Here is a 57,671-nt window from a genome sequence, read left to right on the forward strand (position 1 = left end):
CGATTCAACCGCATCAAGCCATTTTCCGGCCTCGCTTCTTCACGCTTGACCACAGCACGAAGCAAATGTGTGCGCACGCTAGCCCCTTGTGGGAGAAGGGAGAACTGCCCCGGCTCAAACAACTCCGAGCAGGTGCAGCGCGAACCAGATCCATCCCAGCAAAAGAATCACCGCGCCGAAGAAGAAGGAACGGCTGCGCAGCTGCAGATTGTTGCTGGTCAGGTGAATCCAGGCATGGAAATAGCGCGACGCAACAAAAATCCACATGAGCGCCAGGGTCAGGTAGTTGACGCCGTTGGTCAGGTGCAGCGCCAGGCACAGCACATAAAACAGCACCGGCATTTCGAACTGATTGATGAGATTTGCGGCAACGGTAGTGCTGGAGGTCGGCTCGGTCGAGCGCGCCTTGTATTGACCGGGCTTGGCTTCGCCCGACCTGATCGCACCGTATCGCCGCCGACCCAGGACGGCGTAGACGATGTAGATCAGCAGCACATGCGCCAGGACAGGCCAGAAGATCGTGGTCTGGTTCATGAAGTGCCCCCTGCCCGATTGGACTTTCCGCGCGGCATCAAGCCTGGTGTTTCTGGCCTCTCAGCCAGAAGGCGGCAATGACAAACACCGGAATGGCGAAAAGCGCGAATTTGGTGACGATCAGCGCCGAGGCGAAAGACAGCGAATCCGGGTTGGCCGACAGGAAATCCGACAGAAGCCGCGCCACCGCGATGTTCTGGGCGTAGTCGGCAAGCGTGTAGGGCAGCACCAGGACCACCGCTAAGATCGACTGCAACTGCCCTGGCAGCACGCGGAAGTTCTTCAATCGCCGGCCCGTGGCCAGGATCAGGCTGACCAGCGTCACCGACAGCAGCGCCGGGAACAGGAGATCGAAGGTCAGATAGTGCCAGACGAGAATGATCTCGCCGCCGCGCCGGCCGAGCGCCGTCAGCCAGGCCATGCCTTCGTCGGGCGTGAAGCCCAAAACGCGCATGTCGAGTGACGACAAGCCGCCACTCAACTGGCGGAAGTAGAAGAATTCCATCGCAGTCATGGCGATGAATACCGCCGCCGACAGGAAACAGAGCGCGGCCGCGTGTCGCGACAGCCGCAGGATCGTCGCGGTGAGGTTCCGCCCGATCCCGTACTGGTCAGGCTCCGCCGGGATAGTTCGGGCTTTCGCGGGTGATCGTGACGTCATGGGCGTGGCTTTCACGAAGTCCGGCATTGGATATGCGCACAAAAGTGGCGCGTTCGCGGAAATCGGCAAGGTCGCGACCACCAACATAACCCATAGCGGCTTTCAAGCCGCCCGCAAGCTGGTGCAGCACGCCAGACACAGGTCCTTTGTAGGGAACCTGCCCTTCGATGCCTTCCGGGACCAGCTTCAGCGTGTCGCGCACCTCGGCCTGGAAGTAGCGATCGGCGGAACCGCGGGCCATGGCGCCGACCGAGCCCATGCCGCGATACGCTTTGAAGGAGCGGCCCTGGTGCAGATAGACCTCGCCCGGGCTTTCGTCGGTTCCGGCCAGCAGCGAGCCGATCATGGCGGCGCTTGCACCGGCGGCGAGCGCCTTGGCGAGATCACCGGAATACTTGATGCCGCCGTCGGCGATCACCGAAACGCCGGATTTGTACGCCGTTTCGACCGCCGACATGATCGCCGAAAGCTGCGGCACGCCGACGCCAGCAACGATGCGGGTGGTGCAGATGGAGCCCGGACCGATGCCGACCTTGACGGCGTCGGCGCCGGCATCGATCAGCGCCTGCGTGCCTTCGGCGGTGGCGACGTTGCCGGCCAGGATGCGAACCGAGTTGGAAAGCTTCTTGGCGCGCGTCACCGCGTCCAGCACGCGCTGCGAGTGGCCATGCGCGGTGTCGATCACCAGAAGGTCGACGCCGGCATCGATGAGGCGCTCGGCGCGCTCGAAACCGTCATCGCCGACGCTGGTGGCGGCGGCGGCGCGCAAGCGGCCCTGCACGTCCTTGGTGGCGTGCGGGTTGAGTTGCGACTTCTCGATGTCCTTGACCGTGATCAGCCCGACGCAATTGCCCTGCCTGTCGACGACGACCAGCTTTTCGATCCTGTGCTGATGGAGAAGCCGCTTGGCCTCGTCCTGGTCGACGTTCTCCTTGACCGTGATCAGGTTGTCACGGGTCATCAGTTCATGGACCTTCTGCGCCGGATCGGACGCGAAGCGCACGTCGCGATTGGTCAGGATGCCGACCAGCCGCCCGACCTTGTGTCCACCGGCACCGCCGTTCTCGACCACCGGAATGCCCGAGATCGAATAGCTGCGCATCAGGCCCAGCGCGTCGGCGAGCGTCGCGTCGGGGCCGATGGTGACGGGATTGACCACCATGCCGGATTCGAACTTCTTGACCTGCCGCACCTGCTCTGCCTGTTCGGCCGGCGAGAAATTGCGATGGATGACGCCAATGCCGCCGGCCTGGGCCATGGCGATGGCAAGCCGCGCCTCGGTGACGGTGTCCATCGCCGCCGACAGGATCGGCACGTTGAGGTCGATGTCGCCGGCGATGCGGGTGCGGACGTCGGTCTCGCCAGGCATGACCTCGGAATGACCGGGCTGCAGCAGCACGTCGTCAAAGGTCAGCGCCAGTGCGCCGGTGGACGTTTCGATGATTTTAGCCATGGCCAGCCCTCGGAATACAAAAAAGCGCTGGACCGGAATGGACAGCGCCGACTCGTTTCTTCCCTTTCAGGATTGGCGCTGGCTGGTACCACGTCCCGGCGCCGATGAAAAGCCGATGATTTCACGCTCCCGGAAAGGTGATTTTTCGCCCAGGGGATGCCACCTGGGGTTGCCGGTCGCATAAAAGTGACAGCAAATTAATGCGACATCCCGGCGAAGGCCTGATAACCGTCCGCCTCAAGCCGACATGCAAGCGGCGACGCAACATTCACGTCTGGACGCGTTCCTTGAACCGCACCATCCCGCTCATACTGGCGGTCGCCCTTTTCATGGAAAACATGGATTCGACCGTCATCGCGACATCACTGCCGGCGATCGCAATCGACATCCACACCAGCCCGATCGCGCTCAAGCTGGCGCTGACCGCCTATCTGGTTTCGCTGGCGATCTTCATTCCGATCAGCGGTTGGATGGCCGACCGTTTCGGCGCCAAGAATGTCTTTCGTGCCGCGATCGCGGTCTTCATCGTCGGCTCGATCGCCTGCGCCCTCTCCGGTTCGCTGCCGGCTTTCGTGGTGTCGCGCTTCCTGCAAGGCATTGGCGGCGCCATGATGACACCGGTCGGGCGGCTGGTGCTGGTGCGCGCGACACCGAAAAGCGAACTCGTCGCGGCAATGTCCTGGCTGACTGTTCCGGCACTGGTCGGGCCACTGATCGGGCCGCCGGTCGGCGGCTTCATCACCACCTACTTCACCTGGCACTGGATTTTTCTGATCAATGTGCCGATCGGCGTGGTCGGCATCTGGCTGGCGACGCGTTTCCTGCCGGAGACCGAACCCTCACAGACCCCGCCACTTGATTTCATCGGCTTCGTGCTGAGCGGGCTGGCGGCATCCGGTGTGGTGTTCGGCCTGTCGGTGGTCAGCTTGCCCTATCTGCCGCCAATCGTCGGTGTCATCACCGTGACGGTTGGCCTGCTGTCGGGAGCGCTCTATCTGCTGCATGCGCGCCACGCCAAAAACCCGCTGCTGGCGCTCGAACTGTTCCGCAACCAGGTGTTCCGCTCCTCGGTGCTTGGCGGCGGACTGTTCCGCATCGGCATTGGCGCCGTGCCGTTCCTGCTGCCGCTGATGTTTCAGATCGGCTTTGGGCTGACGCCGTTCCAGTCCGGCATGATCACCTTCGTCTCGGCGATTGGCGCCATCGGCATGAAATTCGTCACCGCGCTGATCTTCCGCGTCGCCGGCTTCCGCCGCGTGCTGGTTGTCGGTTCGCTGGTCGCCGCGGCGTCGATCGCCATCAACGGCCTGTTCACACCCGACACACCCTATCTGCTGGTGCTGGCGATGCTGCTCGTCGGCGGCTTCATCCGCTCGATGTTCTTCACCGGCGTCAATGCGCTCGCCTATGCCGAGGTTTCGGCTGAAGACACCAGCAAGGCGACGCCGATTGCAGCCGTCTTCCAGCAGCTGTCGATCGCGCTTGGCGTGGCGGTGGCTGGCGGCATCCTGGAGGTGTCCACCAGCCTGCACGACCGGTCGCTGACGCTGGCGGATTTCCACACCGCGTTTTTCGTCGTCGCGGCGATCTCCGCCGCCGCGTCGCTGTCGTTCATGCGGCTGGCGCCCGACGCCGGCAACGCCGTCTCCGGCCATGGCCGGTTGACCGTGCCCAAGACGCTGGAAACGGTAAGCCCGCCCGGCAATTGATGCGGCTTAAGTTTCGGGCTCGCCCTCTGGACGTTCCGATCCGCCTGACGGCGGCTCTCGCCCCTTGAAGTCCTTGGCCAACAGATAAAGCTCTACCGATTCATCGCGCGACGCCGGCGGCTTCACATGATGCACCGAGCGGAAGTTCTTCTTGAGCATGGAGAGCAGCTCGTTTTCGGCGCCGCCTTGGAAGGTCTTGGCGAGGAAATGCCCGCCCGGCTTCAGCACCGACAGCGCGAAATCGGCCGCCACCTCGCACAGATGCATGGTTCGGATGTGGTCGGTCCGCTTGTGGCCGGTGGTGGGTGCCGCCATGTCGGACAGCACGATATCGGGGTCGCCTCCCAGCGCCTCGGCCAGCTTTTGCGGCGCCAGCGGATCGAGGAAATCCATCAGCAGCACCGGCGCGCCGGGCACGGCGTCCATCTCGAGATAATCGATGCCGATGACATGCGGCTTGTCGGCCGTCGATTTCGTCCGCGCCGCCGCGACTTGGCACCAGCCGCCGGGAGCGGCACCGAGATCGATCACCTTCATGCCGGGCTTCAACAGATGATGCTTGTCGTCGATCTCGATCAGCTTGTAGGCCGCGCGAGAGCGATAGCCGTCAGCCTTGGAGCGCTGGACATAGGGATCGTTGATGTGGCGCTGCAGCCAGCGGCGCGACGATTCCTTCAGGCCGCTCTTCTTCTTGATCCGCGTCTTCAGCACGCGAATGCTGGCGGATCCTGGTTTTTCCGGTTTCTTGATCATTGCCTGATTTCTTGTCTGAGTTTTGTCGCTCGCTGAGGTGTGGCCGTTTTTCGGCGGCTACGCGTTTCGTGAATGGCTTCCCCCACTCCGTCGCTGCTTCGCAGGGCTATGGTGTCTAGCTATGCGCGACGGAGTGGGGGTCGACTGTTCACCAAAGCAACGCTTCCGGGATCATGCTCTGCCGCGCCCATCGTTGCGCCAGACACCGTCATCGGCCATCAGCTCGCTCAATATGCCCTCGCGCAGGCCCCGGTCGGCGACGCGCAGCCGCTCCGACGGCCACACCGCGCGGATCGCTTCGAGGATAGCACAGCCGGCCAGCACTAGATCGGCACGATCGGCGCCGATACAAGGGCTGGCGCAGCGCTGCTGGAAATCCCAGCCGACCAGTCGTTCGACCATGCGGTCGACGCTGTCGCGGTCCATCCACAGCCCGTCGACACGGCGGCGATCGTAGCGTTCGAGGTCAAGGTGAACGCCGGCCAGCGTCGTCACCGTTCCGGAAGTGCCGAGCAGATGGAAATTCGGGCTGGCCTTGAGATGGCTAAGCCGGTCGCGGCCGTCGAAGCTGGCCAGCCGGCCGGCGACGTCGTCGACCATGGCGGCAAAAATCTCGCGCGTCACCGTGCGGCCACCGAAACGCTCGGCCAGCGAGACGACGCCGACCGGCAGCGACGTCCACGACACGATATGGTTGGCGAGCCTCGGCGAGCGGCGGCCGGCGAGATCGATCAGCGCGATTTCGGAGGAGCCGCCGCCAATATCGAACAGCACGACGCCTTGCGTATCGCGCTCGACCAGCGAGCCGCAGCCGGACACCGCCAGCCGCGCTTCGGTCTGGCGATCGATGATCTCGAGCTTCAAGCCGGCTTCGCGTTCGACGCGGTCGAGGAACTCGACGCCATTGTCGGCCGTGCGGCAAGCTTCGGTGGCGATCAGCCGGGCCTTTCGGATCTTGCGGTTGCGCAATTTGTCGCCGCAGATCTTCAGCGCCTCGACCGCGCGGTCCATCGCCGGCTGGCCGAGCCTGCCATTGGCGGTGAGCCCCTCGCCCAGCCGGACGATGCGCGAAAAGGCGTCGATGACGCGGAACTGGCCATGCCGCGTCGGCACGGCAACCAGCAGCCGGCAATTGTTGGTGCCGAGGTCGAGGGCCGCAAAGACGGGAAGTTCGTGCATTGGCGCCCGGCGGGTGCCCTGTTCGAAGCGCGCCGGCGCAGCCGCGGGCGGGGCCACTGATTCCACGGGTCTGTGCGCCTCCGCCGCCGGGGCACTGGTTTTGACTGGCGCCGGCGATCGATTTTCCGTGGGACGCGCTTCGTCGCGCGCAAAAACCTTGCGCCCGCGCCTTCGCTTGCGCCGCTTCTTGGGCTTGCCTTTCTGGAGCGCGTCGCCCGCCTGCCCGTCGGCGGAGCGGGACTCCGTCGGGCGGCGTTGCTGCCAGCTGGCGGTCCTCGGGCCAGGTGACCCCAGGGAAGTGCTGGACACGCCCACCTCCGGCGCGCCGGCGCCGGTGTCGTGGTCTTCCACTGTCGTTCCTTCCGGCGCCGCGCGAACCGATGACGGACGCAGCAGGCGCTTCAGTGTTTTAAGTTGCCGCCAGACTAACAGTGCCGCGCCCGATCACCAAGAGCCGCGTGCCGAATTTTGCCGGCTGGGTCCGCAAACCGCCGTTCCGGCCCTGTCGCGTAATGTATCCGCAAGCCCGGATTGGCAGGTGCAACACCGCTGGCGTCTCGTTCAGCCGCTTGCACGAACAAAGCTGGCCGTTTGTCGCCGCGAAAAACGTTCGCGGTTGAATAGCCGGCTTCAATGAGGCATTTCTGAAATGGGCGGAAGAATCCGGCGCAGCCGGCCTCCCCCTATCACCAGCAGAAGAGGAAGCGGATCCGCAACGCATGGCAAGCAGGCAATGAACTGGAGACGCTATTTCTGGCCGGTCATCGGCATCGCGGCGGTGATCTTCTCGCTGGCGCTGCTCTGGCACGAACTGCGTGGCATTTCGCTCGACGATGTCTGGGACGGCATATCAGCCATTCCGGCCCGCGGCTGGATACTCGCCGCACTGTGTTCGGTCATCGCCTATGCCTCGCTCGCCGGCTACGACCACATCGCGCTCCTGCATATCGGCAAGCGCGTGTCATGGCTGTTCGTCACGCTCTGCTCCTTCACCACCTATGCGCTGTCGCACAACATTGGCGGATCGGTGTTCTCCGGCGCCGTCATCCGCTACCGCGCCTACGGCACCAGGGGCCTGACCGGGCAGGATGTCGGCGTGCTGGTGGCGGTCTGCTGGATCACCTTCGTGCTGTCGACGATTCTCGCCTCCGGCCTCGTATTGGTCTTCGAGCCCGAGATACTCGACCGGTTTTCCGGCATTGCCCATCACGGCCTGTCGGAGGCGGCGGGGGTCGCGATGCTGCTGCTGGTGGCCGCCTACATTTTCGGCAGTTGGCTGCACCTGCGCCCGCTGAAGATCGCCAGCTTCCAGTTGCACTATCCGGCGCTGCCGATCGTCGCGCGACAGCTGCTGATTGGCCCGATCGAACTGCTGGCGGCCGCCGCCATCATCTTCTTTGCCCTGCCCGAAGCCCACAATCCCGGCTATTTCGTCGTGCTGGGCGTCTTCCTCGTATCCTTCTCGATCGCGCAGATCTCGCACGCGCCGGGCGGCCTCGGCGTGTTCGAAGTCGTCTTCCTCGCCGGCCTCTCCGATATGGAACCCGTCGGCGTGCTGGCGGCGCTGCTGGTGTTCCGGCTGTTCTACCTGATCATTCCGTTGTTCCTCGGCCTGGGCATCGTGCTGTTCTTCGAGCGCTCGCAGTTCAGCCGGACAGAAAGCTGAGCACGAGATTGAACTCGGAGCCGACGCGACGTTCGAAACGCGGCATCTGAACTGGCTGACGAAACCTGCCGTTTGAAGCACTCAGCAGGCTTGACTATTTTCCGCTGGCGGCTACAAGGCAGCGCTCAAGCGGCTCAGCCGCTCGGCCCGCACGGTTCATGACCGCGCCTGCTGGGGAATAGGTTAACGGTAGACCCACGGACTCTGACTCCGTTAGTCCTGGTTCGAATCCAGGTTCCCCAGCCAACCGTTCTTCTAATGATATCAAGAGCTTAGGAAGATCGGTCCCGGCACAACCGTGTTGCAAGGGTTTTCCCGTTGTGTCACGCGCAAACCCTTGTATTCCGGGCATGTCCCGTCCTGTACCTTGTTGTCGGTGCAACATGACTGTAACACGGAATCGCTGATTTGTTCCTGCCATGTTCACGCTAAAAAGCCCGCCGCCGTGAGGCAGCGGGCGCTAGTTCGGGAGGAAATGAAACCGCGTCGCGGTCAAGGGGCGTCCCCTTTGCCCCTTGACGACGGTACGCCTCGCTTAGCTGGATAATAAGCTCGCGCCGGTTGCATCTCTGCATATTCAAGCTGCGTGACTTTTCTGCCACAAGATAAAGAAAGCCCCGCCACCAACGGCAGCGGACCAAATGCGATGGTCGCGTATGTCAGCGGTTGTGCTTCGTTACGAGGACGTAACCGCAGCGCTGGTTGACGTCGATCCGATAGCTGTCACCGTGAAGGCTCTGCATTTTCTCCATGATGATGCGAGCCAGCACTTCGACCTCTTCCACCGTTGATCTCGCCTGCGTCTCGGCATCGGTCGCTATGCGGTTGAAGACACCAAGGCTGTCGACACTGATCAGGATTCTTTTGAACAGATTCGGAAATCCGTAGCGGCTGTCACCAGACATTTCGGTCGCCCGATAATTGACGCCGAACGCAGCGGAATGCTTCACGCGGGTTTCGCTTCTTGGCTCGGTCGGCCTAGCGTAGGGAACGGAACATGATTTTATATTAAATTAGCAGGAATGCATAAAATAGCTTATCATTCGGACAGCCGGCACTGTCCCCCGTAAGCCGGTCAGGCTCGGCGCCAGTCCTCAAGACACCCCTCGACGCCGGGCCGCCGCTCTTAAGCCGCTGGCCAGGATGAGCGCGCGAGCGCGAGCGATATGATGTTGTCCCCTAAGGTGCGGCGCTGACCAGCATCCGAGCAATGTCCGGGCGCTGCACGGCTGGTGGAATTCCTGAAACGACGCGGCGAGAGTGAAGGGCTGCAGGCGAGCCTTGCCATGGCGCTGACCAGGGCGGACGTGCCGATCAGTTCATCCTGCCTGCGCGGGACGAGCGCAAGCTGCTGTCATTGAGGCGCCGGGCGGCGCCCGCTTTGCCTCTCAGCCCAGCCACTTCTCATAGTCGGACACCAGCAGATGCACGGGGGCGACATCCTCCTCGATATTGGAAAAGCGGCCGATCGGCTCGCGAAAGACGTTGTCGGTGAGATCGTCATTGACGGTCGACACCTCGCCGATCAGCACATCCTTGCCCTCGGCCCAGAAGGCATGCCAGACGCCGGGCAAAAGCGTGACGCTCTGGCCCGGGTCGAGCTTCAGGAGCCCGCCCGCCGGGAGCCTATGGATGGTTCCGTCGACAGGCACCGAGACCTCGGCCTTGGGATCGATACCGCCGTCGCGATCGTGCATGAACAGTTCCAGCACCAGCTTGCCGCCACCACGGTTGATGATGTCCTCGGCCTTGATGTTGTGGCGGTGCATCGGCGACAGCTGGTCCTTGCGCGAGATCATGATCTTCTCGGCATAGAGCATGCCCATGCCCTTCTTCATGTCCTCGTAGCGACCGTTGCGAACGGTGAACAGGAACAGGCCGAGCTCCTTGAACTTTTCCTGGCCGTAGTCGGTGATGTCCCAGCCGAGCCGCGAGGTAAACACGGCCGACGAGTCGACCTGCCGCGCCTTCGCCTCCTCGGGCGACCAATAGGCGAAGGGCGGCATGATGTAGCCGAACGAGCGGATGAAAGCGTCGGCTTCGCGGATGATATCGTTGATGGCGGAGCGTTTCATGATCATGGTCCTTCGTGTCGATTTGGTCAAAGCGTGTCGCGTCTGGTACGCGACGCGCTTTAGGGTTGTTAGCGCGCATGTCGTGATCCCAAAACCGCTGCACACTTTTGGGCGACATGCATTGGCAAATCGCATAGCCGAACCCCGATGCGGTGTCGATCCTGCCAGACCTTCCGACTCGAGCACATGGACCACAGATCGGTTCCGCTGGCCGCGTGACATCACGCTCGTTCGAGGCCATAACCCTGCGGATTTTCACAGGATGACAGATGATGCCGACCATCCATGATCTCGACACGCCATCGATCCTGATCGACGCCGCGCGCGCCGAAGCCAATATTGCCCGCGCGCAGGCCCATGCCGACAAGAACAGGCTGAAGCTCAGGCCGCATATCAAAACGCACAAATTGCCCTACTGGGCGAAGAAGCAGGTCGCGGCCGGCGCCGTCGGCATCACCTGCCAGAAGATCGGCGAAGCCGAGGTAATGGCCGATGCCGGGCTGACCGATATTTTTCTCCCTTACAACATTCTCGGGCGCGCCAAGTTGGAGCGGCTGAAGGCGCTGCATGGCCGCGTCACCCTGTCGGTGACAGCGGACAGTATGGAGACGCTGGAAGGGCTGGCGGCGACCTTCACCGATGCCGGTCATCGTTTGCAGGTGCTGGTCGAATGCGACACCGGCATGGGCCGCTGCGGCGTGCAAACGGCGGATGAAGCGGTTGCGCTGGCAAGACGGATCGACAGAGCCGGCGGCCTCGCCTTCGGTGGGCTGATGACCTACCCCGCCGCCGGCCGCGCCGCGGAGGCCGAAGCCTGGCTTGCCGACGCCAAGCAGACGCTTGCCGCGTCGGGTCTGGCCTGCGAACGCATCTCCAGCGGCGGCACGCCGGACATCTGGCGCTCCAGCGACGCATCGGTCGTCACGGAGTATCGCCCCGGCACCTACATCTATCTCGACCGCTACCAGGTCGCCAAAGGCGTCGGCAGCCTCGACGATTGCGCGCTGACGGTGCTGTCGACGGTGGTCAGCCATCCCACGGCAACGCGCGCCATCCTCGATGCCGGCAGCAAGGCGCTGTCCAGCGATACGCTGGGGCTCGTCGATTTCGGCGAACTGCTGGGCATTTCCGGAGCGCGGGTGACGGGCTTGAGCGAGGAGCATGGCACCGTCACGCTTTCGGGCGACGGCAGGCTGCGCATCGGCGAACGGGTGCGCGTCGTGCCAGACCATTGCTGCGTCGTCACCAATTTGTTCAACGAGGTCAATCTGATCGACGGCGACAAGGTGCTGGAAACGCTGCCGGTGGCGGCGCGCGGAAGGATGGGGTGAACTAGGAATCGCCTTCCCTTCTCCCCTTGTGGGAGAAGGTGGATCGGCGCGCGGCGCCGAGACGGATGACGGGTGTTCCAGCGGAGTGAGACGTTGGCGTTCCCTGGAACACCCCTCATCCGTCGCCTTCGGCGACACCTTCTCCCACAAGGGGAGACCGCTCAGCCTGCCGTGCCGCGACACGGCGCATGGCGATGACCCGGCGGCGGTGGATTTCGGTGCGCATCGCCATCAGGTGCAGCGCAAAGAACAGCACGGTGAAGCCGAGCGCCATCACCAGCAACGGCCATAGCAGGCTGGGATCGATGGTCGAGCCGCCCATGCGGAAAACCGAAGCCGGTTGGTGCAGCGTGTTCCACCAGTCGACCGAGAATTTGATGATCGGAATGTTGATGAAGCCGACCAGCGTGATGATGGCGGCGGCCCAGGCGGCGCGGCTCGCGTCATCGAGCGCGCGGGTCAGCGCGATGATGCCGAGATACATCAGGAACAGCACGAAGACCGAGGTCAACCGCGCGTCCCAGACCCACCAGGTGCCCCACATCGGCTTGCCCCAGATCGAACCGGTGATCAGCGCCAGCGCGGTGAAGACAGCGCCGATGGGTGCGGCCGATTTCAGCGCGACATCGGCCAGCGGATGCCGCCAGACGAGCGTGCCGAGCGCCGAGATCGCCATCAGCGTGTAGCACATCATGGCGAGCCAGGCGAAAGGCACGTGGATGTACATGATGCGAACGGTGATGCCCTGCTGGAAATCCTCGGGCGCGGCGAAGCTCATATAGAGCCCGACGGCGAGGATGAGTGCGGCGATGGACGCCAGCCACGGCACGATCCTGTCGGCCAGCCCGACGAAGCGCGTCGGGTTGGCAAGATCCATCCAGCCGGTCAGGCGTGAAGTCGTATCGATCATGCGGCTCTACATAGACCGCCGGCGCGTTCGGGGCAATCGAGCGGTGGTGTCGCAGGTCTTCTTACCCTCCCCCTTGTGGGGAGGGTCGCTGCGAAGCAGCGGGGTGGGGGAGCGGCGGTGGCGCCTGTACCCCCACCCGGACCTACGGTCCGACCTCCCCACAAGGGGGAGGTAGAAGAAAGAAGATCAGGCCGCTGCTTCCTGCTGTTGCAGCACGGTGCGGCTGAGGCGGCGAACCTCCTCGTCGTTGAGCAGGCCACCGGCGCGCAGCAGGCTGGCAAAGCGGCCATTGCGCAGCGACAGCTCGGTGAAGCCACCCATCTCGACCACCCTGCCCTTGTCCATGAATACGACCAGATCGGCGTCGCGGACGGTGGTCAGGCGGTGGGCGATGATGAAGGTGGTGCGGTCGCGCCGCAACTCGTCGATCGCTTCCTTGACGCGGTCCTCTGTCTCGACGTCGAGCGCGCTGGTCGCCTCGTCGAGCACCAGGATCGGCGCGTCCTTGAGCACGGCGCGGGCAATGGCGATGCGCTGACGCTCGCCGCCCGACAGCTGGCCGCCACGTTCGCCGACAAGCGTGTCGTAGCCATTGCTCTTGGACAGGATGAAGTCCTGCGCGGCAGCCGCGTTGGCGGCGGCATGGATCTCGTCGTTGCTCGCATCGGCGCGGCCAACGCGGATGTTGTCCTCGATCGAGCGATTGAGCAGGCCCGCATCCTGGAACACGGTGGCGATCGAATGACGCAGCGACTTGCGGGTCACGGTGCGGGTGTCGATGCCGTCGATCAGGATGCGGCCATGCGACGGCGAGAAGACACGCTGCAGCAGGTTGATGAGCGTCGTCTTGCCGGCGCCTGTCGGGCCGACGATGGCGACGGTCTGGCCGGCCTGGACCTCGAAGGAGACGTCGTCGATGCCATGGCCCGAATTGGCGAATTCGAAGCCGACATTCTCGAAGCGGACATGACCGGTGACATTGGCGAGATCACGCAAGCCGTCCGGCTCGGCGGCGTCGGCCGCGGAATCCTCAAGGTGGTAGAAGTCCTCGAGCTTGGCACGGGCCTCCGAAATCTGGTTGGCGAACGCCGACATCTGGTCGAGCCTGGCGATCAGCAGCGTGGCAAAGCCGGTGAAGGCGATGACGTCGCCGATGCGCAGCTGACCGTGGGTGACCAGATAGGCGCCGATCAACAGTACGACCATCATCGAGATCGTCGACGACAGGCGGTGCAGCGCATTGGCCATCGCCCACCAGTCGAGCACCGGGTTCTGGGCGTCGAGCAGGTTCTTGACATAGCGGCGCAGCGTATCGGCCTCGTGGCCGAGACGATTGTAGCTCTGCAGCACGGCAACGTTGCTGACTGAGTCGGTCACGTGCGCGAACACCTTGTGGTAGTGGCGCTCGACGGCGGCCTGACCCGCCTTGGTGCGCTTCATCACCAGCCGGCCGATGCCGACATAGAGCGCGCCGAGCGCCAGAAGCACCAGCGACATGCGCAGATCCATGCTGACCGCGGTCGGGATCAGCAGGAACAGCGCAACCACCGTCGACAGGTGCTGACGCATGAATTCGAGCCACAGGCTGAACAGCGTCTCGACCGCGCGAAGCAGGGTGTGCAGGGCGTTGGAGGTGCCGCGCTGGTGGTGCCAGGCAAGCGGCATGGTGATCACGCGCTCGAACGAGTCGCAAAGCACCTCGCTACGGCGCCTGTGGGCAAAGCGGTCCGCGCCACGCGCCACCAGGACGAATGCCACGATGTTGAAGGCGCCCAGGCCAGCCCATAGGGCAAGTGTCATAAACACCGAGCCGCGTTCTGAAATCGCGTCGATCACCCGTCCGAACATAATCGGCTCGAGAATGGCGATGATGGCGAGAGCCACGTTGGCCGAACAGATCAACGCGACGCGTTTCCTGTCCGCGGCGAGATATCCGAGCGCTCGCCAGTAGATTTGCAGAAGGGTCACCCCAGTTACTCCGCCATGCTGTTTATTGTGCACTGCATCATTTTGACTCGTACCGGTTGATACGTCGCAAAACAATGGCCGTGTACCTCTTCAGTTCCCTCGGAGCGAACAAAAGATGGCGACGTTCCGAAATCTGCCGTGATCACCTAACGGTTTGAGAAGACAGGTAAAATGTCAGGCATGCGGCGAAATCATGGCAGCTGGCGGGTGCTGCCATAATTTTAATCAGCAACAATGTCGGGCGGATGACTGGGGCCGAAATCGCCTTCTGCACAGTATAGGACAAAACTAAGCGGCCGCGCGCCCCTCCAGGCGACAGGAGCCCACGTCTCGCAGCTCGACGCGACTCCTATGGCGCCCTCAAGCCTTTGATTTCATGCGCTTCTCTGGGGCATGCCCTTCAGTCGGGCCGATGGCAACGCCGGGCGGCATGGCGCCTCTAATCCTGTCATCGTCCAAAAACCGCGCTCCCGGGCCCGGGCCTGAGAGCGCGCTTTTTAGGCAACATGCATCAGGCCGGGATCCTGACGACGACGTCGGTAACTTCGCCATCCTTCAGTTCGAGCGCCGAAGCCTTGGTCTTTGCCCCATTCACCTCCAGCGACACGGCCTTGGCCTTATTGTCGCGGATGACACGAACCTTGAGTTCCGCCCCCAGCATCTTGAGGGTCGCCGAATAGCCGTCCCAGTGACTGGGCAGTTTCGGCTTGAACTGGACGCGCTTGCCGCGCCGCTCGATGCCCAAAATGCCTTCGACCGCCGCCCTGTAGAGCCAGCCGGCGGAGCCCGTGTACCAGGTCCAGCCGCCACGGCCGCCCTTGCTGTTGCCGGCATTGTCGTCCCCGGCATAGATATCGGCCGCCACGACATAGGGCTCGACGCGATAGTGCTCGGCCGAGGCCTCGTCGGTCGCATGATTGACCGGGTTCAGCATCGAGAAACAGCGATAGGCCTCGTCGGTGCGCCCCATCTCGGCGAGCGCGATGACGAACCATGTGGCGGCGTGGGTGTACTGGCCGCCATTCTCGCGCACGCCGGGCGGATAGCTCTTGATGTAGCCTGGGTCCTTATCCGTCTTCGAGAAGGGCGGCGTGAACAGCTTGACGATCTTGAGCTTGTCGTCGACGAGCAGCTTCGTCGCCTGCTCCATCGCCGTCGTCGACCGTGCCGGATCGCCCTCTCCCGAAAGCACGCTCCAGGACTGGGCGATCGAGTCGATCTTGCACTCCCGCGAGGTCCGCGACCCCAGCGGGCTGCCGTCGTCGAAGCTGCCGCGCCGATACCATTCGCCGTCCCATGCCGTGCTTTCAAGCGCCCGCTTCAGCACATCGGCATGTTTCGCCCAGGCCTGCGCACGCTTGGCATCGCCCTCGGACTTGGCAACGGGGGCGAAGTCACCCAGAGTCTTCAACAGGAACCAGCCGAGCCAGACGCTCTCGCCCTTGCCCTGCCCGCCGACGCGGTTCATGCCGTCGTTCCAGTCGCCGCCAAGGATCAGCGGCAGGCCCGCGGGACTGCTGCGCTTGATGGCGAGGTCGAGCGCCCGCGCGCAATGGTCGTAGAGCGACGCCGTCTTCTTCGAAACCTCGGGAGTGAAGAAGGCATCGTGCTCGCCCTCGCCCAACGCCTGTCCGTCGATGAAGGGCGGTTGCTCCTTCAGGATGGTGGCATCGCCGGTGACCAGCAGATAGCGAGCCGTGGCGTGGGCCAGCCAGACCACGTCGTCGGAGATCAGCGTGCGCACGCCGGCGCCGGTGCGCGGCAGCCACCAGTGCTGCACGTCGCCTTCGGGGAACTGCCGCCGCGCCGCGTTGAGTATCTGGTCACGCGCCAGCTGCGGGTCATGCGCCAGCAACGCCAGCGTATCCTGCAGCTGGTCGCGGAAGCCGAAGGCACCGCTGGCCTGATAGAAGGCGGAGCGGGCGCGGATGCGACAGGCCAGGCTCTGATAGGGCAGCCAATGATTGACCATGGCGTCGAGCGACTTGTCCGGCGTCTCGACCTGGATGGTGTCGAGGAAGCCGCGCCACTCGCGCTCATTGTCGGCCAGACGCTGGTCGAAATCCTTGACCCGGTGCTCCCGCACCAAGGTGCTCGCCTCCTCGGCGGACTCGGCGTCACCGAGCAGCCAAAGCAGCGTCACGTCGCCGCCGGCCGGGATCTCGATGTCGCGGGCGATCGCCGCGCACGGATCATCGCCGGCCTCGACACGGTCCGATAGTGCGGCACCGCTCAGCACCGCCTGCGGAAGCTCGCTGGAGCCGTGCCGGCCCAGGAACTCCGAGCGATCTGATGTCACCGAGTGCACGCCGCCATCGGTGGCAAGGAAGGCCACCCGCTCGCTGAAATCGAGGCCGTAGGGGTTTTGCGCCAGCAACGCGCCGCTGGCAGCGTCCCGAGATGGAACGATGGTTGCCGCCGTGCGCGATCGATGCCCGCCGAGCACCCATTCGGCATAGGCATAGACACGCAGGCGCGCCGGCACCGAGCCGGAATTCTGAATACGCAGCCGCGAAATCTTCACCGGGTCTACCGGATCGACGACATGGGTGAGATCCATCGACAGCGGCCCGCGCTTCGCGCGGAAGGTCGAGAAACCCTGGCCATGCCAGGCCTCGTAGGTCATCGAGGGATCGCGCACCATGGCGGCGAGAGGCGAGAACGCCTTGCCGCTGGCCTGATCGTAAATATAGAGGCCCTCGCCCGGCCGGTTCGAGACCGGATCATTCGACCATGGCGTCAACTGGTAGTCGCGGCTGTTGCGGCTCCAGGTGAAGGCAGCCCCCTCGGCGGAGGTATGGAAGCCGAACGAGGCGTTGGAGACGACGTTGATCCATGGCTGCGGTGTGGTGCGCCGGCCAGCCAGGCGCACGACATAGTGCCGCCCGTCGCCGTCGAAACCGCCAAATCCATTCCACTGGCGGAGCCCGCTTCCATCGGCGCTGACATTAGCGATCGCCTGCGAGGTAAATGCTTGCATCGTGGGCGCCAGGGACGGCAGTTCACGCGGAACCGGCAATGCCGCCGGCAGCAGGGCGTCGCGGGCCTGCAGGGCCGCCGCCTCGGCCCGCTCGATCTGGTCGAAGATGGTGCCGTTGCGCGTGTGCAGGACGACGCGGGCGACAGCGAGTAGCGTCTTGTAGGTCGTCTCGTCCATGAGGTCGCGGCGCACCGCGAAAATGTGCTGGCGAGGTCCGAGCTCCTTGCCGCGCAAGCGGCTGTTTTCGCACAGCGTCTCGACCGCTCGCTGCAGGTCCTGGACATAGGAGGACGCCTGCTCGTTGACGACGACGAAATCGATCATCATGCCGCGGGTGCGCATGTATTCCTGGAAACGCAGCGCCTGGGCAACGATTTCGAGATCGGCGACATCGCCGATTCTGACCAGGAAGATCGGGAAATCTCCGGAAATGCTGGTCGGCCACAGGCTCGACTGCTTGCCCAGCCCCGTGGTGATGGATTCGGCCGGAAGACGCAGGAACGGATCCGGATAGATCAGATAGCGCGCCAGCTTCTGCACATTGGCGGCATCGGTCAGGCTGAGGCCCATATGACGCGTCTGGACCTGGCTGCGCGTCCAGGCGAGCATGGCCTGGCGGGCAAAACTTTCGGGATGATCGAGCCGGGCGATAGCCTCGTCCAGTTCGGCACGCCCGGCGCCGACCACGGTCCAGAAGGTCAACGATATCTTCTTGTTGGCCGGCACGCGCACTTGCCGGCGCAGCGAGGCGACGGGATCGAGCGTGAAGCCTGAATGGCCGCCGAGCCTGGCGCCCGGATCGAACGCGGCTGCGTCGACGATGGTACGGCCTCGGCCGATGAAGGCGCGCCTGTCGGTCTCGGCCTCGGCGTCGCGCGCCGATCCGGACGGATCGGTGACGAAATGCACCATGGCGATATCCGGCTCGCTGGTCTCGCGCTTGCGCCGTGTGGCGAAGATCGCCGCGTTATTCGTAGAGATTTCGGTTTCCACGAACATCTTCGAGAACGCCGGATGCGCGTAATCAGATGCTTCCAGGCCGAGCACCAGTTCGGCAAAGGAGGTTACTTCAATGCGACGGTCGGATGGGCCGTCATTGTAGAGCGTGACCCGACGACCCTCGCCATTGCCTTCCGAAATGACGATACATTCGACCTCGGAGCGCAACGTGCCCACCGATTTGACGAAGCTCGCCTTGTCGTCGGAGAACAAGGTCTGCGCCGTTTCCTCGGCCGCGCGCTTCGGCTCCGATGTCGCCGACCACCAGTCGCCGGTATCGGCGTCTCGCAGGAAGATGTAGGAGCCAAGCCGGTCCTCGGTCGGGTCCGGCTGCCAGCGGGTGACGGCGAGATCGCCCCAGCGGCTGTAGCCCGAGCCGGTCGCCGTGACCATCACCGAATAACGGCCGTTCGACATGACGTTGGTCGAGCGCAGCGATTGCAGCGGGTTGAGCACGATGCGGGTGTCGGGGCTCTCGATCTCGGTCTCGTCCTTGGAGCGTTCGTCGGCCTCGGTCCTGACGGTCGCGGTCGGAATGTCGCGTGGCGCTCGCTCCTGCAGCAGCAATTCGGCCGATTCGATGACCGGATCGCTGTGGAAGCGGTCGCGCATGCGACCTTCGAAAATGGCGTCGGCGACCGCCACGATCGACATGCCCGAATGGTGCGCCATGTAGTTCTGCACGACGACATGGTCGGTGCCTTCCGGCACGCGCTGCGGCGTGAAGTCGACGGCGTCGTAGTAACCGTGGCGGCCTAGTGCGCCGACTTCCCTGAGGCGGGCGAGATTCTGCACGGCTTCGCGCGGGTTGAACTGTGCCGCGAGTATCGTGGCGTAAGGCGCGATCACCGTGTTCTGGCCAAGGCCGCGCTTCAGCCCGAGCCCAGGCACGCCGAAATTGGTGTACTGGTAGGTCAGTTCCCGGTCGCGGGCATTGTAGGCCGCTTCCGAAATGCCCCACGGCACGTTCTTCTGGCGGCCATACTGGATCTGGCGCTTGATGATCAGCTTGCTGGTTTGGTTGAGAATGCTGCCTTGCGGCTCCTTCATCACCAGCGGCGGCATCAAATATTCGAACATCGAGCCGGACCAGGACATCAGCGCGCCCTGGAAACCGATCTCGACGATCGGCCGGCCGAGCCGGAACCAGTGCTCGGTCGGCAGGTCACCCTTGGCGATGGCGAACAGGCTGGTCAGCCGCGCCTCGGAAGCCAGAAGGTCGTAGCAGCTTTCATCGAGCTGGTGTTCCTCGACCCGGTAGCCGATCGACAGCAGCTTGCGTTCCGGCCGCATCAGGAATGAGAAATCCATCTCGAAGGCGAAGCGGCGCGTGCGCTCGCGCAAGGTGAGCAGCTTGGCACGCAGCGCCTCGACGGCGTTGTCGTCGCTGTGCGCGTCAAGGACGTGGGCTTCGCAGGTGGCTTCCAGCCTTGCCGCCCAGTCGACGATGACGTCGCTCTGGGGCGATGCCGCCTCGGTGTGGATGGCGGTGGCAAGCTTGCGGATCTCGCCGGCCAGGACAGCGAGGTTGATGGTGCGGATCGACGCCATTTCCGGCTGCGCCTTGATGGTGTCGACCGCGCGCCGCATGCCGTCGAGACGGTCGGCGAGGCGCTGGCGCAGGGGGCGCAGCTGACGACGGTCGTCGGGCAGCTCATCGAGGCTTTCGCCGAGGATGGTGACGGTGTCGAGAATGCCTTCGAAATCGCCCTGAAGATGGACGGAGGGCGCTTCCGCCCATTCGGCGCAGGCTGCCGCCACCGCCACCAGATGGCCGGCAAGATTGCCGCTGTCGACAGCCGAGATGTAGAGCGGGTAGAGCGGCTTCAGCGTCGTCGTGTCATACCAGTTGAAGAGGTGGCCGCGGTCGCGCGGCATGCCCTCGATCGTCGACATGGTGGCGTCGATGCGGGTGATGGCGTCGGACAGGCTGATCCAGCCGAAATCGCGAGCGGAGACGACGGACAGCAGGTAGACGCCGATATTGGTCGGCGAGGTGCGCGGCGCCACCACCGGCGCCGGGCTTTCCTGGAAATTGTCCGGCGGCAGATGGTGATGCTCCGATGTCACGAAGCTTTCGAAATAGTGCCATGTGCGCCGCGCCACCGTGCGCAACGTATGGATGTCGGCCTGCGATATGCGCAGACGATCCTCGGTTTCAGCCGAACGGCTGATCCAGCTGGCGATGGCGGGCGAGCCAATCCAGAACAGGGCGAAGAAGAAGGCAACGAAGGCGCCGGTCGAATCGGCCAGCACCGGAATGGCAAGGCCGACGAAGCCGATGATCACGGCGCCATACATCATGCCGTAATACGATCCGACATCATTGTCGCCCGCCTTGTGCGCCTGCGAGGCGGTGCGCCATTCCAAAAGGTTCTGGCGGCTGACGAACAGCCGGTAGAGCGTGCGGACAATGGCGTCGCCCATCATCCAGGCGTTGTGCGCCATCAGCACGATCTTCAGCGCCACCATGGCGGTGCCGAAGGCCACGTCGCGTGCCAGGGCCGAGAAATGGCCGCGCGGCGTCTGGTCGCCACTCTTGGGCAGAATGGCGTTGACGATGTCGAATGTCGGCGCCATGAACAGGCTGAGGATCAGCAGGGCCTGCCATTGCGCGGCCTGCGTGAAGGGCAGCAGCGTCCAGCCGGCGATCGCCGCCATCACCCAGAAGATCGGCGTCAGCGAGCGGCGCAGATTGTCGATCATCTTCCAGCGCGACAGAGCCGGCACGCCGGAGCGCGGATCGAGCATGAAGCCGAGGAGCTGCCAGTCGCCGCGTGCCCAGCGATGGTGGCGCGAGGCATCGACCGAGTAGCGCGTCGGATAGTCTTCGACCAGTTCGACGTCGGTGACCAGCGCCGCGCGCGCCAGCGCGCCTTCCAGCAGATCGTGGCTGAGGATGGTATTTTCATCGATGCGGCCCTGCAACGCCGCCTCGAAGGCATCGACATGGTAGAGGCCCTTGCCGGTGAAGGAACCGTCGCCGAAGACGTCCTGATAGAGATCGGACACGGCAAAGACATAGGGGTCGAGGCCGCGATTGGCCGAGAAGACCCGCTGGAAAAACGACGCGTCGTCGCCGCTGGTCAGCGACGCGGTGATGCGCGGCTGCAGGATCGCGTAGCCGGCGGTGACGAGGCGCTTGCTGGCATCGAAATGCGGGCGATTGAGCGGGTGGCAAAGCTTGCCGACCAAGGTCGCGACCGCGTCGCGGGTGGTGCGCGTGTCGGCATCGAGCGTCATCACATGGACGACGCTCTCCGGCAGCGGCACGTCGAGCGGCAAGAACGTGGTGTCGCTGTCGCCGCGCAGCAGAAGGTCGAGCTCGTGCAGCTTGCCGCGCTTGCGCTCCCAGCCCATCCAGAACCCTTGAGCCGCATTGAACAGCCGGCGCCGGTGCAGGATGTAGAAACGCGGCGCGCCTTCGGAGGGATAGCGGTCGTTGAGACGGGCGATCTCGGCGCGGGCGAATTCGAGGATTTCAGTATCCGCCGCATCGACCTCGGTCTTGCTGTCGGGCCAGTCAGACAGCAGCGCGAAATGGATTTCATCGGCCGTGTTGGCGAGATGATGCACCTCGATATTGCGAATGTTCTCCTCGACATCGTCGCGCGAGCCGATCAGCGACGGCACCACCACCAGCGTGCGCGCCTCGGGCGGTACGCCGTGCCTGTAATCGTAGCCGACGAGGCGCGTCGGTTTGAGGAACAGCGATACGACAGTATTGAAGAAGGCGAGCGCGCCCTCGCTGGCCGGCACGGCAAACAGCGCCAGCATCAGGACGATCGACGGCACCGACAGACCAAGATTGGTGAGTGCGTTGCCGGAGAGGACGAGAAGCAGGGCCGTCAGCGCAAACACCGGTACGACGATGCCAAGCCACCCGGTCTTGCGGAAGCTGCGTTTGACCGTCTGGCTGATGGTCGGCCGATAGCCGATCGCCTTCTCCAGCTCCAGCCGGCGCGGTCCGACGAGAAAGAACCCGACATCGGTATGGGCGGATGCGGCAGGGACGGCATTGGCTATATCATCGCCCGACATGGTCTCGCCGGCGGCGTGGCCGGCCAGCTCGATGGCCTTTTCGGCGACGCGATATTCCGAAAGGCCCGAACGGCGCGCCAGTTCCTCGATCGCGGTCCGGTATTGATCACGCGAGAAGAAGTCGAGCGCGGAGAAATCGGTGCGCTCGCGCAGCACGGTGTCGATGCGGCTGACGCCTTCGAACCACACGGTCCAGTCGATGTCGTTGATGAGGCGCAGACCGCGGATGATGTTGCCCGTCGTCACATTGCCGCTGGACAGCGTGTGATGTTCGGAAATGATGATTTCCTCGGCGTCGGAGCCGGCCTTTTCGAGTTCGCTTTCCAGCCATTCCAGGGCCTTGCCCGCATTCTGCGATCCATCGCGCAGACGGTAGAGCAGCTGGGTGGCGAAGGTGGTGTCCTGCGCATGGGCGCTGAAGTTGGACAGGATCGCTTGCCGGTCGGCACTGTCGTCGGTGGCCAGAACCTTGTCCGCCACATCATTGGCGATCTGGCGCATCTGACGGGTGCGGTTGACCCTGACCGCCAGCCGGCGGAGATTTTCAATCAGGACGAAGCGCAACAGGGAAGGCAGCGCCCAGAGTTCGCCGATCTTCAGCGGCTCGACCGATTGAAAACCCTGGACGATTGCCTTGAACATCGTCGCCGAGACGGAACTGTCCGAATGCGCCACATAGGTCCAGGCCAGCGCCAGCGCGCGCGGAACGCTACCGTTATCCGGCAGTTTCAGGGTCGGCAGCTGGCGATAGAAGCGGCGCGGCAGATCGCGCTTGACCTGGAAAATAGTCTCTTCGACCAGATAATTGTTGTCGAGCAGCCACTGAGCCGACGGCGTGATCGTCTCGCCCCTCGCCTGCGCCGCATTCGTCGACCGGTAGACTTCCAAAATCTTCTTGGCACTGTCACGGACACGGGCTTGAAAATCGAAAGGCGTCAGGCCGAACAAATCCGTGAGGTCGCCTTTTGCCAGCCTTTCACCGAGCAGCCGAAGGCGCTCTTCAGGCAGGTAATTGGAGCGGATCGGCTCTTCGGTGATGGCCGGGAAGCTCGCGCTTGTCTTCTCTATTTGGGCAGGGGTCGTCTGAATATTCATTGAAAATTCCGTAAGCGGGGCAGTCAGCGGCGTCACCGCCACGGCAATGGCCCTAAAACCGATTCAAATGCAATTGGTTGCATAAACCCCATTTGCCGAAAGTTTGTTTCCGCACCACGACAGGGCGTCATCTCAGCGAAAAACAACGACGAGCGCCCCTCTTCCCGTCGGGATCGATCGACGGAAAGGATTCGGGCTTTTTCGTGATGCCCGCCGTCAGCTTACGCTATAATTCGTCGGCATCGCGATCATGTTTGGAAACAGGCGTTAACCGTTGTCGGAAATGCCGCCGATCCGGATCACGAACAGTGTCGTGGCGTGGGCAGGCTGGACAAGCACGCCAGCGGTGCTCGGGTCCGTTACCAGCGTGTCCAAAGCTCCGAGGAGAACCGATCCGATGTCGCCCACGGTGATGTCCCCGTCCAGGCATAGGATCAGGGTCGTCCTCGCCTCGGTCCTGATTTCCACGGGAGCCGAAACGACCAGGCGTTCGACCGAATGCGTCATCCGGCTTCTGCGGGTCATGACATTGAGATCGGTGATCGGCCCGCCGATCAGCGTGGCCGAGGTCTGCACGTCGGCCGGGAAGGAAAACAGGGCGGTCGCCCTGTTTATGGATGTCGGCGGATAACCGGCAATCTCGAGGACGATGCCCTCGCCTTCGAGCACGGCAAGGGTGCGATCGATACCGGCAAACTGCGAGAACGGGCCGCTCGATTCGACGCGCGCCATCGAGACGCGCCAGTCGAAGTCGTCGAGCCCGGCGCCAGTCGGCGAAACGGCGATCTCGGTCGTCACGCCGCCGCCGTTCTTCCACGGCATCGACCGGTATTCGGCTGCACGCAGGATGCGCATCGGTTCAGGCAATCAGCCGAGAATGCCGGGCAGGTTGAGCTGGTGCTCCTTGGCGCATTCGATGGCGATTTCGTAACCGGCATCGGCGTGGCGCATCACACCGGTCGCCGGGTCATTCCACAACACCCGTTCCAGGCGTTTGGCCGCTTCGCGCGTGCCGTCGGCAACGATGACCATGCCTGCGTGCTGGGAAAAGCCCATGCCGACGCCACCGCCATGGTGCAGCGACACCCAGGTGGCGCCCGATGCCGTGTTGAGCAGTGCGTTGAGCAGCGGCCAGTCGGACACAGCGTCCGAGCCGTCCTTCATGGATTCCGTCTCACGGTTCGGCGAGGCGACCGAGCCGGAATCGAGGTGATCGCGACCGATGACGACGGGCGCCTTCAACTCACCCTTGGCCACCATCTCATTGAAGGCGAGGCCGAGCCGATGCCGGTCGCCGAGCCCAACCCAGCAGATACGCGCCGGCAGGCCTTGAAAGGCGATGCGCTCACGCGCCATGTCGAGCCAGTTGTGGAGGTGGGTGTTGCCGGGCGTCAGTTCGCGCACCTTGGCGTCGGTCTTGTAGATATCCTCCGGATCGCCCGACAGGGCCACCCAGCGGAACGGGCCAATGCCGCGGCAAAACAGCGGACGGATATAGGCCGGCACGAAACCGGGGAAGGCGAAAGCGTTCTCGAACCCCTCTTCCTTGGCCACCTGGCGGATGTTGTTGCCATAGTCGAGCGTCGGCACACCCGCGTTCCAGAATGCCACCATCGCCTCGACATGTTCGCGCATCGACGCGCGGGCGGCCTTCTCGACCGCCTTGGGGTCGCTGACGCGCTTCTCGCGCCATTCGGCCATACTCCAGCCCTTCGGCAGATAGCCATTGATGGGATCATGAGCCGAAGTCTGGTCGGTGACCATATTCGGGCGGATACCGCGCCTGAATATTTCGGGGACGATCTCAGCGGCATTGCCAAGCAGGCCTACCGACTTCGCCTCGCCGGCCTTGGTCCAGCGCTCGATCATCTCCATCGCTTCATCGAGTGTCTCGGCCTTCTCGTCGACATAGCGTGTGCGCAGGCGGAAATCGATCGAGTCGGGATTGCATTCGATCGCCAGGCAGCAGGCACCAGCCATGACGGCGGCGAGCGGCTGGGCGCCGCCCATGCCGCCAAGTCCACCGGTCAGTATCCATTTTCCCTTCAAATTGCCGCCATAATGCTGGCGGCCGGCCTCGACGAAGGTCTCGTAGGTGCCCTGGACGATGCCTTGCGTGCCGATGTAGATCCACGAGCCGGCCGTCATCTGGCCGTACATCATCAGGCCCTTCCTATCGAGCTCGTTGAATTTCTCCCAGGTCGCCCAATGCGGCACGAGGTTGGAGTTGGCGATCAGCACGCGTGGCGCGTCGGGATGGGTGCGGAAGACGCCGACCGGCTTGCCCGACTGGACCAGCAAAGTCTCGTCATCGGCCAGCGTCCTCAAGGAGGCGACGATACGGTCGAAATCGTTCCAGGTGCGTGCCGCCCGGCCGATGCCGCCATAGACAACGAGCTCGTTGGGATTTTCGGCGACGTCCGGGTCGAGATTGTTCATCAGCATGCGCAGCGGCGCTTCCGTCAACCAGGAGCGCGCGCTGATTTCGCTGCCACGCGGGCTGCGGACTTCACGGATGTTGTGGCGAGGATTGTTCATGGCGTCACTCCAAAAAGGACCTGATGTCAGACGCGCGCCCAGGATGTCGCGGCCTCAAGGATTTTCCGCAGCGTCGCGCGGATCGGTGCTGCGAACTCGGCATCGTAAGGCACCGGCCAATTGTCCGGCATACCCTTGCCGTCGGGCTCGCGCATGTAGCCGCGGTTGGAGAGCTCCATCTGCAGCGCATGCACGCCCTGTTGTGGCTGGCCGAAATGGCGTGTGATCCAGCCGCCCTTGAAGCGGCCGTTTACGACAGCGGATTCGCCGGTTTCGGCCATGATCTGACCGATCATCGCCTGCAGGGCCGGATCGGCGCTCTTGCCGTCATTGGTGCCTAGATTGAACACCGGCAGCATGCCGTCGAACAGGCGCGGCAGCACCGAGCGGATCGAGTGGCAGTCATAGACGACGATCTTTCCGTGCAGGCCTCGCAGCCGGTCGATCTCGGCCTGCAGAGCGGCATGATAGGGTGCGAAGAATTTTTCACGGCGCTCGTCGATCTCCGATGGCCCCGGTTCTTCGCCCTCCCGATACAGCGGATCGCCATCGAAAGTCTCGGTCGGACACAGGCCAGTCGTCGCCTGACCGGGATAGAGCGACGCGCCGGACGGATCACGGTTGACGTCGATGACCGTGCGCGAGATCGCCGTATGCACGACAGTCGCCCCAAGGTCGGTGGCGAAATCGTAAAGTTTGTCGATCCACCAGTCGCAATCGCGGCGGCCGAGCCAGGGCGACACCAGCCGGTTCTCGAGACCGGCGAGATCGATGCCGGTGTGCGGGATCGACACCAGCAACGGGGCAGTACCGCGCGTGACCGTGAGCCAGGAGGGTGACGTCATGAGAGATCCCCCTGCGTTGGAGCCCTACTGCGCGAAGGAACGCAGCCTATGATGGCGAGCATTCTCATGACGCAATCCCCGGCAGCGCTATCGCGCCGGCTGCCTTAATAGTCGCGCCGCTGCGCACCATGGCGATCGCCTTTTCCATATCTGGGTGGAAATGCCGGTCATTGTCGAGATGCGGCACCTCGGCCCGGACCAGCTTGCGCACGGCTTCAAGTGGCGCGCTCGATGCCAGCGGGGCATGGAAGTCGCAGCCTTGTGCCGCGGCCAGCAATTCGATGCCGATGACCGCGGTGGCGTTCTCGACCATGCCGATCAGCCGGCGCGCGCCATGCGCGGCCATCGAAACGTGGTCCTCCTGGTTGGCCGAAGTGGGTATCGAATCGACGCTGGCCGGATAGGCTTTCTGCTTGTTTTCGGAAACGAGAGCCGCCGCCGTCACCTGCGGGATCATGAAGCCGGAGTTCAGGCCGGGCTTCGGCGTCAGGAAGGCCGGCATGCCCGACAATGCCGGGTCGACCAGCATGGCGATGCGGCGTTCCGACAATGAACCGATCTCGCAGACCGCGAGCGCGATCATGTCGGCGGCGAAGGCCACCGGCTCGGCGTGGAAATTGCCGCCCGAAAGGGCCGTGTCATCCTCGGCGAAGATCAGCGGATTGTCGGTGACGCCATTGGCCTCGGTGCCTAGCGTGTCGGCGGCCTGGCGCAGGACGGTGAGCGCCGCGCCCATGACCTGCGGCTGGCAGCGCAGGCAATACGGATCCTGCACGCGCTCGTCGCCAACCCGGTGCGATTCACGGATGGCGCTGCCGGCCATCAGATTGCGCAGGGCGTCCGCCGTCTCGATCTGGCCGCGATGCTGTCTCAGCGCATGGATGCGCGGGTCGAAGGGGGCGTCCGAGCCTTTCGCGGCATCGGTCGACAGTGCGCCAGCGACCAGCGCCGACTGGTAGAGCACTTCGGCCTCGAACAGAGCGGCGAGCGCATAGGCCGTCGAGAATTGCGTGCCGTTGAGCAGCGCCAGACCTTCCTTGGCGCCCAATGTCACCGGCTCCAGCCCGTGCGAGACAAAGGCGACCTTGGCCGGAAAACGGCCATGCGGGGTGAAGCATTCGCCAACGCCGATCATCACCGCCGTCATGTGCGACAGCGGGGCAAGGTCGCCGGAGGCGCCGACCGAGCCTTGCGCCGGCACCACCGGGATGACGTCGTTGGCCAGCATCGCTTCCAGCAACTCGATGGTCTGCGGGCGCACGCCGGAGGCGCCCTGCGCCAGGCTGGCCAGCTTCAGCGCCATCATCAGCCGGCAAACGGATGATGGCATCGGCTCGCCGACGCCGGCGGCGTGCGACAGCACGATGTTGCGCTGCAAGGTCTCAAGGTCTTCGGCGGGGATACGAACGCTGGCCAGTTTGCCGAAGCCGGTGTTGATGCCGTAGACCGGCTCGCCCTTGGCAACGATCCTGGCGACGGCCTCGGCGCTCGCCTTGATTTTCGGCCGGCAGGCATTGTCAAGCTTGGGCACGGCGCCGCGATAGATCGCGCGCCAGTCGGCCAGCGTCGCATTGCCGGGCTTCAGGGTCAGTTCGGTCATTGTCCTCTCCAGATGCGGGCATGCAGCGGGTTGAAGCCCATGCGATAGACGAGTTCAGCGGGGCGCTCGATGTTCCAGATCGCCAGGTCGGCGGATTTACCGACCTCCAGCGTGGCGGTTTCACCCAGCAAACCAAGCGCGCGGGCGGCCTCGCGGGTGACGCCGGCAAGGCATTCGTCGACTGTCAGGCCGAACAAGGTCGCCGCCATATTCATGGTCAGAAGCAGCGAGGTCAGCGGCGAGGTGCCGGGATTGTTGTCGGTGGCGACAGCCATCTTGACGCCGTTCCGGCGGAACAGGCCGATCGGCGGCTTCTTTGTTTCGCGAATGAAATAGTAAGCGCCGGGCAGGATCGTCGCCACGGTTCCCGCCCTGGCCATCGCCGCCGCACCCGCTTCATCGGTGTATTCGAGATGATCGGCCGACAGCGCGCCATAGCGGGCGGCGAGTTCGGCGCCATGCAGGTTGGACAGTTGGTCGGCATGAAGCTTGACCGGCAGGCCGGCCGCCTTGGCGGCATCGAAGACGCGCGCCATCTGGTCCGGCGAAAAGGCGATGCCCTCGCAAAAGCCGTCGACCGCATCGGCCAGCCCCTCGGCGGCAACCGCCGGGAGAATTTCTTTGGCGACTAGATCGATGAAGGCGTCCTTGTCGCCCTTGGCTTCCGGCGGCAGGGCATGGGCGCCGAGGAAGGTTGTGCGGATCGTCACCGGCCGCTCACCGCCCAGCCGGCGTGCGGCACGCAGCGATTTTTTCTCATTTTCCAGATCAAGCCCATAGCCCGACTTGATCTCAACGGTGGTCACACCCTCGGCGATCAGCGCATCGAGGCGCGGCAGCGATTGCGCGACCAGGTCGCTCTCGCTGGCGGCCCGCAAGGATTTGACCGAGGAGACAATGCCGCCGCCGGCCCTGGCGACCTCTTCATAGGTGGCGCCGGCCAGCCGCATCTCGAATTCGTTGGCGCGGTTGCCGGCATGGACCAGATGGGTGTGGCAATCGATCAGGCCTGGCGTGATCCAGCGGCCCTCGCAATCGATCGTCTCGGCACCCTTGGCAAATGCCGCGGGGATCTCCGATTCGGGACCGGCATAGACTATGCGGCCGTCACGTGCGGCGATCGCGCCATGTTCGACGATGCCTAGTCCGGCCGCGTTTTCGGCCAACGTCGCCAAGCGTGCGTCGCGCCAGATGCGAATCGCCCCCGCCCGGCTTTTGCTCTCTGCAACCATCGTCTTTTCCGTTTCAATCGATGGCGATTATGTATATACATATTGAAACGCACTGCAAGCCATCATCGCACGAGAGACAGAGAACCGGAGAGAAAAGTGACTGATATCTTCGCGGAACAGGCACTCCTTCCCAATGGCTGGCACGACAATGTGCGGCTCACCTGCGCCAATGGACGCATCACGGCCGTCGAACCTGGAGCCACAGCGCTGGCCGGCGACGAACGTCACGCGATCCTGCTGCCCGGCATGCCCAACCTGCACAGCCACGCCTTCCAACGCGGCATGGCGGGCCTTGCCGAGCTTCGCGGCCCCTCCGCCGACAGTTTCTGGAGCTGGCGCGAGGTGATGTACCGCTTCGCCCTGTCGATGACGCCCGATCAGGTCGAGGCGGTTGCGGCGCAACTCTATGTCGAGATGTTGGAGGCCGGTTTTTCGCGCGTCGGCGAATTTCACTATCTGCATCACGACAGCGACGGAAAACCCTATTCCAACCTCGCCGAGATGGCCGAACGCATTGCGGCGGCGGCCGGCGAAACGGGTATCGGCCTGACACTGCTGCCCGTGTTTTATGCGCACTCGTCTTTCGGCGGCGCCGCTCCGAACGAAGGCCAGCGGCGATTCGTCAACGATGTGAATCGGTTCTCCCGGCTTGTTGAGAAAAGCCGGGAATCCCTTCGCGCTTTGGGTCAAGCGGTTATCGGGGTAGCCCCGCACAGTTTGCGTGCGGCGACACCACAGGAATTAGCCGAGGTGGCTGCCATTGCGCCGGACGGGCCGATCCACATCCACGTCGCCGAGCAGGTGAAGGAAGTCGAGGACTGCCTTGCCTGGTCGGGCGCGCGGCCGGTCGAATTTCTGCTTGGCCATGCCGAGGTCGACCAACGCTGGTGCCTGATCCACGCCACGCATATGACCGATGCGGAAACGATCGGCATGGCCAAGAGCGGCGCGATTGCCGGTCTTTGCCCGATCACCGAGGCCAATCTCGGCGACGGCACTTTTGCCGCGCCGCTGTTCAGAGAGCATGGCGGCCGCTTCGGGGTCGGCTCCGATTCCAACGTTCTGATCGGGCTGCCCGACGAATTGCGCCAGCTCGAATATTCGCAGCGCCTCGCCCACCGCGCCCGCAACGTGCTCGCGGTCGCCGGCGGCTCGACCGGCCGCGCGCTGTTCGACGCCGCGCTTGACGGCGGCAGCGTCGCGCTTGGTGCCGGCGCCTCAGCGATCGCCGCCGGCGCACCCGCCGATCTCGTCTCGCTCGACGCCGGCAGTCCTTCGCTGGCCGGCAAATTCGGCGACGCTATCCTCGACGCCTGGATCTTTGCCGACGGCAGCAAGGTCGATTGCGTTTGGGTGCATGGCCAAAAACAGGTCAGCGGCGGCAGGCATGTCAAGCGCGAGGCCATCGCTGAGCGGTTTCGCAGCGTGATGATGGCGCTTTCGGCATGAGCATGACCGGGACAATAGGGACGGAAGGCGGCGGCTCGCTGCACCAGCGCATCCTGTCCGACATCAGCGAACGCATCATGTCCGGCGCCTGGGCGCCTGGTCACCGCATTCCGTTCGAACACGAACTGAGCACGCAATACAATTGCTCGCGCATGACGGTGAACAAGGCGTTGTCGCAACTGGCCAAGGCCGGGCTGATCGAGCGCCGGCGTCGTTCGGGCAGTTTCGTCCGCCGGCCGCAGTCGCAGGCGGCGGTGCTGGAAATCCACGACATCCGCATCGAGGTCGAAGCGCTCGGCCTAGCCTATCGCTACGAGCGCGTGGCGCGACACAAGAGGCTCAGCAGCGCCGAGGATCGCGCGCTGCTGGAGTTGGGCGTGGCCGGGCCGGTGCTGGCGCTGGAGTGTCGGCATTTCGCCGGCGAGCGGCCATTCGCGCATGAACAGCGGGTGATCAACCTTGCCGCCGTGCCTGAAGCAGCCGACGAGGAATTTCTCGCCATCGCGCCAGGGCCATGGCTGATCGGCCGTGTGCCGTGGAGCGAAGCCGAGCACCGGATTCGCGCTGTCGCCGCCGACAGGCATATCGCGGCCGCGCTCGATATCGCAGCCGGCGCGCCGTGCCTGGTGGTCGAACGGCGGACATGGAGCGCCGAACATCCGGTCACTCATGTGCGCTTCACCTATGCGGCGGAGAGCCACACGCTGGTGGCGCGGTTCAAGCCGTCGCAGGGGTGAGGCCGATCTCCCCCCTCGTGGGGGAGATCAGCAGCTTCACCGTCGCCTCAGATCGCGGCAGTGATAATAATCTCGACCAGATATTCCGGTCCGGCGAGCTTTGCTTCGCCGGTGGCGCGGGCCGGCGTGTTGCCTTGCGGCACCCACTTGTCCCACTCCGCGTTCATCTCGGCGAAGGTGCCCATATCGGCCAGCCAGATGATCGCCTGCAGGATCTTGGTCTTGTCGGAGCCGGCCTTGGCCAGCAGTTCGTCGACGGCCGCCAGGATGTCCCTGGTCTGTGAAGCGACGTTGCCGGTCGGCTGACCGACCTGACCGGCCAGATAGACGGTGTTGCCGTGGATGACGATCTGGCTCATGCGCGGGCCAACATCGATGCGACGAATGCTCATTGGATGGTTCCTTCCAGTGTCGGTTGCGTCTCTTTAAAGTTGCAGCCGACTTCGGGCAAGGTCGCCCGGTCAAATCCCCTTGGGCCAACGGCGCATGACGTCCTTACACGGCAAGTTGACCCGGCAGCCGCAATTCCGCCGGATTGGCTTGTTGACTAATGTAATAACATCACATATCCAATCGGCCGCTAACAGCAGCCGGATTTCGCCGCCCCACGGATCGCAGAATGACAAACACCTGCCTGACATTCCGCGACCTGACGCTTGGCTACGGCAGCCATCCGGCGATCCATCATCTCGACGGCACCATCCGCAAGGGCTCGCTGACGGCTGTCGTCGGCGCCAACGGCTCCGGCAAATCGACGCTGATGAAAGGCATTGTCGGCGTGCTGAAACCAATGGCCGGCGAGGTCATCCGTGCGCCTGGCGTTCGCGCCGCCTACCTGCCGCAGCAATCGGAACTCGACCGCTCCTTTCCGGCACGGGTGGTGGATCTGGTCTCGCTTGGCCTGTGGCCACGGCGTGGCCTGCTTGGCCGCTACACCAGGCAAGATCGCGACGACGTCAGCAAGGCGCTGATGGCGGTCGGCCTCGGCGGCTTCGAGAAGCGTCCGATCGACACACTTTCGGGAGGCCAGCTGCAGCGCACGCTGTTTGCGCGTGTCCTGCTGCAGGACGCCGACCTCATCCTGCTCGACGAACCGTTCAACGCCGTCGACGCCAAGACGGTCGGCGACCTCATTGCCCTGATCAAGCACTGGCATGGCGAGGAACGGACCATCATGGTGGTCGTCCACGACCTCGATCTGGTGCGGCAGAATTTCCCCGAAACGCTGCTTCTCGCCCGCCAGCCGATTGCCTGGGGCGAGACAAGGGAAACGCTGAAGCCCGAAAACCTGCTGCGCGCCCGCCGCTTCCACGAAGCCTGGGAAGAGAATGCGCCCTGGTGCGAGCCAGACGAGCATGATCACGGCCATGGGCACGATCACCACCATCACCATGGCATCGGACCGAGGGCCGCCTGATGGACACGCTTTACGGTCTTTTCATCGCGCCCTTCGCCGATTTCGGCTTCATGCAGCGGGCCCTGATCGGTTCGCTGATGCTGTCGCTCGGTGCCTGCCCGGTCGGCGTCTTCCTGATGCTGCGGCGCATGAGCCTGTCGGGCGACGCCATGGCGCACGCCATCTTGCCGGGTGCTGCCGCCGGCTTCCTGCTCTATGGGCTGGAGATCCTGCCGATGACCATCGGCGGCCTGATCGCCGGCATCATCGTCGCGCTCGGCGCAGGCGCCGTATCGCGCTTCACCATCCAGCGCGAGGACGCCTCGATGGCGGCGTTCTATCTGATTTCGCTCGCCATCGGCGTGCTGATGGTGTCGATCCGCGGCTCCAGCGTCGATCTCATGCATGTGCTGTTCGGCACTGTGCTGGCGCTCAACGATGAAGCACTGACACTGATCGGCGGCATCGTCGCGGTGACACTGGTCAGCCTCGCCATCTTCTGGCGGGCATTGGTCGCCGAATGCCTCGACCCGCTGTTCCTGCGTTCGGTCAGCCGGCTCGGCAGTCCGGTGCATTTCATCTTCCTTGGGCTCGTCGTGCTCAACCTCGTCGGTGGCTTCCAGGCGCTCGGTACGCTTCTGTCGGTGGGGCTGATGATGCTGCCGGCCGCCGCCGCCCGCTTCTGGACGGTGCGCGTCGAGCCGATGTGCGTGCTGGCGGTGCTGATCGGCTTTGTCTCCTGCATCGCCGGGCTGCTTTTGTCTTATCACGCGTCGCTGCCGTCCGGCCCGGCTATCATCCTGTCGGCTGGCGTCGTTTATTTCGCCTCGATCCTGTTTGGCACGCGCGGCATCCTGCGCGCCCGCATCGTCCATCACCGTCACAGAACGGCCTGATCCCCCGCCCCTAAAAGGAGACCCGCCCATGCTGAAATCGATCCGCTCCGCCCTGGCGATGAGCGTTATAACATTAACCGCCTTTGACGCATCGTCGGCCTTTGCGGCACCGCTGAAAGTGGTCGCCAGCTTCACCGTCATTGCCGATTTCGCCAGAAATGTCGGCGGCGACCGCATCGATGTTACCACCATTGTCGGGCCGGATGGCGACGCCCATGTCTACGAGCCGAGCCCGGCCGACGCGGTGGCCATGGCCAAGGCCGATATCGTGCTGGTCAACGGCCTGCATTTCGAAGGTTTTTTGCAGCGGCTTGTCGATGCCAGCGCCACCAAGGCCTCGATCATCACCTTGACCAAGGGCGTGACGCCGATCGATTTCAAGCCTGAATTCGCCGATGCCGACGCGGCCGAAGGTGCCGGCACCGGCGGCGGCAAAACGGTCACCGATCCGCACGCCTTCCAGTCGATCGCCAATGCCAAGATCTATGTGAACAACATCGCCGAGGCCTTCTGCGCGGCCGACTCCGACGGCTGCGTCAGCTACCAGACCAATGCCGCCGCCTACACCAAGAAGCTCGATGCGGTCGAAGGTGAAGTGAAAGCGGCGATCGCTTCGATCCCGGAAGCGAAGCGCGTGGTCATCACCTCGCATGACGCCTTCGGCTATTTCGAACACGCATACGGCCTGACCTTCCTGGCTCCGCAAGGCATCTCGACCGACTCCGAACCGTCCGCCGCCGATGTCGCCAAGCTGGTCACCCAGGTGAAGCAGGACAAGGCGGCCGCGATCTTCGTCGAGAACATCACCAACCCGCGCCTGATCGAGCAGATCGCCAGCGAGACCGGCATCAAGGTCGGCGGCACGCTCTATTCGGATGCGCTGTCGCAGCCCGACGGCCCGGCCTCGACCTATATCGACATGATGCACAACAACATCCGCCAAATAAAAGGAGCGATCCTCGGCAGCTGATTGATCGACACCTTCGATCCGGCCGGACGAGATAGCCCAGCCGGATTTTCCGCCGGAAATGTATATCCGCGTTATAATCGTCTCACGCAGATATACCTCAGTTCGAAAGCTGGCGCTCCATGACAGACTTCACCCCGTTCCAGTCGCTGCTTGGCGGCGCTCTCATCGGCCTGTCGGCGGCGCTGCTGATGGCTTTTCATGGCCGGATTGCCGGGATGACCGGCATCCTCACCGGTATCATCCCGCCACTTTCCTCCGAATGGCGGTGGCGGGCCGCCTTTCTCGTCGGCGCCGTGGCGGCGCCGCTTGCCTACCAAGCTGTCGGCGGACACATCGCCTTCAGCGTGCCCGTGCCGACGCTCGCACTTATCGTCGGCGGCTTGCTCGTCGGCATCGGCGTGCATTTCGGCGCCGGCTGCCCGAGCGGTCACGGCATTTGCGGCATGGCGCGCCTGTCGCCACGCTCGTTCGCTGCCGTCGCGACCTTCATGATCACCGCCTTCGCCACCGTCTTCATCGTCCGCCACGTGGTCGGAGGCTGAACCCATGAACAAGCTCGTCTCGGCATTCCTGATCGGCGGGGTTTTCGGCCTCGGCATTGCCGTTTCCGGAATGATCAATCCAGCAAAGGTACTGAACTTCTTCGACATTGCCGGTACATGGGATGCAAGCCTGATCTTCGTCATGGGCGGCGGTCTGGTGGTCGCCTTCGCCGGTTACCGGCTGGTGTTCGGCCGCCGCAAGGCGCCGGTGTTCGAAATCGCCTTCGCGCTGCCGACGAAGCGCGCCATCGACGCGGAGCTGATTGGCGGCGCCGCAATCTTCGGTATCGGCTGGGGCATTGCCGGCTTCTGTCCCGGCGGTGCCATCCCTGCCCTTGGTCTTGGCTATTCAGCGACACCAATCTTTGTCGCGGCAGTGATTGCCGGTATCGTCGTGGCGCGTTTCGCCAGGGCAAGGCTCGCTCAGCCGGCCGCGGCATAGGATTCGAGTTGCCGGCCACGTCAGGGAATGGCAAGACTCCCGTCAAATCAGATTGCGAGGACATCGTCATGGAATATCGTGAGATCAGCGAGGACTATTCGGTCTCGGGCCAGATCCAGCCCGAAGACGTCGCCGCCATCAAGGCCGCCGGCTTCAAGAGCGTCATCTGCAACCGACCCGACGACGAGCAGCCCGGCCAGCCTTCGGCCGACACGCTCAAGATGGCCGTCGAAGCCGCCGGTCTCGCCTTCCGCTATATCCCCGTCATCAGCGGCCAGATCACGGCCGAGAATGTCGAGGATCAGGCCGAGGCACTGGATGAGCTCGACGGCCCGGTCTTCGCCTATTGCCGCTCCGGGGCGCGCTGCACCAATCTCTACGGGCTGATCCAGCAGTCGAAGGGTTAGATCGGCTCAAGGGTCAAATCGGCAGCGCGCCGGTTTCCTTCAGTGTCTCCAGCACGATCGCCGTCTTCACATGCTGCACGGATTCGTGCGGCAGGAGCACGCCGTTGACGAATTCCGACAGCGACTTCAAATCGGGCGTCACCACTTTCAAGATGTAGTCCATCTCGCCGGTCAGCGCGTGCGCTTCCTGCACCTCGGGCAGCCGCGCCACCAGTTCGCCGAAGCGCCGCGCATTGTCGCGATTGTGAGTGGCCAATGTCACCGATATGACGTTGACCAAGGAAAAACCGAGCTTGTCGCGGTCGAGCACCGCCCGATACCCCTTGATAAAGCCGTCCTCCTCCAGCCGCTGGCGGCGGCGCGAGCATTGCGACGCCGACAGGTTCACCCGCTCCGAAAGGTCATTGTTAGTCAGCCGCGCATCGCCCTGCAACAGCGCCATTATCTTGCGGTCGAACTGGTCAATGCGCGTCTCATCCATGGCTTTGGTCCACATCATGCATATTTTGCGCATGAGATGACCATTTCAAGCGTTTGAATGCAAGCACCATGCACCGCGTCCGCGTTATGATGGCGTCAGATGGCCTTTCCAGGCCAAGCCAGATTCGGAGGAATATCATGGGCCCCTTCCCGCACGACGCCCCACCCGCCAAGATCAGCAAGGACAACCCCGCCGGCACGGATGGGTTCGAGTTCGTCGAATTCGCGCATCCGGAGCCGCGGAAGCTCGCCGAACTGTTCACCCGGATGGGGTATATCGCGGTGGCCAAGCACCGCACCAAGGACATCACAGTCTGGCGCCAGGGCGACATCAACTATGTCGTCAATGCCGAGCCCGGCTCCCATGCGATGAAATTCGCCGACAAGCACGGCCCCTGCGCCGCCTCGATGGCCTGGCGCGTGGTCGATGCCAAACACGCTTTCGAGCACGCTGTCGCCAAAGGCGCCACGCCTTACGAAGGCGCCGACAAGGCGCTCGACGTGCCGGCAATCGTCGGCATCGGCGGCTCGCTGCTCTATTTCATCGAGACCTACGGGAAGAAGGGCTCGGCCTATGATGCCGAGTTCGAATGGCTGGGCGAGCGTGACCCGCGGCCGGAAGGCGTCGGCTTCTACTACCTCGATCACCTGACCCACAATGTCTATCGCGGCCAGATGGACAAATGGTGGGATTTCTACCGCAATCTGTTCGGCTTCAAGCAGATCCATTTCTTCGACATCGACGGCAAGATCACCGGCCTTGTCAGCCGCGCCATCACCTCGCCCTGCGGCAAGATCCGTATTCCGCTGAACGAGTCCAAGGACGAGACCAGCCAGATCGCCGAATACCTGAAGAAGTACAATGGCGAAGGCATCCAGCACATAGCGGTCGGCACCGACGAGATTTATGCCGCCACCGACAGGCTAGCCGAAAACGGGCTGAAATTCATGCCCGGCCCGCCGGATACCTATTACGACATGTCCTATGCCAGGGTGAACGGCCATGATGAGCCGATCGAGCGGATGAAGAAGCACGGCATCCTGATCGACGGCGAAGGTGTCGTGGACGGCGGCACGACCAAGATCCTGCTGCAGATCTTTTCGAAAACCGTGATCGGACCGATCTTCTTCGAGTTCATCCAGCGCAAGGGCGACGAAGGCTTTGGCGAGGGCAATTTCCGCGCGCTGTTCGAATCGATCGAGCAGGACCAGATCAAGCGCGGTGTGATCAAGGTTCAGGCGGCGGAATGAGTCGACCCGAACTGAGACTCTTGTGGTGCGGCCAATTATGACCTAAATTATGGTCATAAAGGATCACGCCATGAATGTTTCCATCGCGGAGGCCAAGGCCAAATTGTCGGAACTCGTCAGTCGCGCGGAAGCCGGTGAGGAGATCGTGCTCACACGCCACGGCAAGGTGGCCGCGCGTATCGTACCACCGGCAGTAGCCGAACCCCTGCCGCGTATCGGCGCCTTGAAAGGCAAGATCTGGATTGCGGACGACTTTGACGAACTCGGTCCCGAATGGGACGAGTACGTGAAATGACTGTCGGCCCGTTTCTCGCCGACACCCATATCATCCTTTGGTCGATTTCGGACGATCTGCGTCTCAGCGAGCAGCACCGCGCTATCCTGGCTTCGGAGGCGGTGGTGTTCGCGAGCGCGGCAAGCGTTTGGGAAATTGCCATTAAACGTTCGATCGGAAAACTCGCTGCGCCGGACGATCTGCCGACGCTGCTTCCAAGAATGCAATTTCAGCCGCTTGGCGTAACCTTCCAGCATGCGAACGCCGTCGGCGGCCTACCCCGCCACCATGGTGATCCGTTCGACAGGCTGCTGATTGCTCAAGCGCAACTTGAGAACCTGACCATCCTTACAGCCGACCCACATTTCTCCCGTTACGATGTCGCTCTGGCATGATTGGCGACCTGGCTTACAAACGCAGCCGCTCGATTTCCGCTTTCCTGAGCTTCGCATCATAATCGAGCAAGAACTCGTCGAGCTGCGGCGGCTTGACTGACGTGCCCGACAGCATTGCATGCACCTGACCGCGATGATGGATGTCGTGCAGGAAGACATGGGCGAGGATATCGCCGATGCGCTCAGGAATCATGCCGTCCTGGCGCCGGTCGGTGATGACGCGGCGGTCGAGATCAGCCTCCGACAGCCCGTCGCAAAAGGCGATCAGTCGCCGATCGGCCACAGTCTGCGCGGCAAACAGGGCCCGCGGCTCGTCGAAAGGCACGAAATCGTCATGGGCGGCCGCGCCGAGACCGCCCTCTTCGAGAAAATCGAGATAGAGAAGATCGACCGCCAGTATGTGGTTGAGCGTCGCCTCGATCGACGGAAAGAAGCTGGTGCGCACGGCACCGAACTCGCCGGGCTGAAGGGACAACACCGCCCGGTAGAGCCGGTCGCTCGACCAAAGATTGTTGGCGGCCATGCGGCGCAGATGATCAAGCAGGTTCATGCCCTCACCCTGAGGAACGGATCAGATACAAGCCCACCCACCGCGAATCCAGCGAGCACAATCAGCAGCAACCGGTACATCCGTCGCCGCATGGCTTGTGTTTCCTCGTCCCGCGCGACGTTCATGTTGGTGATGGTGTGGAACATCATCGCCTTGCGCGGAAAGCCGCCGAGATTGGTGAGAGCGGGCGAACGCACCTCGATGCGATAGCTCAGCCGGATGGCGAGGATGAAAACGGCCAGAATGGCGAGCGCCCAGATGCCCGCCAGCAGATAGAATGCATCCCCGTCATTCCCTCACCTCTCGTATTTCTCGACCTTCTGCTCGATGGCGCCGAAGATCGAATGACCCGTCCTGTCCTTCATCTCGATGCGCACCGTGTCGCCGAAGCGCAGGAACGGCGTTCTGGGCTCGCCTGACACAATGGTCTCGATCATGCGCAGTTCGGCGATGCAGGAATAGCCGGCGCCACCGGCCGAGACAGGTTTGCCCGGCCCGCCGTCAAGTTTGTTGGAGACGGTCCCCGAGCCGATGATAGTACCGGCGACCAGCGGTCTGGTCTTTGCCGCGTGAACGATCAGCGCCGGAAAGTCGAAGGTCATGTCGATACCGGCATTGGCCCGGCCGAACGGCTCGCCATTGAGATCGGCGAGCAGCGGCAGGCTGACCTTGCCGCCGTCCCATGCGTCGCCCAGTTCGTCCGGCGTCACCGCGACAGGCGAAAACGCCGAGGACGGCTTTGATTGGAAGAAGCCGAAACCCTTTGCCAACTCCGGTCCGGTGAGCGCGCGCAGCGTGACGTCGTTGACCAGCATGATCAGCCGGATCGCGGCGCGCGCTTCGTCGAGGCTTGCACCAATCGGCACATCATCGACGATGATCGCGACTTCGCCTTCCATGTCGATGCCGAAGGCTTCGTCGACTATCCGGATCGGATCGCGTGGCGGAGTGAAGGAGTCCGAGCCGCCCTGGTAGATCAGCGGGTCGGTCCAGAAGCTCGCCGGCATCTCGGCGCCGCGGGCTTTGCGCACCAGCTCGACGTGGTTCACATAGGCCGAGCCGTCGGCCCATTGATAGGCGCGCGGCAGCGGCGAGTGGGCGTCATGCTCGTGGAAGCGCTCCGCCGGCACCGCGTTGTTCTCCAGCGATTCCGCTATTGTCGTGAGGTGCGGTGCGATGCGCCGCCAGTCGTCGAGCGCCGCCTGCAGCGTGCGCACCAGGAATGAGGCGTCGGTGAAGCGTGTCAGGTCGCGCGAGACGACGACGAGTTTTCCGTCGCGCGTTCCGTCCTTCAATGTGGCAAGCTTCATGCGGTTTCCTCTCCTTGTGCAGCTTTGGCGCTGCTTAACTCCACAACAAGGCCGTCCCGGGCGATCGTCAAGTCGCCGGCCCATGTTTTCCTGACAGCGGCGATCCATTCGGCTTCGCCGATCCCCGGATCGTCGGCTGGAATGAGGTGATTGAGCACCAGCCTCGTCACGCCGGCATCGCTGGCGATGCGCCCGGCCTCTTCGGCAAAGCTGTGGCTGGCGAGCAGATGGTCTCTCAGCCGCGCGCCATTGCCGGTCCTGGCCACCAGCCGCTCGATGCCTTGTTCCAGCATGGCCTCGTGAACCAGAATATCGGCGACCCTCGCAAAATCGGCGAGCGGCGGATAAAAGGCCGTATCGGCGGAAAAGACCACGCTTCTCCCAGCGTGTTCGAAGCGCAGGGCAAAACAGTCGGTCACCGGCGGATGGTCGACGCGCAGCGCCGAAACCTCGACGCCGCCTTGCTCGACCACGTGGCCCTCGCCGAATTCGACGATCGAAACCAGATCGCGAATATCCGGCCGGCCCTCGTCGACGATGCGGATCTCGATGTCGAACTCCATCGCCTGACAAAAGCGCCGCCAGTAGTGGCCTGTGCCGGGCGGGCCGAACACGCCGGCGGGCGTTGCCAGACCCGCCGTCCAGGCGGTGTGGAGCAACGGCCCTAGTTCCAGCACGTGGTCGGAATGCAGATGCGTGATGAAGATCAGGTCAAGCGACTTCAGGCTGATGCCGGCGTCGACCAGGCCGCGCGTCACGCCAAGTCCGCAGTCTACAACGACCGTGCGGCCGCCGATCTGCAGCAGCGACGAACTCGGCCATGGACCACCCGGCCGCAGCGCCGGGCCACCCTTCGAGCCCAAAATCACCAGTTGGTCCGGCATTGGCTCGGTGCTCAAGACCAGTCGCCCTCTGGCGTGCCGTTGAAACGCTTCTTCAGGTCCGCCCAGCAGTCGATGTAATTATCCTGCCGGGTTTCCAGTTCGGCGCCGTAGCGGGTCAACATCTGCGGAAATCGCGTCTCGAACATGAAGGCCATGGTGTTGTCGAGCTTGACCGGTTTCAGATTCGCGCGCGAGGCCTTTTCGAAGCCAGGGGCATCCGGCCCATGGGCCAGCATCAGATTGTGCAGACTGATGCCGCCGGGCACAAAACCCTCTTCCTTGGCGTCGTATTGGCCATGGATCAGACCCATGAACTCGCTCATGATGTTGCGGTGATACCAGGGCGGCCGGAACGTGTCTTCGGCAACCAGCCAGCGCGGCGGGAAGATGACGAAGTCGATGTTGGCGGTGCCTTCCTCGCCGCTCGGCGCGGTCAGCACGGTGAAGATCGACGGGTCGGGATGATCGAACAGCAGCGCGCCGACCGGCGAAAAGGTTGCCAGATCATATTTGTAGGGCGCGTAGTTGCCGTGCCAGGCGACGACATCCAGCGGCGAATGCCCGATCTCGGTGACATGGAAATTGCCGCACCATTTGACCACCAGCCGGCACGGCATTTCCTTCTCCTCGAACCAGGCGCAAGGCGTCTTGAAATCGCGCGGATTGGCCAGGCAATTGGCGCCAATCGGGCCTCGGTCAGGCAGCGTAAGCTTGGCGCCGTAATTCTCGCAGACATAGCCGCGCACTTCGGCGTCGACCAGCTCGACCTTGAAGACCAGACCGCGTGGCAGCACGGCGATCTCGCCGGGCCTCAATTCGATCACGCCCATCTCGGTGACGAAGCGCAAGGCACCGACCTGCGGCACGATCAGCAACTCGCCGTCGGCGTTGAAGAAATGATCGTCCACCATCGAGCGGTTGGCGACGTAGACATGCGCTGCCATGCCGGTCTGCCCCAGCACATCGCCGGCAGTGGTGATACTGCGCATGCCGGCGATGAAATCGGTCGGCTCCTTCGGCATCGGCACCGGGTTCCAACGATATTGGCCGAGCGCCAGTTCGTGATCGCCGACATTGGGCGCGGTCTTCCACAGTGGGTAGCTCGCCGGTTTGAAGCGGCCGGTGTGCTTGACGCTCGGCCGAATGCGATAGAGCCAGGAACGCTCGTTGGTGCCGCGCGGGGCGGTGAAGGGCGAGCCCGAAAGCTGCTCGGCATAGAGCCCGTAGGCCGGCCGCTGCGGCGAGTTCCGTCCTTGCGGCAGCGAACCGGGCAGCGTCTCGGTTTCAAAATCGTTGCCGAAGCCCGGCATGTAGGAAAAGGCCATCGCTTCCTCCCGGAATGGATCTCAATTGACGAAACTGGTTTCGTTTGTAACCATCGAAAATGTAACCATCAATGGCGGCTTTGAAAAATGGCGATCAAGAGCGAAGTGCCCGACGCGCCTGAAATTCTCAACCTGGAAAATTTCCTGCCCTACCGGCTCTACCGGCTTGCCGACGCCGTCAGCCGCGAATTTTCGCGAATATACAAGGACAGCCATGGCCTTACACGGCCGGAATGGCGCACCCTTTCCGGGCTTGGGCAGCACGGCACAATGACGGCGTCCGCACTCGGTGAGCAGTCGGCCATGCACAAGACCAAGGTTTCGCGCGCGGTGGCTGAGCTTGAACGGCGGCGTTGGCTAACGCGCACGCCAGATGAGAAAGACCGCCGCCTCGAACATCTGACGCTGACCAGGGCAGGCCTCGCCGCCTATCGCGAGATGGTGCCGCTGGCGAAGGCGTTCGAGCGGGAGTTGCTGTCGAAATTGAGCGTCAAAGAGCGTGGGGCGATCATAGAAGGACTGGCAGCGCTAGAAACGGCATTGGGGAAAGACTAGGTACCAAAAGAATTGTTGATATGTCGGCAGGCCAGAGGGGGGTGCTGTCCCGTCGGCGTTTCTAATCACCTACCAGTCCATCACCACCTTGCCCGAACTGCCGCTGCGCATGGCATCGAAGCCGGCCTGAAAATCGTCGATGCCGATGCGGTGCGTGATCAAGCCGGAGACATCCAGCGGACCTTGCACCAGCGCGATCATCTTGTACCAGGTCTCGAACATCTCGCGGCCGTAGATGCCTTTCAGATGCAGCATCTTGAAGATGACCTTGTTCCAGTCGATTTCGAAACCGGTGGGCGCAATCCCCAGGATGGCGATCTTGCCGCCATTGTTCATGGTGTCGATCATGTCGCGGAAGGCGGGTGCGGCGCCCGACATTTCGAGGCCGACATCAAAACCCTCGGTCATGCCGAGCGCAGGCATGACGTCGCGCAGCTTTTCCTGCGAGGCGTCGACGACATGCTGGACGCCGAGCTTTTTGGCCAGCGCCAGCCGCACCGGGTTGATGTCGGTGATGACCACCTTTCGCGCGCCGACGCATTGCGCGACGAGCGCGCCCATGATGCCGATCGGCCCGGCGCCGGTGACCAGCACATCCTCCCCGACCAGATCGAAGGACAGTGCGGTGTGGACGGCATTGCCTAGGGGATCGAAGATCGCCGCGATCTCGTCCGGCACATCGTCGGGGATCGGCACGACATTGTGCTGCGGGATTGCAAGATACTCGCCGAAGGCGCCGGGACGGTTGACGCCGACACCGAGCGTGTTGCGGCAGAGATGCCCTCGCCCGGCGCGGCAGTTGCGGCAATGGCCGCAGACGATATGACCTTCGCCCGACACGCGCTGGCCGATCTTGTATTCCGTGACCGCAGCGCCGAAATCGGCAACCGTGCCGACGAATTCATGACCGGTGACCATCGGCACCGGCACCGTCTTCTGCGCCCACTGGTCCCAATTGTAGATGTGGACGTCGGTGCCGCAGATCGCCGTTTTGCGGATCTTGATCAGCACGTCGTTGGGGCCGATCTCCGGCACCGGCACCTCTTCCATCCAGATGCCCGGCTCGGCCTTGGCCTTCACCAGCGCCTTCATCATGTTCGACATGCTTTTGTCCCTTGAATCTCTTGATCCGGAATCGCTTTTCGATTGCGGCCTTTCAGGAAATCACGCCCAATTCCTTGCCGACCGCTTCGAATGCCTCAACCGCGCGGTCGATGTCCGCGGCGGAATGCGCCGCCGACATCTGCGTGCGGATGCGCGCCTGACCCTTCGGCACCACCGGGAAGGAAAAACCGATGACATAGATGCCGCGCTTCAGCATGCGCGCCGCCATCTCCTGCGCCAGCGTCGCATCGCCCAGCATCACTGGAATGATCGGATGGTCGGCGCCGGCCAGCGTGAAACCGAGCTTGCCCATCCGCGACCGGAACCGCGCCGCATTGGCATAGAGGTGCTCGCGCAAGCCATCGCCATTGCGGATCAGGTCGAACGCCTTGATCGAAGCGCCGGCGATCGCCGGCATCAGCGTGTTGGAGAAGAGATAAGGCCGCGAGCGCTGGCGCAGCCAATCGACCACCTGCCTCTTGCCCGATGTGTAGCCGCCGGATGCACCGCCAAGCGCTTTGCCGAGCGTCCCGGTGATGATGTCGACCCTGCCCTCGACGCCACAATGCTCGGCCGAGCCGCGGCCGTTCTGGCCGACGAAGCCGACCGCATGGCTGTCGTCAACCATCACCATGGCGTCGTATTTGTCGGCGAGGTCGCAGACACCCCTGAGATTGGCGATGATGCCATCCATCGAGAACACACCGTCGGTGGCGATCAGCCGGAAGCGGCAGTCCCCGGCTTCCTTCAGGCGCGCCTCGAGATCGGCCATGTCGTTGTTGGCGTAGCGGAAGCGTTTGGCCTTCGACAGCCGCACGCCGTCGATGATCGAAGCGTGGTTCAGCGCATCGGAAATGATCGCGTCCTCTTCACCGAGCAACGTCTCGAACAGGCCGCCATTGGCATCGAAGCAGGAGCCATAGAGGATGGTGTCTTCCAGGCCGAGGAAGGATGAAATCGTCGCCTCGAGCTGCTTGTGCTCCTCCTGCGTGCCGCAGATGAAACGCACCGATGCCATGCCATAGCCATAGCGGTCGAGCGCCTGGCTGGCCGCCGCACGCAGGTCGGCGCTGTCGGCGAGGCCGAGATAGTTGTTGGCGCAGAAGTTGAGCACTTTCTGCCCACCGACCTCGATCTCAGCCGACTGGGTCGAGGAGATCACGCGCTCGGATTTATAGAGGCCGGCCGATTTGAGCCCCGCGAGCTCGCTGTCGATGTGAGAGAGGAATGCTGCGGTCATGGTCGGGCCTCGTTTGATGTGGGCCGACTGTCGTCTCGTCCGAGGTAAAAATCCATCGCAAAAACGACCGGATCGGTGGCAAGCGGCCCGATGCGGCCTCGATGGTCGCAAAAGCAACGCTACTACAAATGGTTCTGGCGGATCGCTCAAATGCCGGCACGGCGCTAAACGGGCCGATAACCATTTCGCGATCTTTCCACGTCTCCCCCTTGCCGGACGGCTGTCGATTTCCAGACCTGTTAATGTTTGCAGGCCATTGGTCTTCGCAGCAGGAATCCGTTGGCGAGAGGACCGCCCCCGAAAATGTCGCAGCAGCCGGCGCAAACCGTTTCAGGCAAACTCATACTGCTGATCAAAGCTGGCTACTGGCTGGCCCTCCTGATCATTGCCGCCATGGTGATAGCCTCCTTCATCCTGCTGCAGCAGATGATGGCCACCCAACAGCACAACAACACGTTGCTCGACATCGTCAGCACGCAAAAGACGCTTTCGCAGCGCATCGTCTTCCTGGCCGGCGCAACGGGCGCTGCTTCGCGTGACAAACAGCCGGCGCTGGTCAGCGCGCTCAAGCAGGCGACGGCGGAGTTCGAGACGAATTACGATCTGCTGCTCGAGCAGACGGGAGCCGATCCGCAATCGCAGGCCAAGCTCGACCCAAAGTCGATCGAGAGCGTCCTTTTCGCCAAGCCTTTCCACCTCGACTATTTCTCGGTCGGGCTGATCGCCAATGGCGACCGCCTGATCTCGGCCTATGAATCCCAGTTCACCGGCAATGGTGGCTACAAGGGTGGCGACGAGCGCGTCAACCTCGACGCCTCCGTCGCCAATGCGAGCTTGTCGGGCTACGCCGCGCTTGGCCAGCGCATCAGCGCCGATGCCGACGAGCGTTCCGAGAAGCTGCTCGCTCTCCACCGCACGCTGTTCTACGCCACCCTGGGCGTCATCGTACTGGTGGCGCTTTTCATCTTCAGGCCGATGTCGAACGCTATCCTGCGCAAGACGCATGAGCTGATCGACGCGCGCAATTCCATGGCCTTCATCGCGGTGCATGACGGCCTCACCGGCCTGCACAACCGCACGTTTCTGACCGATCATTTCGATACGCTGATCAAGGGCACGCACAGGCGTCGCGAGCGACTTGCCGTCGTCCAGCTCGACCTCGACCGGTTCAAGCAGATCAACGATACGCTCGGCCACGCCGCCGGCGACTATGTACTGGTTGTCACGGCACAGCGCATGCGCGATTCCTGCCGGGCTTCGGATCTCTGCGTACGCCTGGGCGGCGACGAGTTCGTCATGATCCTCGGTGGCGCCGGCGGCACCGAAGACATCAACATGCTGGCGCGGCGCATCCTGGCGCATATCAACGAGCCGATCGTCTTCCAGGGCACGACCATTCTCCCGGGCGCCAGCGCCGGTATCGCCGTCTACCCGATCGACGCCGACAATGCTCAGGATCTGCTGGTTCATGCCGATCTGGCGCTCTATTCCGCCAAGAAGCTGGGCGGCGGCAACTTCTCCTTCTTCTCCGAAGAATTGCGCCGCGAGCTCGACTATCGCAAGCAGCTCGAGCACGACATCAAGGTCGCCATCGCGGAGCGGGCATTCCAGGTCTATTTCCAGCCGCAGGTTTCGCTGACCAACGGCACGATCAGCGGCATCGAGGCGCTGGTGCGCTGGAACCATGCCGAGCGCGGCATGATCCCACCGGGCGAATTTATCCCGGTCGCCGAAAAATGCGGCTTCATGCCCGAGATCGGCCGCATCGTCATCACCAAGGCGATCAAGGAAGCCGCCGAATGGAACCGCGCCGGCATTGCCTTCGGCCGCCTTGCGGTCAATGTTTCCGGCACCGAATTGCGCGAGCCCGATTTCGATGCGTTTCTGTTCGAGACACTGGAAAAGGCCGGGCTGCCGCCACAGAAACTGTCGCTGGAAATCGTCGAATCCGTCATCCTCGACGACGAGAAGACGGGTATCGCCGCCAAGCTGCGCCACATCCGGGCAGCCGGCGTCCATCTGGAACTCGATGATTTCGGTACCGGTTATGCCTCGCTAAGCCATGTCAATCCGAACGAGATCGACCGGCTGAAGATCGATCGCCGCTTCGTCCAGAACATTCATGAGAATGGCGACAACTCGAAGATCGTGCGCGCCATCACCGAGCTTGCCCGTGGCCTCGGCATCTCCATCGTCGCCGAAGGCGCCGAAACCGAAGCCGAACTCGAATCGCTGATGGCGATCGGCTGCGACCAGGTGCAGGGCTACTCCATCGCCTTCCCGATGCCGCACGACAAGGCGCTGGAATGGCTGACCGCCCGCATGCCGAAGAAGGCCAAGCTGACGGTGCTGCAGGGAAGCCTGGCGTAGCCATTGCCCAAAGCGCGTGGCGCTTGAGCGGAGTCGAGCGACGCGCTTTGCGTCTTTGTTTGTGCGACGGCAAGACGAAGCTGACCAACTTGATCACCGCGCTGAAGCTGCGCCATTACACCTTTGGGACAATCCGGGGTTACGACGACTGAGCCCTATCCTGCTCTAGCTTTCGACATTCGCCCGCAATGCCGCCAGCACCTGCGCGAACTCCGCCAGCCGCTCGTCGGACAGTCCGACCCGCAGCCGCTTGTCAAAGGACAATGCGGCCTTGCGCAACGTCTCGAACATCGCTTCTCCCGCTGCGGTCAGTTCGACCAGATGGACCCGGCGGTTGACGGGATCGCGGCGGCGCACCAGCAGGCCCTGCGCCTCCATCGCGTTGAGATGGTGGGTCAGCGTCGCCCCCTGGATGCCGATCATGCCGGCAAGCTCGCGCTGATTGGCAAGCTTGCTCGACTTGACAGACAGCAGAGTGAGCCAGACCGGCAACGTACCGCCCGCTTCGACAAGAGCAGCATCGAAGGCTTGGGCGACAAGTTTGGCTGTGCGGCCAAGATTCATGCCGACTGGTGGGCGGTCAAAGGGCGTCATCGTCGGACACTAGACGGTGTTTTCCGTAGAGGGAACAGAGTGACAGGTTATACATTGACATCTAATCATTTGATATCTAATTATATGCAAACGGCGGGCAGAAAAGAGGAAATGCGGTCATGCAATATGTCTACATCGTCGTCCTCGGTCTTCATGTCATGGCGGGCGTGTTCTGGGCCGGCACCACCATCGCGGTCGGCCGCGATCCGGAGATCCGGGCGGAACGGTTCTTCCGGCCCCAAATGGGCGCGGCCGGTCTCGTTTTCCTCACCGGCATACTGCTTTGGTATTTCTTCCATGAAGGCCTTTTCGGCCCGATGGAGAAGGTGCTGGCGCTGGGCATCGCCACGGCTCTAATTGCCGCCGGCGTACAGGGCGCGCTGGTGGGTTCCGCCACCAGGAAGCTTGCCGGCGCCGACGCGGCGACGGAAGCCAGGTTGCGCGCGAAAATGACAAGAGGCGAGCGCATCGCCGGCGGTCTACTGGTCATCACCGTGCTGTGCATGGCCGTCGCGCGGATGGTTTGAGGCGCGGCACAACTTCACGGAATCGTACGTTGTCTGGCGACGAGCCAATGACGTGCGGGCGCGCGGTCGGACCGAAGTACACGGGCTCTCGTACGCAGGTCCGACCGCGCGCCACCAATTCTCGCGATAACGAATTTCAAATCCGCAAGCCGAACCTGATGCCGTCATAAATGGCGGCATGGATGTTGCGCGAGGCGACCGCGTCGCCGATCCGGAACATCACGAAGCGTGCTTCTGGGTTGCGCGCCGGAAAAATGTCGCCGCCGCTCACCAGCCGCTCGTAATCCACCGCGCCGCCGTTCTTCGACAGCGGCTTCAGCGAGAGATAGAGATCGTCGAGCGGCAGCGTGCCGTGCTCGACCACCACCTGGTCGACCCGCCGCTCGCCGCGCCAGCCATCGGCAAAGTCCGAGGCCAGTTCCGCGACCAACTGATTGCCCTCGCGCCGTACCGAGCGCAGCCGCGTGTTGATGGTGATGGTGACGCCCTTTTCCTGGAAGGCGCGCATATAGGGCACGTGGTTCATGCCTCCCATTTCCGGTGCGAAGAACCGCTCCGGCGAGACAAGCTCGAGTTTTGAGCCGGCATTGGCGATCAGTTCGGCCGCGCCCATGCCCTGATGGCCGCCATTGTCGTCATAGAGCAGCACATTTTCGGCCGGCTTGGCGCTGCCGGCCATGATGTCCCAACTCGAGGTGACAAGGTTGTCGCCAGCCGTCAGTGGCGGGTTTTGCGGCAGGCCGCCGGTGGCGACCACCACCACGTCGGGCGACAGGGCCAGAACGTCGTCCTTCTCCGCCCAGGTGTCGTAGCGAATCTCGACACCGAGCCGGTCGAGTTCGGCCAGCCGCCAGTCGATGATGCCGATCAATTCCTTGCGGCGCGGGTTCTGCGTCGCCAGCCGAACCTGGCCGCCGGCCTGGCTCGACGCTTCCAGGATCGTTACCTTGTGGCCTCTCTCGGCCGCGACCCGCGCCACCTCCAGCCCGCCGGCGCCGGCGCCGACGACGACGACTTTCTGCTTCGGCCCTTCGGTCTTGACGATGATGTGCGGGATGTCGGCCTCGCGGCCGGTCGCCGCATTGTGGACGCACAGCGCTTCACCGCCTTCGTAGATGCGATCCAGACAATAGGTGGCGCCGACACAAGGGCGGATCTCGTGCTCCCTGCCCTCCATCACTTTTTTGATGATGTGCGGATCGGCGATGTGGGCGCGGGTCATGCCGACCATGTCGAGTTTGCCGGTGGCGATGGCGTGCCGCGCGGTGGCTACGTCGGAAATGCGCGCCGCATGGAAGGTCGGGAATTTTGTCGCCGCCCTCACCTCGCCGGCGAAATCGAGATGCGGCGACGAGCGCATGCCGGTCACCGGGATAACCTTGGTCAGTGCCGCGTCACTCTCGATCGAGCCGCGGATGATGTTGAGGAAATCGACCTTGCCGGAGCCGGCCAGCCGCTTTGCAATCTCGACGCCTTCCGCCTTCGACAGGCCTTTTTCAAAATCTTCGTCGGCGACCATGCGGATGCCGACGACGAATTTGTCGCCGACCGCCGCACGCACGGCGTCGAGCACCATGTTGGTGAAGCGCAGGCGGTTGTCGAGCGAACCGCCGAACTCGTCGTCGCGGTGGTTGGTGGCCGGCGACCAGAAGCCGTCGATCAGATGGCCATAGGCTTCGAACTCGATGCCGTCGAGGCCGGCGGCCTGGCAGCGCTGCGCGGCTGAGGCATAATCGGCGACGATCCGCTCTATGTCCCAGTCCTCGATGGTCTTCGGGAAAGCGCGATGCGCCGGTTCGCGCACGGGCGAAGCCGAGAGCACCGGCAGCCAGTCGGCCTTGTTCCAGCCGGTGCGGCGGCCGAGATGGGTGATCTGGATCATCACCTTGCAGTCGTGCTCGTGGCAGGCATCGGCGAGTTCGGCCAGCCACGGCACGATCCTGTCCTCATAGACATGCAGGTTGCCGAAGGCCGCCGGACTGTCGCGCGAAACGATCGCCGAGCCGGCGGTCATGGTCAGCGCCATGCCGCCCTTGGCCTTTTCGGCATGGTAGAGCCGGTAGCGCTCTTTCGGCATGCCATCCTCGGAATAGGCCGGCTCGTGGCTGGTCGACATGACCCGGTTCTTCAGCGTCAGATGTTTGAGCTGATAGGGCTGGAGAAGCGGATCGCTGCTGGTCATCGTCTTCCTGCGGTTTTAAATTGTGCTAATGAGCGGCAAAATTCGTTTTCAAGCATGTCGTCCCCACACTTCCCGGCGACATGCGATAAGGAACCCGTTTATGATCGACACCAAGACCCTCACCCAGCTCGGCGCGCACGTCGAGACGCCACAGAGCCCAGAAGCAGCGGTCCTGGAGACCGTGCCGTTTGCGCGCGGCGACGGGCCGCCGGCGATCGTGCGCTTCACTTGCCCGGAATTCACCTCGCTGTGCCCGGTCACCGGCCAGCCGGATTTCGCCCATATCGTCATCGACTACGCGCCCGATGCGCTGCTGGTGGAATCCAAGTCGCTCAAGCTGTTCATGACCTCGTTTCGCAACCATGGCGCCTTCCATGAAGACTGCACCGTCATGATCGGCCGCCGCATTGTGGCGGCAACCAAGCCGCTGTGGTTGCGCATAGGCGGCTATTGGTATCCGCGCGGCGGCATTCCGATCGACGTGTTCTGGCAGACCGGCGCGCCGCCCGAAGGCGCCTGGCTGCCTGACACCGGCGTCGCGCCCTATCGCGGGCGCGGCTAGCTCGCTCGTCATTCGCACTGATATTGGCTGAGTGCCCATTCACCGGTCACCGACAACAGATCCGTGATCTTCCAGTCGCCATCGACCTTCTTGAACTTCCACTCCAGCCGGTGCGGGTTGCCAGCGATGACGAAGGCGACGATGACCTTGGCTTGGTCGCCATTGATCGCCTCGAGCGTCTTCAGGCTCTTGTCGATCTCGGCCTTGTCATAGTCCGCATTGTCCAGTGCCATGTTGGGGTCGAGACACTCGCCCTGCCCGGATTTGCGCAAGACGTCGCTCTTGTCGAGCACGGTTTTTGCCGGATCGATGAAATGGCTGCGCTGCGCCGGATCGATCTCCAGCCCGACCTTATCGTAAAATGGCCGCACCACCGCTGTTGGCGAGCCCGGCTGGACGGGTGCTGCCGGCGCTGCCTCGGCTGGCGACCATCCGACCGGCGGCGTTGTTGGTTCCACAGCCGCTCCGGGCGCATTTGCGGGCGGCGGCCCGCTGTCGCCCGGCGCGGTGTCAACCGGGGCGTTTGCCGGCGGCGCACCCAACAAGCCTTGCGCGGTGGCGCCACTCAGACCCACCGCCAGCAGGCACATGGTCGACAGTGCCAGGATCGGGCGATGGGCCATCGCATCACTCCGGTGTCTGGCCGGCCACGCATTCCAGCGCGCTGAGCTTCCAGTCGCTGGTCTTCGAGGCGATGTCCGATATCTTCCACTTGCCGTCGATCTTCTTGAGCGACCAGACCATTTCGCGTTTGGAATCCTCGCCCTCGGAGAAAAGGCGGAAGGACGCTGTAACCTCTGCGTTGTCGCCATCCAGCTTCTCAGACAGTTTCAGCGTTTTCGAGACGGTCTTCTGATCGAAATCCTGGGCGTCCAGGCCAGGATCGAAATCGATGCAGGCGACCTGGTCCGGGTTCTTTTTCGTTGCCTGGTCGTTCAGGTCGAACAGTTTCGTCACCGGCTCGGTGAACCGATCCCGGTATTGTTCGTCGGCCTCGAACTTGACTGCGGGAACATAGAAGAACTTCACGGCGTTGGACGCCGGTCCGGCGACGGCGGCCGCCGGCAAGGCTATCGAAAGGGCGGCAACGAGCACTGTCGGTCTCATGCAGAATCTCCGGCTTTTGATGGCTTGAGCCTATCAATACCACGCATCCTGCATATCGGCTTTTTTTCGGCTCATGAAGCCCCGTAACGCTTGTTTCAACCATCCAGCCAGACGTTCTGCAGATCCATCTCGAAGGTCTGGTGGACACCGTAGTTCTTTACCTTCTTGTTCATGTGGCTGTAGAGCTTCTGCCAGAACGGCTGAACGATGACGCCCGAATCCTGCAGGATCTGCTCGACATCCTTCATCACCTCCTTGCGCTTCTCCACGTCGATGAGCGAAAGCGCCTGCTTGAGCTTGGCGTCGAAATCGGGATTTGAGTACGCCGTTTCATTCCAGGCCTCGCCGGTGCGATAGCCGAGCGCCAGCACCTGAACGCCGAGCGGGCGCATGTACCAGATCGTCATGGAATAGGGATATTTCGTCCAGTCGTTCCAGAAGGTCGAACCCGGCAGCACCGTGCGCTTGACCTTGATCCCGGCATCGCGCAGCTGGCCGGCGATCGCGTCGCCCGTGTTCTTCTGCCAATCGTCCTCGACGGTGATCAGTTCATGCTCGAAGTCGGCCTGCCCGGCTTCCGCCATCAGCTTCTTGGCGCCGGCGGCGTCGCGTGTCTTCTTGGGCAGCGGATAGTATTCCGGATGGATCGGGGCGACGTGGTGGTTTTCGCCAGGGGTGCCTCGCCCGGCATAGCCAAGTTCGAGAACCGCGTTGTTGTCGACGGCCATTTGCAGGGCGTTGCGGACCCGCTGGTCGTCATAGGGCTTGTGAGTGATGTTGGTGCGGGCAACGAGCGTCGTCGCCGTCGCAACCTCCGATTTCACCAGGCCCATCTTGTCGAGGATGTCGATGAAGTCGGCGGGCGTCTCGAAATTGAGGTCGATCTCGCCGGAATCGAATGCATTGATCGAAGCATTGAAATCGGTGCCGTAATCGATGAATTCGACGCTGTCGAGCGGCGCTTCCCCACCCCACCACTTGCCGTTCTCACGGCGCTTGACGACCGCCTTCTGGCCGACATCGTAGGAGACTAGTTCGAACGGCCCGGTGCCGATCGGCTTCTTGATCGGATCGGCACCGTCGGCATCGAAGTTGCGATGAACCACCAGCGCCGGATAGTCGGTGAAGTTCGGGATGAGCGAAATGTCGGGTTCGTTCAGTTTCAGCTTGACCGTGTTGTCATCGACCTTGGTGATCGCGCCATCCCTGGCCTTGCCGGTCTTTGCGTCGATCAGTGCACCGACGCGTGCGGCCATGGAGTTTCCGGCGACGCTTTTCTCGCACCAGCGCGTCAGATTTTGAACGACATCATCGGCGCTGAAAGCATCGCCGTTGTTCCATGTAATGCCCTTGCGCACATGCAGCACATATTCGGTGGCGTCGTCGTTGATATCCCAGCTTTCCAGCAGAACAGGCTCGAATGTGAATTGCCTGGTGTAGCGGACAAGCGGCTCCAGCCAGCAGCGCGAAATGTTGGCCAGTTCCACCCAGTCGTAGGTGCGCGGATCCTTCTGCCCCTTCACCGACATCGAGACGCGCAGGGTTCCGCCTTTCTTCGGCTCTTCGGCCAAAGCACGATCGGGCACGGCAAGGCCGATCATGCCATAGGCAAGCGCCGTTGACGCGCCGAAGGCGCTTGCGAGCGCCAGGAATTCGCGCCGGTCGACACGACCCGCGCGTGCTTCGGCGGCCATTGCCTCGATAGTGCTCGGCACGCGATCGCCATTGCTTCTGAAGAATGTCATTTTTTCCTCCCGTCTGGTTCCCGTCTGATCTTCGTGGTCACCTCAACTGACGCTGTCCGGCAGCTTCTCCTCCCGCCGCGCTATGAAGTCTGTCAGGCCATCGGCGATGCCTTCGTCGAGCTTCGGCTCCTCGTAGTCCGCCAGCATGTTGCGCGCCTTCTCGCGGCCGCGCGTGTCGTGGTCCTTCGCCCCTTCGGCCTTCCACTGTTCGAATGAATTGAAGTCCATGATGCTGGGCATGAAGAAGGCGGACTCGAAATGTTCGAGCGTGTGCTGGGTGCCGAGGAAATGGCCCTGGGGCCCCACCTCGCGGATCGCCGCCATCGCTTCCTTGAAATCGTCGAACGGCAGCCCGCCGGCATATTTGTACCAGCCGATCAGTTGTTCGCAGTCGGTCGCGAATTTCGAATAGCCGCAGGTCAGCCCGGCCTCGAGCCATCCCGCCGAGTGCCAGATGTAATTGGCGCCAGAAAGGATGGCGGCATGCATCAGCATGTTCGCCTCGTAGCCCGCCTGGGCGTCGTTCAGCTTCGACCCGACATGGAATCCGGAAGTGCGCCACGGCAGCCGGTACTTCCGCGCCAGGGCTCCCATCAGATACATCATCTGCGCCGCCTCCGGCGTGCCGCCCATCGGGGCGCCGGTCTTCATGTCCACCGTCACCATGAACTGTCCATAGATCTGCGGCGACCCCGGGCGCAGCAGCTGCGTGAACGCGATGCCCGCCAGCGCTTCCGCGTTGACCTGCGCCACCGCGCCCACGGCGGAGGCCGAGGTCGAGGCGCCGCACAGCGCGAAGGGCGCGAGGATCAGCGGCTGGTTGTTCCGCGCATAGACCTTCATCGCGTCCAACATGGTGGCGTCCCACACAAGCGGCGAATTGCAGTTGGTGATCGACACCAGGACCGGGTTGTCGCGGACATAATCCTCGCCGAACACGATGCCCGCCATCGCCATCGTGTCTTCCGCCCGATCCTTGGACGTGACGATGCCCATGAACGGCTTGTCGGAGTGCTTCAACGCCGAGTGGATGATGTGGAGGTGACGCTTCGGCACCGCGATTTCCATCGGCTCGCAGATGATCGAGCTCGACGAGTGCAGCGCCGGCGCCATGTAGGCGAGCTTATGGAAATTCTGCAGGTCGGCGAGCGTGCCGTAGCGTCTGTTGTTGTCGAGGTCGCGCACATAGGGTGCGCCGTACATCGGCGCGAAGATGGAGTTGTTGCCGCCCACGCGCACCGAACGCTGCGGATTTCGCGCATTGAGCGTGAACTCCGACGGGACCTTCGAGACCAGCTCCATCAGCAAGGCGCGGTCGATGCGCACACGTGTCTCCGAAACGTCTGCCCCGGCGGCCTTCCAGATCGCAATGGCCTCGTCGTCGCGGAACTCGCACCCCACCTCTTCGAGGATTGAGAGTGACTCTTGGTGGATCAGCTCGACTGCCTCATCCGGAACCATCTGATAGACGGGGATCTGGCGAACCAGGGTCGGAAACGACGTTACGGGAGCCCCGCGCAGCGCCTTGCGCCCGAGGCGGCCGCCACTTCGACGATTGGCGTGTTCGGTCACTTCAGGGGCCGGTGCGTTCATGACAACTCCATTCCACTCATTGGCACCAGCCTAGCGGGACAAAATGGCGATGTGACGCTGGAAAATCCTGATCTCTTGTATAAGCTGAGCTTATGCGAAGCCTGCGCCACCTCCTGCCTTCCGCCGGCAGCCTGATCGTCTTCGAGGCGGCCGGGCGTCTGTCGAGCTTCACCGCCGCCGGGCGCGAACTCGGCATGACGCAGGCCGCCGTCTCCTACGCGGTGCGCGGACTGGAGGAACAGCTCGGCGCCAAGCTGTTCCAGCGCCGCCACCGTCAGGTCATCCTGACCGAGGCCGGCGAGCGCTTCCACGCCGACGTCTCGCTCGGCCTCTCGCATATCCGCAAATCGGCGGAGGATCTGCGCCTGCAGGCAACCGGCGGCCACGTGACGCTGGCCGCCTCGACGGCTTTCGGTTCCTTCTGGATGATGCCGCGCCTGCAGCAGTTCCGCGACGAGCTGCCGGGCATCGACCTGCGCATCCAGACCGCCGATCGCGACCTCGACATCATCGCGGAAGGCATCCCGCTCGGCGTGCGCGGCGGCGAGCCGCGGGATTGGCCGGACTATCATTCGCTGCCGCTGGCGGATGAGGAGATATTTCCCGTTGCCGGCGCCAGCTACGCAGCGAAGTTCGGCCTGCCCAAATCCGTCGCGGAACTGGCCACGCACCGCCTCATCCATCTGGAAGAGCCGTATCGCGAGGCGGCAAGCTGGGACGAATGGTTCCTGTCGGCCGGCGCCAGTCTCAGCGATACCGCGCGCGGCCTGCGCATCAACGACTATGGCCTGGTGATCCAGGGCGTCATGGAAGGCCAAGGCATCGCTCTCGGCTGGCGGCATCTTGCCGAGCGCCTGCTGGCATCAGGACTGTTGGTGACGGTGACGGATCATGTTCTGAGGACCGGCAAGGCGTTCTATGTCGTCTGGCCAAAGAACCGCGAGCTCAGCGACAACGCCCGCAAGGTGCGCGACTGGCTGGCGGCGCAGGCGTGAGGGACAGTGCCTCCCAGTTCCTTGGAAGTCGGCGGGACAGCACCCCCCTCTGTCCTGCCGGACATCTCCCCCGCAAGTGGGGAGATTGGCAGTTCCAACCTCCCCGCCCTTCCTTCAGCGCTGCAGATTGGCGAAAGCCGTGACGACATCCGATCTCCCTCCTTGCGGGGGAGATGGCCGGCAGGCCAGAGGGGGGTGCTGTCCCGCCAGCATCACCGCT

General features: G+C 63.3%; 49 protein-coding genes and 1 tRNA gene. 20 read left to right on the top strand and 30 right to left on the bottom strand.

Translation table 11 applies throughout. The annotated features are described in order from the left end of the window. Positions 1 to 114: 114 nt before the first annotated feature. From NKH19_RS16495 to guaB, 3 genes are read right to left on the bottom strand one after another with little or no spacing between them, the layout of a single operon-like run. Positions 115 to 534: an MAPEG family protein gene (locus NKH19_RS16495; RefSeq protein ID WP_352874040.1), complete on the bottom strand. Its 420-nt coding sequence runs from the start codon at positions 532 to 534 to the stop codon at positions 115 to 117. A gap of 37 nt (positions 535 to 571) precedes the next feature. Next, positions 572 to 1,195 carry a hypothetical protein gene (locus NKH19_RS16500; RefSeq protein ID WP_352874038.1) on the bottom strand — a complete coding sequence of 208 codons (624 nt, stop codon included), beginning with the start codon at positions 1,193 to 1,195 and terminating at the stop codon, positions 572 to 574. Continuing rightward, complete coding sequence (guaB, locus tag NKH19_RS16505; protein WP_352874037.1) at positions 1,146 to 2,648, bottom strand: IMP dehydrogenase; 1,503 nt, start codon at positions 2,646 to 2,648, stop codon at positions 1,146 to 1,148. The genes NKH19_RS16500 and guaB overlap by 50 nt, the downstream gene beginning before the upstream one ends. A 287-nt stretch (positions 2,649 to 2,935) precedes the next feature. On the opposite strand from guaB, the gene NKH19_RS16510 reads away from it, so the two are divergent. After that, positions 2,936 to 4,357, top strand: coding sequence for an MFS transporter (locus NKH19_RS16510; protein ID WP_352874035.1), 1,422 nt, complete (start codon positions 2,936 to 2,938; stop codon positions 4,355 to 4,357). A gap of 6 nt (positions 4,358 to 4,363) precedes the next feature. Here NKH19_RS16510 and NKH19_RS16515 read toward each other — a convergent pair whose 3' ends face one another. Further along, positions 4,364 to 5,110: an RlmE family RNA methyltransferase gene (locus NKH19_RS16515; RefSeq protein ID WP_352874033.1), complete on the bottom strand. Its 747-nt coding sequence runs from the start codon at positions 5,108 to 5,110 to the stop codon at positions 4,364 to 4,366. Between the two features lie 171 nt (positions 5,111 to 5,281). Then, positions 5,282 to 6,721 carry a Ppx/GppA phosphatase family protein gene (locus NKH19_RS16520; protein ID WP_502910956.1) on the bottom strand — a complete coding sequence of 480 codons (1,440 nt, stop codon included), beginning with the start codon at positions 6,719 to 6,721 and terminating at the stop codon, positions 5,282 to 5,284. 301 nt (positions 6,722 to 7,022) lie between these two features. On the opposite strand from NKH19_RS16520, the gene NKH19_RS16525 reads away from it, so the two are divergent. Then, on the top strand, positions 7,023 to 7,955 hold the full coding sequence (locus NKH19_RS16525; RefSeq protein WP_352869549.1) for a lysylphosphatidylglycerol synthase domain-containing protein: 933 nt from the start codon (positions 7,023 to 7,025) through the stop codon (positions 7,953 to 7,955). 172 nt (positions 7,956 to 8,127) lie between these two features. Further along, positions 8,128 to 8,201: transfer RNA gene (locus NKH19_RS16530), tRNA-Gln, on the top strand. 413 nt (positions 8,202 to 8,614) lie between these two features. On the opposite strand, the gene NKH19_RS16535 is transcribed toward NKH19_RS16530, so the two are convergent. Together NKH19_RS16535 and NKH19_RS16540 are read right to left on the bottom strand one after the other, a co-directional pair. Then, positions 8,615 to 8,905 carry a hypothetical protein gene (locus tag NKH19_RS16535; protein WP_352869548.1) on the bottom strand — a complete coding sequence of 97 codons (291 nt, stop codon included), beginning with the start codon at positions 8,903 to 8,905 and terminating at the stop codon, positions 8,615 to 8,617. Between the two features lie 438 nt (positions 8,906 to 9,343). Further along, on the bottom strand, positions 9,344 to 10,030 hold the full coding sequence (locus NKH19_RS16540; protein ID WP_352869546.1) for a D-lyxose/D-mannose family sugar isomerase: 687 nt from the start codon (positions 10,028 to 10,030) through the stop codon (positions 9,344 to 9,346). A gap of 272 nt (positions 10,031 to 10,302) precedes the next feature. On the opposite strand from NKH19_RS16540, the gene NKH19_RS16545 reads away from it, so the two are divergent. Next, positions 10,303 to 11,361 (top strand): D-TA family PLP-dependent enzyme, encoded by a 1,059-nt coding sequence (locus tag NKH19_RS16545; protein ID WP_352869558.1) that lies wholly within the window; start codon positions 10,303 to 10,305, stop codon positions 11,359 to 11,361. Between the two features lie 115 nt (positions 11,362 to 11,476). Here the strand turns inward: NKH19_RS16545 and NKH19_RS16550 are convergent, their stop codons facing one another. From NKH19_RS16550 to hutI, 8 genes are all read right to left on the bottom strand, one after another. After that, positions 11,477 to 12,271, bottom strand: a complete 795-nt coding sequence (locus tag NKH19_RS16550) for a heme ABC transporter permease (protein ID WP_352869545.1) — start codon at positions 12,269 to 12,271, stop codon at positions 11,477 to 11,479. Positions 12,272 to 12,457: 186 nt separating this feature from the next. Then, positions 12,458 to 14,239 carry a glucan ABC transporter ATP-binding protein/ permease gene (locus NKH19_RS16555; protein ID WP_352869544.1) on the bottom strand — a complete coding sequence of 594 codons (1,782 nt, stop codon included), beginning with the start codon at positions 14,237 to 14,239 and terminating at the stop codon, positions 12,458 to 12,460. Positions 14,240 to 14,750: 511 nt separating this feature from the next. Further along, positions 14,751 to 23,354 carry a glycoside hydrolase family 94 protein gene (locus NKH19_RS16560; RefSeq protein WP_352869542.1) on the bottom strand — a complete coding sequence of 2,868 codons (8,604 nt, stop codon included), beginning with the start codon at positions 23,352 to 23,354 and terminating at the stop codon, positions 14,751 to 14,753. Positions 23,355 to 23,621: 267 nt separating this feature from the next. Beyond that, positions 23,622 to 24,209, bottom strand: coding sequence for a HutD/Ves family protein (locus NKH19_RS16565; RefSeq protein WP_352869540.1), 588 nt, complete (start codon positions 24,207 to 24,209; stop codon positions 23,622 to 23,624). 12 nt (positions 24,210 to 24,221) lie between these two features. Continuing rightward, positions 24,222 to 25,892, bottom strand: a complete 1,671-nt coding sequence (gene hutU, locus NKH19_RS16570) for a urocanate hydratase (RefSeq protein WP_352869538.1) — start codon at positions 25,890 to 25,892, stop codon at positions 24,222 to 24,224. 26 nt (positions 25,893 to 25,918) lie between these two features. Continuing rightward, a complete protein-coding gene (gene hutG / locus NKH19_RS16575) occupies positions 25,919 to 26,737 on the bottom strand; it encodes an N-formylglutamate deformylase (RefSeq protein WP_352869536.1) in 819 nt (272 codons plus the stop codon). 64 nt (positions 26,738 to 26,801) lie between these two features. Then, on the bottom strand, positions 26,802 to 28,337 hold the full coding sequence (gene hutH, locus NKH19_RS16580) for a histidine ammonia-lyase (RefSeq protein WP_352869534.1): 1,536 nt from the start codon (positions 28,335 to 28,337) through the stop codon (positions 26,802 to 26,804). Further along, positions 28,334 to 29,569, bottom strand: a complete 1,236-nt coding sequence (hutI, locus tag NKH19_RS16585) for an imidazolonepropionase (protein ID WP_352869532.1) — start codon at positions 29,567 to 29,569, stop codon at positions 28,334 to 28,336. Before hutI ends, hutH begins: the two co-directional genes overlap by 4 nt. A 96-nt stretch (positions 29,570 to 29,665) precedes the next feature. Here hutI and NKH19_RS16590 point away from each other — a divergent pair, with 96 nt between their 5' ends. Further along, positions 29,666 to 31,018 (top strand): formimidoylglutamate deiminase, encoded by a 1,353-nt coding sequence (locus NKH19_RS16590; protein ID WP_352869530.1) that lies wholly within the window; start codon positions 29,666 to 29,668, stop codon positions 31,016 to 31,018. Beyond that, positions 31,015 to 31,755, top strand: a complete 741-nt coding sequence (gene hutC / locus NKH19_RS16595) for a histidine utilization transcriptional repressor HutC (protein WP_352869528.1) — start codon at positions 31,015 to 31,017, stop codon at positions 31,753 to 31,755. The genes NKH19_RS16590 and hutC overlap by 4 nt, the downstream gene beginning before the upstream one ends. A gap of 47 nt (positions 31,756 to 31,802) precedes the next feature. Here the strand turns inward: hutC and NKH19_RS16600 are convergent, their stop codons facing one another. Beyond that, the gene (locus NKH19_RS16600) at positions 31,803 to 32,147 is read right to left on the bottom strand and encodes a RidA family protein (protein ID WP_352869526.1); all 345 of its coding nucleotides are present in this window, start codon (positions 32,145 to 32,147) and stop codon (positions 31,803 to 31,805) included. 227 nt (positions 32,148 to 32,374) lie between these two features. On the opposite strand from NKH19_RS16600, the gene aztA reads away from it, so the two are divergent. The 6 genes from aztA to NKH19_RS16630 all read left to right on the top strand — a co-directional run bounded on the left by aztA (position 32,375) and on the right by NKH19_RS16630 (position 36,408). Continuing rightward, the gene (gene aztA, locus NKH19_RS16605; RefSeq protein WP_352869524.1) at positions 32,375 to 33,172 is read left to right on the top strand and encodes a zinc ABC transporter ATP-binding protein AztA; all 798 of its coding nucleotides are present in this window, start codon (positions 32,375 to 32,377) and stop codon (positions 33,170 to 33,172) included. Then, a complete protein-coding gene (aztB, locus tag NKH19_RS16610; RefSeq protein WP_352869522.1) occupies positions 33,172 to 34,047 on the top strand; it encodes a zinc ABC transporter permease AztB in 876 nt (291 codons plus the stop codon). The genes aztA and aztB overlap by 1 nt, the downstream gene beginning before the upstream one ends. Positions 34,048 to 34,075: 28 nt before the next feature. Then, positions 34,076 to 35,017 (top strand): zinc ABC transporter substrate-binding protein AztC, encoded by a 942-nt coding sequence (gene aztC, locus NKH19_RS16615; RefSeq protein WP_352869520.1) that lies wholly within the window; start codon positions 34,076 to 34,078, stop codon positions 35,015 to 35,017. A gap of 119 nt (positions 35,018 to 35,136) precedes the next feature. Then, on the top strand, positions 35,137 to 35,559 hold the full coding sequence (locus NKH19_RS16620; RefSeq protein WP_352869518.1) for a YeeE/YedE family protein: 423 nt from the start codon (positions 35,137 to 35,139) through the stop codon (positions 35,557 to 35,559). Between the two features lie 4 nt (positions 35,560 to 35,563). After that, positions 35,564 to 36,001: a DUF6691 family protein gene (locus NKH19_RS16625; protein WP_352869516.1), complete on the top strand. Its 438-nt coding sequence runs from the start codon at positions 35,564 to 35,566 to the stop codon at positions 35,999 to 36,001. Between the two features lie 68 nt (positions 36,002 to 36,069). Beyond that, positions 36,070 to 36,408, top strand: a complete 339-nt coding sequence (locus NKH19_RS16630) for a protein tyrosine phosphatase family protein (RefSeq protein ID WP_352869514.1) — start codon at positions 36,070 to 36,072, stop codon at positions 36,406 to 36,408. A gap of 13 nt (positions 36,409 to 36,421) precedes the next feature. On the opposite strand, the gene NKH19_RS16635 is transcribed toward NKH19_RS16630, so the two are convergent. Next, positions 36,422 to 36,889 carry an Lrp/AsnC family transcriptional regulator gene (locus NKH19_RS16635; protein WP_023762149.1) on the bottom strand — a complete coding sequence of 156 codons (468 nt, stop codon included), beginning with the start codon at positions 36,887 to 36,889 and terminating at the stop codon, positions 36,422 to 36,424. A 137-nt stretch (positions 36,890 to 37,026) separates the two neighbouring features. On the opposite strand from NKH19_RS16635, the gene hppD reads away from it, so the two are divergent. From hppD to NKH19_RS16650, 3 genes are all read left to right on the top strand, one after another. After that, positions 37,027 to 38,139, top strand: coding sequence for a 4-hydroxyphenylpyruvate dioxygenase (gene hppD / locus NKH19_RS16640; RefSeq protein ID WP_352869512.1), 1,113 nt, complete (start codon positions 37,027 to 37,029; stop codon positions 38,137 to 38,139). A 70-nt stretch (positions 38,140 to 38,209) separates the two neighbouring features. Next, the gene (locus NKH19_RS16645; protein ID WP_023780515.1) at positions 38,210 to 38,434 is read left to right on the top strand and encodes a type II toxin-antitoxin system Phd/YefM family antitoxin; all 225 of its coding nucleotides are present in this window, start codon (positions 38,210 to 38,212) and stop codon (positions 38,432 to 38,434) included. Next, positions 38,431 to 38,808: a type II toxin-antitoxin system VapC family toxin gene (locus NKH19_RS16650; RefSeq protein WP_352869510.1), complete on the top strand. Its 378-nt coding sequence runs from the start codon at positions 38,431 to 38,433 to the stop codon at positions 38,806 to 38,808. Before NKH19_RS16645 ends, NKH19_RS16650 begins: the two co-directional genes overlap by 4 nt. A 13-nt stretch (positions 38,809 to 38,821) precedes the next feature. Here the strand turns inward: NKH19_RS16650 and NKH19_RS16655 are convergent, their stop codons facing one another. The 5 genes from NKH19_RS16655 to hmgA form a co-directional block, all read right to left on the bottom strand. Next, positions 38,822 to 39,358, bottom strand: coding sequence for a DinB family protein (locus tag NKH19_RS16655; protein WP_352869508.1), 537 nt, complete (start codon positions 39,356 to 39,358; stop codon positions 38,822 to 38,824). After that, the gene (locus tag NKH19_RS16660; RefSeq protein ID WP_352869506.1) at positions 39,355 to 39,555 is read right to left on the bottom strand and encodes a hypothetical protein; all 201 of its coding nucleotides are present in this window, start codon (positions 39,553 to 39,555) and stop codon (positions 39,355 to 39,357) included. The genes NKH19_RS16655 and NKH19_RS16660 overlap by 4 nt, the downstream gene beginning before the upstream one ends. A 99-nt stretch (positions 39,556 to 39,654) precedes the next feature. Continuing rightward, entirely contained in the window at positions 39,655 to 40,668 is a 1,014-nt protein-coding gene (locus NKH19_RS16665) for a fumarylacetoacetate hydrolase family protein (RefSeq protein WP_352869504.1), read from the bottom strand. Continuing rightward, positions 40,665 to 41,552 (bottom strand): MBL fold metallo-hydrolase, encoded by an 888-nt coding sequence (locus tag NKH19_RS16670; protein ID WP_352869556.1) that lies wholly within the window; start codon positions 41,550 to 41,552, stop codon positions 40,665 to 40,667. Before NKH19_RS16670 ends, NKH19_RS16665 begins: the two co-directional genes overlap by 4 nt. Positions 41,553 to 41,563: 11 nt before the next feature. Further along, entirely contained in the window at positions 41,564 to 42,877 is a 1,314-nt protein-coding gene (gene hmgA, locus NKH19_RS16675; RefSeq protein WP_352869502.1) for a homogentisate 1,2-dioxygenase, read from the bottom strand. A gap of 87 nt (positions 42,878 to 42,964) precedes the next feature. Between hmgA and NKH19_RS16680 the strand changes: the two genes are divergently transcribed. Further along, the gene (locus NKH19_RS16680; RefSeq protein WP_352869500.1) at positions 42,965 to 43,432 is read left to right on the top strand and encodes a MarR family winged helix-turn-helix transcriptional regulator; all 468 of its coding nucleotides are present in this window, start codon (positions 42,965 to 42,967) and stop codon (positions 43,430 to 43,432) included. Positions 43,433 to 43,501: 69 nt separating this feature from the next. On the opposite strand, the gene tdh is transcribed toward NKH19_RS16680, so the two are convergent. Together tdh and NKH19_RS16690 are read right to left on the bottom strand one after the other, a co-directional pair. After that, a complete protein-coding gene (tdh, locus tag NKH19_RS16685) occupies positions 43,502 to 44,536 on the bottom strand; it encodes an L-threonine 3-dehydrogenase (RefSeq protein ID WP_352869498.1) in 1,035 nt (344 codons plus the stop codon). Positions 44,537 to 44,588: 52 nt separating this feature from the next. After that, positions 44,589 to 45,776, bottom strand: coding sequence for a glycine C-acetyltransferase (locus NKH19_RS16690; protein ID WP_352869496.1), 1,188 nt, complete (start codon positions 45,774 to 45,776; stop codon positions 44,589 to 44,591). Positions 45,777 to 46,079: 303 nt separating this feature from the next. On the opposite strand from NKH19_RS16690, the gene NKH19_RS16695 reads away from it, so the two are divergent. Next, the gene (locus tag NKH19_RS16695) at positions 46,080 to 48,146 is read left to right on the top strand and encodes a putative bifunctional diguanylate cyclase/phosphodiesterase (protein ID WP_352869494.1); all 2,067 of its coding nucleotides are present in this window, start codon (positions 46,080 to 46,082) and stop codon (positions 48,144 to 48,146) included. A 165-nt stretch (positions 48,147 to 48,311) separates the two neighbouring features. Here NKH19_RS16695 and NKH19_RS16700 read toward each other — a convergent pair whose 3' ends face one another. Then, entirely contained in the window at positions 48,312 to 48,710 is a 399-nt protein-coding gene (locus tag NKH19_RS16700; protein WP_352982409.1) for a MarR family winged helix-turn-helix transcriptional regulator, read from the bottom strand. A 149-nt stretch (positions 48,711 to 48,859) separates the two neighbouring features. Here NKH19_RS16700 and NKH19_RS16705 point away from each other — a divergent pair, with 149 nt between their 5' ends. Further along, complete coding sequence (locus NKH19_RS16705; protein WP_352869490.1) at positions 48,860 to 49,267, top strand: hypothetical protein; 408 nt, start codon at positions 48,860 to 48,862, stop codon at positions 49,265 to 49,267. 136 nt (positions 49,268 to 49,403) lie between these two features. On the opposite strand, the gene NKH19_RS16710 is transcribed toward NKH19_RS16705, so the two are convergent. Further along, on the bottom strand, positions 49,404 to 51,449 hold the full coding sequence (locus NKH19_RS16710; RefSeq protein WP_352882199.1) for an oxidoreductase: 2,046 nt from the start codon (positions 51,447 to 51,449) through the stop codon (positions 49,404 to 49,406). Between the two features lie 100 nt (positions 51,450 to 51,549). Between NKH19_RS16710 and queF the strand changes: the two genes are divergently transcribed. Continuing rightward, positions 51,550 to 52,011, top strand: coding sequence for a preQ(1) synthase (gene queF / locus NKH19_RS16715; protein WP_352869487.1), 462 nt, complete (start codon positions 51,550 to 51,552; stop codon positions 52,009 to 52,011). An 8-nt stretch (positions 52,012 to 52,019) separates the two neighbouring features. On the opposite strand, the gene NKH19_RS16720 is transcribed toward queF, so the two are convergent. From NKH19_RS16720 to NKH19_RS16735, 4 genes are all read right to left on the bottom strand, one after another. Continuing rightward, entirely contained in the window at positions 52,020 to 52,634 is a 615-nt protein-coding gene (locus tag NKH19_RS16720) for a hypothetical protein (RefSeq protein WP_352869485.1), read from the bottom strand. Between the two features lie 4 nt (positions 52,635 to 52,638). Then, positions 52,639 to 53,118: a DUF3828 domain-containing protein gene (locus NKH19_RS16725; RefSeq protein WP_352869484.1), complete on the bottom strand. Its 480-nt coding sequence runs from the start codon at positions 53,116 to 53,118 to the stop codon at positions 52,639 to 52,641. A gap of 95 nt (positions 53,119 to 53,213) precedes the next feature. Continuing rightward, complete coding sequence (locus NKH19_RS16730; protein ID WP_352869483.1) at positions 53,214 to 54,863, bottom strand: ABC transporter substrate-binding protein; 1,650 nt, start codon at positions 54,861 to 54,863, stop codon at positions 53,214 to 53,216. Positions 54,864 to 54,905: 42 nt separating this feature from the next. Next, positions 54,906 to 56,456, bottom strand: coding sequence for a trimethylamine methyltransferase family protein (locus tag NKH19_RS16735; RefSeq protein WP_352869482.1), 1,551 nt, complete (start codon positions 56,454 to 56,456; stop codon positions 54,906 to 54,908). 92 nt (positions 56,457 to 56,548) lie between these two features. On the opposite strand from NKH19_RS16735, the gene NKH19_RS16740 reads away from it, so the two are divergent. Beyond that, positions 56,549 to 57,451: a LysR substrate-binding domain-containing protein gene (locus tag NKH19_RS16740; protein ID WP_352869481.1), complete on the top strand. Its 903-nt coding sequence runs from the start codon at positions 56,549 to 56,551 to the stop codon at positions 57,449 to 57,451. The last annotated feature ends 220 nt before the right edge of the window (positions 57,452 to 57,671 follow it).

The organism is Mesorhizobium sp. M1338 (assembly GCF_040318045.1).
Lineage (GTDB): Bacteria > Pseudomonadota > Alphaproteobacteria > Rhizobiales > Rhizobiaceae > Mesorhizobium.

Coding starts and splice junctions, on each gene's coding strand:
- NKH19_RS16740 (WP_352869481.1), top strand. CDS start 56,549: ATGCGAAGCCTGCGCCACCTCCTGCCTTCCGCCGGCAGCCTGATCGTC.
- NKH19_RS16600 (WP_352869526.1), bottom strand. CDS start 32,147: ATGAGCATTCGTCGCATCGATGTTGGCCCGCGCATGAGCCAGATCGTC.
- NKH19_RS16650 (WP_352869510.1), top strand. CDS start 38,431: ATGACTGTCGGCCCGTTTCTCGCCGACACCCATATCATCCTTTGGTCG.
- NKH19_RS16700 (WP_352982409.1), bottom strand. CDS start 48,710: ATGAATCTTGGCCGCACAGCCAAACTTGTCGCCCAAGCCTTCGATGCT.
- NKH19_RS16720 (WP_352869485.1), bottom strand. CDS start 52,634: ATGGCCCATCGCCCGATCCTGGCACTGTCGACCATGTGCCTGCTGGCG.
- NKH19_RS16680 (WP_352869500.1), top strand. CDS start 42,965: ATGGCGATCAAGAGCGAAGTGCCCGACGCGCCTGAAATTCTCAACCTG.
- NKH19_RS16545 (WP_352869558.1), top strand. CDS start 10,303: ATGCCGACCATCCATGATCTCGACACGCCATCGATCCTGATCGACGCC.
- aztC (WP_352869520.1), top strand. CDS start 34,076: ATGCTGAAATCGATCCGCTCCGCCCTGGCGATGAGCGTTATAACATTA.
- NKH19_RS16630 (WP_352869514.1), top strand. CDS start 36,070: ATGGAATATCGTGAGATCAGCGAGGACTATTCGGTCTCGGGCCAGATC.
- NKH19_RS16515 (WP_352874033.1), bottom strand. CDS start 5,110: ATGATCAAGAAACCGGAAAAACCAGGATCCGCCAGCATTCGCGTGCTG.
- NKH19_RS16540 (WP_352869546.1), bottom strand. CDS start 10,030: ATGAAACGCTCCGCCATCAACGATATCATCCGCGAAGCCGACGCTTTC.
- hppD (WP_352869512.1), top strand. CDS start 37,027: ATGGGCCCCTTCCCGCACGACGCCCCACCCGCCAAGATCAGCAAGGAC.
- NKH19_RS16635 (WP_023762149.1), bottom strand. CDS start 36,889: ATGGATGAGACGCGCATTGACCAGTTCGACCGCAAGATAATGGCGCTG.
- NKH19_RS16525 (WP_352869549.1), top strand. CDS start 7,023: ATGAACTGGAGACGCTATTTCTGGCCGGTCATCGGCATCGCGGCGGTG.
- hmgA (WP_352869502.1), bottom strand. CDS start 42,877: ATGGCCTTTTCCTACATGCCGGGCTTCGGCAACGATTTTGAAACCGAG.
- NKH19_RS16710 (WP_352882199.1), bottom strand. CDS start 51,449: ATGACCAGCAGCGATCCGCTTCTCCAGCCCTATCAGCTCAAACATCTG.
- hutG (WP_352869536.1), bottom strand. CDS start 26,737: ATGACGTCACCCTCCTGGCTCACGGTCACGCGCGGTACTGCCCCGTTG.
- queF (WP_352869487.1), top strand. CDS start 51,550: ATGATCGACACCAAGACCCTCACCCAGCTCGGCGCGCACGTCGAGACG.
- NKH19_RS16730 (WP_352869483.1), bottom strand. CDS start 54,863: ATGACATTCTTCAGAAGCAATGGCGATCGCGTGCCGAGCACTATCGAG.
- guaB (WP_352874037.1), bottom strand. CDS start 2,648: ATGGCTAAAATCATCGAAACGTCCACCGGCGCACTGGCGCTGACCTTT.
- tdh (WP_352869498.1), bottom strand. CDS start 44,536: ATGTCGAACATGATGAAGGCGCTGGTGAAGGCCAAGGCCGAGCCGGGC.
- hutU (WP_352869538.1), bottom strand. CDS start 25,892: ATGAACAATCCTCGCCACAACATCCGTGAAGTCCGCAGCCCGCGTGGC.
- NKH19_RS16500 (WP_352874038.1), bottom strand. CDS start 1,195: ATGACGTCACGATCACCCGCGAAAGCCCGAACTATCCCGGCGGAGCCT.
- NKH19_RS16565 (WP_352869540.1), bottom strand. CDS start 24,209: ATGCGCATCCTGCGTGCAGCCGAATACCGGTCGATGCCGTGGAAGAAC.
- NKH19_RS16625 (WP_352869516.1), top strand. CDS start 35,564: ATGAACAAGCTCGTCTCGGCATTCCTGATCGGCGGGGTTTTCGGCCTC.
- NKH19_RS16695 (WP_352869494.1), top strand. CDS start 46,080: ATGTCGCAGCAGCCGGCGCAAACCGTTTCAGGCAAACTCATACTGCTG.
- hutI (WP_352869532.1), bottom strand. CDS start 29,569: ATGGTTGCAGAGAGCAAAAGCCGGGCGGGGGCGATTCGCATCTGGCGC.
- NKH19_RS16655 (WP_352869508.1), bottom strand. CDS start 39,358: ATGAACCTGCTTGATCATCTGCGCCGCATGGCCGCCAACAATCTTTGG.
- NKH19_RS16645 (WP_023780515.1), top strand. CDS start 38,210: ATGAATGTTTCCATCGCGGAGGCCAAGGCCAAATTGTCGGAACTCGTC.
- hutC (WP_352869528.1), top strand. CDS start 31,015: ATGAGCATGACCGGGACAATAGGGACGGAAGGCGGCGGCTCGCTGCAC.
- NKH19_RS16620 (WP_352869518.1), top strand. CDS start 35,137: ATGACAGACTTCACCCCGTTCCAGTCGCTGCTTGGCGGCGCTCTCATC.
- NKH19_RS16495 (WP_352874040.1), bottom strand. CDS start 534: ATGAACCAGACCACGATCTTCTGGCCTGTCCTGGCGCATGTGCTGCTG.
- NKH19_RS16550 (WP_352869545.1), bottom strand. CDS start 12,271: ATGATCGATACGACTTCACGCCTGACCGGCTGGATGGATCTTGCCAAC.
- NKH19_RS16690 (WP_352869496.1), bottom strand. CDS start 45,776: ATGACCGCAGCATTCCTCTCTCACATCGACAGCGAGCTCGCGGGGCTC.
- aztA (WP_352869524.1), top strand. CDS start 32,375: ATGACAAACACCTGCCTGACATTCCGCGACCTGACGCTTGGCTACGGC.
- aztB (WP_352869522.1), top strand. CDS start 33,172: ATGGACACGCTTTACGGTCTTTTCATCGCGCCCTTCGCCGATTTCGGC.
- NKH19_RS16735 (WP_352869482.1), bottom strand. CDS start 56,456: ATGAACGCACCGGCCCCTGAAGTGACCGAACACGCCAATCGTCGAAGT.
- NKH19_RS16670 (WP_352869556.1), bottom strand. CDS start 41,552: ATGCCGGACCAACTGGTGATTTTGGGCTCGAAGGGTGGCCCGGCGCTG.
- NKH19_RS16725 (WP_352869484.1), bottom strand. CDS start 53,118: ATGAGACCGACAGTGCTCGTTGCCGCCCTTTCGATAGCCTTGCCGGCG.
- hutH (WP_352869534.1), bottom strand. CDS start 28,337: ATGACCGAACTGACCCTGAAGCCCGGCAATGCGACGCTGGCCGACTGG.
- NKH19_RS16665 (WP_352869504.1), bottom strand. CDS start 40,668: ATGAAGCTTGCCACATTGAAGGACGGAACGCGCGACGGAAAACTCGTC.
- NKH19_RS16705 (WP_352869490.1), top strand. CDS start 48,860: ATGCAATATGTCTACATCGTCGTCCTCGGTCTTCATGTCATGGCGGGC.
- NKH19_RS16560 (WP_352869542.1), bottom strand. CDS start 23,354: ATGAATATTCAGACGACCCCTGCCCAAATAGAGAAGACAAGCGCGAGC.